55 protein-coding genes (1 of these 55 running past the window's edge) are annotated in these 57,671 nt (G+C 61.2%); 21 read left to right on the forward strand and 34 right to left on the reverse strand.

Features of this window, described 5'->3' with window-relative positions:
* On the forward strand, positions 1-95 hold a 95-nt coding region (locus tag WD767_15845), incomplete at its 5' end, for a transcription initiation protein (protein MEX2617561.1).
* 319 nt (positions 96-414) lie between these two features.
* Here the strand turns inward: WD767_15845 and WD767_15850 are convergent.
* From WD767_15850 to WD767_15860, 3 genes are all read right to left on the reverse strand, one after another.
* Positions 415-768, reverse strand: a complete 354-nt coding sequence (locus tag WD767_15850) for a GcrA family cell cycle regulator (protein MEX2617562.1) — start codon at positions 766-768, stop codon at positions 415-417.
* 412 nt (positions 769-1,180) lie between these two features.
* Complete coding sequence (locus WD767_15855; GenBank protein MEX2617563.1) at positions 1,181-1,525, reverse strand: DUF2794 domain-containing protein; 345 nt, start codon at positions 1,523-1,525, stop codon at positions 1,181-1,183.
* A gap of 87 nt (positions 1,526-1,612) precedes the next feature.
* Complete coding sequence (locus tag WD767_15860) at positions 1,613-1,981, reverse strand: hypothetical protein (GenBank protein MEX2617564.1); 369 nt, start codon at positions 1,979-1,981, stop codon at positions 1,613-1,615.
* Between the two features lie 194 nt (positions 1,982-2,175).
* On the opposite strand from WD767_15860, the gene WD767_15865 reads away from it, so the two are divergent.
* Genes WD767_15865 through WD767_15880 form a run of 4 tightly spaced genes read left to right on the forward strand, consistent with a single transcriptional unit; the run spans position 2,176 to position 5,883 of the window.
* Positions 2,176-2,817: a tetratricopeptide repeat protein gene (locus tag WD767_15865; protein MEX2617565.1), complete on the forward strand. Its 642-nt coding sequence runs from the start codon at positions 2,176-2,178 to the stop codon at positions 2,815-2,817.
* A gap of 10 nt (positions 2,818-2,827) precedes the next feature.
* Positions 2,828-4,147, forward strand: a complete 1,320-nt coding sequence (locus WD767_15870) for a PQQ-binding-like beta-propeller repeat protein (protein ID MEX2617566.1) — start codon at positions 2,828-2,830, stop codon at positions 4,145-4,147.
* 18 nt (positions 4,148-4,165) lie between these two features.
* A complete protein-coding gene (gene der, locus WD767_15875; GenBank protein ID MEX2617567.1) occupies positions 4,166-5,503 on the forward strand; it encodes a ribosome biogenesis GTPase Der in 1,338 nt (445 codons plus the stop codon).
* The gene (locus WD767_15880) at positions 5,500-5,883 is read left to right on the forward strand and encodes a hypothetical protein (GenBank protein MEX2617568.1); all 384 of its coding nucleotides are present in this window, start codon (positions 5,500-5,502) and stop codon (positions 5,881-5,883) included. The genes der and WD767_15880 overlap by 4 nt, the downstream gene beginning before the upstream one ends.
* Positions 5,884-5,892: 9 nt before the next feature.
* Here WD767_15880 and WD767_15885 read toward each other — a convergent pair whose 3' ends face one another.
* The 11 genes from WD767_15885 to rpsF all read right to left on the reverse strand — a co-directional run bounded on the left by WD767_15885 (position 5,893) and on the right by rpsF (position 16,086).
* A complete protein-coding gene (locus WD767_15885; protein MEX2617569.1) occupies positions 5,893-6,603 on the reverse strand; it encodes an SDR family NAD(P)-dependent oxidoreductase in 711 nt (236 codons plus the stop codon).
* A 19-nt stretch (positions 6,604-6,622) separates the two neighbouring features.
* Positions 6,623-8,074: an amidophosphoribosyltransferase gene (gene purF, locus WD767_15890; GenBank protein ID MEX2617570.1), complete on the reverse strand. Its 1,452-nt coding sequence runs from the start codon at positions 8,072-8,074 to the stop codon at positions 6,623-6,625.
* 15 nt (positions 8,075-8,089) lie between these two features.
* The gene (locus WD767_15895) at positions 8,090-8,758 is read right to left on the reverse strand and encodes a CvpA family protein (protein ID MEX2617571.1); all 669 of its coding nucleotides are present in this window, start codon (positions 8,756-8,758) and stop codon (positions 8,090-8,092) included.
* Positions 8,759-8,767: 9 nt separating this feature from the next.
* The gene (gene radA / locus WD767_15900) at positions 8,768-10,183 is read right to left on the reverse strand and encodes a DNA repair protein RadA (protein ID MEX2617572.1); all 1,416 of its coding nucleotides are present in this window, start codon (positions 10,181-10,183) and stop codon (positions 8,768-8,770) included.
* A 32-nt stretch (positions 10,184-10,215) separates the two neighbouring features.
* The gene (locus WD767_15905; GenBank protein MEX2617573.1) at positions 10,216-10,989 is read right to left on the reverse strand and encodes an ATP-binding cassette domain-containing protein; all 774 of its coding nucleotides are present in this window, start codon (positions 10,987-10,989) and stop codon (positions 10,216-10,218) included.
* A complete protein-coding gene (locus tag WD767_15910) occupies positions 10,986-11,759 on the reverse strand; it encodes an ABC transporter permease (protein ID MEX2617574.1) in 774 nt (257 codons plus the stop codon). Before WD767_15910 ends, WD767_15905 begins: the two co-directional genes overlap by 4 nt.
* Positions 11,756-12,871 (reverse strand): alanine racemase, encoded by a 1,116-nt coding sequence (gene alr, locus WD767_15915; protein ID MEX2617575.1) that lies wholly within the window; start codon positions 12,869-12,871, stop codon positions 11,756-11,758. The genes WD767_15910 and alr overlap by 4 nt, the downstream gene beginning before the upstream one ends.
* A complete protein-coding gene (locus WD767_15920; GenBank protein MEX2617576.1) occupies positions 12,855-14,390 on the reverse strand; it encodes a replicative DNA helicase in 1,536 nt (511 codons plus the stop codon). The genes alr and WD767_15920 overlap by 17 nt, the downstream gene beginning before the upstream one ends.
* A gap of 223 nt (positions 14,391-14,613) precedes the next feature.
* Positions 14,614-15,249, reverse strand: a complete 636-nt coding sequence (rplI, locus tag WD767_15925; protein MEX2617577.1) for a 50S ribosomal protein L9 — start codon at positions 15,247-15,249, stop codon at positions 14,614-14,616.
* 121 nt (positions 15,250-15,370) lie between these two features.
* Positions 15,371-15,640, reverse strand: coding sequence for a 30S ribosomal protein S18 (gene rpsR / locus WD767_15930; protein ID MEX2617578.1), 270 nt, complete (start codon positions 15,638-15,640; stop codon positions 15,371-15,373).
* Complete coding sequence (gene rpsF, locus WD767_15935; GenBank protein ID MEX2617579.1) at positions 15,637-16,086, reverse strand: 30S ribosomal protein S6; 450 nt, start codon at positions 16,084-16,086, stop codon at positions 15,637-15,639. Before rpsF ends, rpsR begins: the two co-directional genes overlap by 4 nt.
* 371 nt (positions 16,087-16,457) lie before the next feature.
* Between rpsF and WD767_15940 the strand changes: the two genes are divergently transcribed.
* The gene (locus WD767_15940; GenBank protein ID MEX2617580.1) at positions 16,458-17,330 is read left to right on the forward strand and encodes a YicC/YloC family endoribonuclease; all 873 of its coding nucleotides are present in this window, start codon (positions 16,458-16,460) and stop codon (positions 17,328-17,330) included.
* A 45-nt stretch (positions 17,331-17,375) separates the two neighbouring features.
* The gene (gene gmk / locus WD767_15945; GenBank protein MEX2617581.1) at positions 17,376-17,981 is read left to right on the forward strand and encodes a guanylate kinase; all 606 of its coding nucleotides are present in this window, start codon (positions 17,376-17,378) and stop codon (positions 17,979-17,981) included.
* Here gmk and rsmA read toward each other — a convergent pair.
* The 7 genes from rsmA to WD767_15980 form a co-directional block, all read right to left on the reverse strand.
* Positions 17,978-18,847, reverse strand: a complete 870-nt coding sequence (gene rsmA / locus WD767_15950) for a 16S rRNA (adenine(1518)-N(6)/adenine(1519)-N(6))-dimethyltransferase RsmA (protein ID MEX2617582.1) — start codon at positions 18,845-18,847, stop codon at positions 17,978-17,980. The two genes, gmk and rsmA, sit on opposite strands and share 4 nt — an antisense overlap.
* Positions 18,840-19,868, reverse strand: a complete 1,029-nt coding sequence (pdxA, locus tag WD767_15955; GenBank protein MEX2617583.1) for a 4-hydroxythreonine-4-phosphate dehydrogenase PdxA — start codon at positions 19,866-19,868, stop codon at positions 18,840-18,842. Before pdxA ends, rsmA begins: the two co-directional genes overlap by 8 nt.
* Before the next feature lie 6 nt (positions 19,869-19,874).
* Positions 19,875-21,203: a peptidylprolyl isomerase gene (locus WD767_15960; GenBank protein ID MEX2617584.1), complete on the reverse strand. Its 1,329-nt coding sequence runs from the start codon at positions 21,201-21,203 to the stop codon at positions 19,875-19,877.
* A gap of 1 nt (position 21,204) precedes the next feature.
* A complete protein-coding gene (gene lptD / locus WD767_15965) occupies positions 21,205-23,367 on the reverse strand; it encodes an LPS assembly protein LptD (protein MEX2617585.1) in 2,163 nt (720 codons plus the stop codon).
* Positions 23,364-24,458 (reverse strand): LPS export ABC transporter permease LptG, encoded by a 1,095-nt coding sequence (gene lptG, locus WD767_15970; protein MEX2617586.1) that lies wholly within the window; start codon positions 24,456-24,458, stop codon positions 23,364-23,366. The genes lptD and lptG overlap by 4 nt, the downstream gene beginning before the upstream one ends.
* 9 nt (positions 24,459-24,467) lie before the next feature.
* On the reverse strand, positions 24,468-25,586 hold the full coding sequence (gene lptF / locus WD767_15975; protein ID MEX2617587.1) for an LPS export ABC transporter permease LptF: 1,119 nt from the start codon (positions 25,584-25,586) through the stop codon (positions 24,468-24,470).
* Positions 25,587-25,776: 190 nt separating this feature from the next.
* The gene (locus WD767_15980) at positions 25,777-26,532 is read right to left on the reverse strand and encodes a glycosyltransferase family 2 protein (GenBank protein ID MEX2617588.1); all 756 of its coding nucleotides are present in this window, start codon (positions 26,530-26,532) and stop codon (positions 25,777-25,779) included.
* A 196-nt stretch (positions 26,533-26,728) separates the two neighbouring features.
* Here WD767_15980 and WD767_15985 point away from each other — a divergent pair, with 196 nt between their 5' ends.
* From WD767_15985 to ndk, 3 genes are all read left to right on the forward strand, one after another.
* Positions 26,729-28,204, forward strand: a complete 1,476-nt coding sequence (locus tag WD767_15985) for a leucyl aminopeptidase (protein MEX2617589.1) — start codon at positions 26,729-26,731, stop codon at positions 28,202-28,204.
* A 36-nt stretch (positions 28,205-28,240) separates the two neighbouring features.
* Positions 28,241-28,723: a DNA polymerase III subunit chi gene (locus WD767_15990; protein ID MEX2617590.1), complete on the forward strand. Its 483-nt coding sequence runs from the start codon at positions 28,241-28,243 to the stop codon at positions 28,721-28,723.
* A gap of 116 nt (positions 28,724-28,839) precedes the next feature.
* Positions 28,840-29,262 (forward strand): nucleoside-diphosphate kinase, encoded by a 423-nt coding sequence (gene ndk / locus WD767_15995; protein ID MEX2617591.1) that lies wholly within the window; start codon positions 28,840-28,842, stop codon positions 29,260-29,262.
* A gap of 82 nt (positions 29,263-29,344) precedes the next feature.
* Here ndk and WD767_16000 read toward each other — a convergent pair whose 3' ends face one another.
* From WD767_16000 to purM, 3 genes are all read right to left on the reverse strand, one after another.
* The gene (locus tag WD767_16000) at positions 29,345-29,476 is read right to left on the reverse strand and encodes a hypothetical protein (GenBank protein ID MEX2617592.1); all 132 of its coding nucleotides are present in this window, start codon (positions 29,474-29,476) and stop codon (positions 29,345-29,347) included.
* A 70-nt stretch (positions 29,477-29,546) separates the two neighbouring features.
* A complete protein-coding gene (purN, locus tag WD767_16005) occupies positions 29,547-30,197 on the reverse strand; it encodes a phosphoribosylglycinamide formyltransferase (GenBank protein ID MEX2617593.1) in 651 nt (216 codons plus the stop codon).
* Positions 30,197-31,267, reverse strand: coding sequence for a phosphoribosylformylglycinamidine cyclo-ligase (gene purM, locus WD767_16010; protein ID MEX2617594.1), 1,071 nt, complete (start codon positions 31,265-31,267; stop codon positions 30,197-30,199). Before purM ends, purN begins: the two co-directional genes overlap by 1 nt.
* A gap of 63 nt (positions 31,268-31,330) precedes the next feature.
* Here purM and WD767_16015 point away from each other — a divergent pair, with 63 nt between their 5' ends.
* From WD767_16015 to WD767_16045, 7 genes are all read left to right on the forward strand, one after another.
* Positions 31,331-32,449, forward strand: coding sequence for a DUF2066 domain-containing protein (locus WD767_16015; protein MEX2617595.1), 1,119 nt, complete (start codon positions 31,331-31,333; stop codon positions 32,447-32,449).
* Positions 32,450-32,452: 3 nt separating this feature from the next.
* Positions 32,453-33,076 (forward strand): CDP-alcohol phosphatidyltransferase family protein, encoded by a 624-nt coding sequence (locus WD767_16020; GenBank protein ID MEX2617596.1) that lies wholly within the window; start codon positions 32,453-32,455, stop codon positions 33,074-33,076.
* The gene (locus tag WD767_16025) at positions 33,073-34,161 is read left to right on the forward strand and encodes an AI-2E family transporter (GenBank protein MEX2617597.1); all 1,089 of its coding nucleotides are present in this window, start codon (positions 33,073-33,075) and stop codon (positions 34,159-34,161) included. The genes WD767_16020 and WD767_16025 overlap by 4 nt, the downstream gene beginning before the upstream one ends.
* Entirely contained in the window at positions 34,158-34,841 is a 684-nt protein-coding gene (locus WD767_16030; GenBank protein ID MEX2617598.1) for a DnaA/Hda family protein, read from the forward strand. The genes WD767_16025 and WD767_16030 overlap by 4 nt, the downstream gene beginning before the upstream one ends.
* 1 nt (position 34,842) lies before the next feature.
* Positions 34,843-35,622, forward strand: a complete 780-nt coding sequence (locus tag WD767_16035) for an SDR family oxidoreductase (GenBank protein ID MEX2617599.1) — start codon at positions 34,843-34,845, stop codon at positions 35,620-35,622.
* Positions 35,623-35,882: 260 nt separating this feature from the next.
* The gene (locus WD767_16040; GenBank protein MEX2617600.1) at positions 35,883-38,024 is read left to right on the forward strand and encodes an RNA degradosome polyphosphate kinase; all 2,142 of its coding nucleotides are present in this window, start codon (positions 35,883-35,885) and stop codon (positions 38,022-38,024) included.
* 4 nt (positions 38,025-38,028) lie between these two features.
* Complete coding sequence (locus WD767_16045; GenBank protein ID MEX2617601.1) at positions 38,029-39,564, forward strand: Ppx/GppA family phosphatase; 1,536 nt, start codon at positions 38,029-38,031, stop codon at positions 39,562-39,564.
* Positions 39,565-40,031: 467 nt separating this feature from the next.
* Here the strand turns inward: WD767_16045 and rnd are convergent, their stop codons facing one another.
* On the reverse strand, positions 40,032-41,204 hold the full coding sequence (gene rnd / locus WD767_16050; protein ID MEX2617602.1) for a ribonuclease D: 1,173 nt from the start codon (positions 41,202-41,204) through the stop codon (positions 40,032-40,034).
* 129 nt (positions 41,205-41,333) lie between these two features.
* Between rnd and aspS the strand changes: the two genes are divergently transcribed.
* Positions 41,334-43,112: an aspartate--tRNA ligase gene (gene aspS, locus WD767_16055; protein MEX2617603.1), complete on the forward strand. Its 1,779-nt coding sequence runs from the start codon at positions 41,334-41,336 to the stop codon at positions 43,110-43,112.
* 52 nt (positions 43,113-43,164) lie between these two features.
* Here aspS and WD767_16060 read toward each other — a convergent pair whose 3' ends face one another.
* Together WD767_16060 and WD767_16065 are read right to left on the reverse strand one after the other, a co-directional pair.
* Entirely contained in the window at positions 43,165-43,872 is a 708-nt protein-coding gene (locus WD767_16060; protein ID MEX2617604.1) for a GGDEF domain-containing protein, read from the reverse strand.
* Positions 43,873-44,070: 198 nt separating this feature from the next.
* On the reverse strand, positions 44,071-45,036 hold the full coding sequence (locus WD767_16065; GenBank protein MEX2617605.1) for a D-glycerate dehydrogenase: 966 nt from the start codon (positions 45,034-45,036) through the stop codon (positions 44,071-44,073).
* On the opposite strand from WD767_16065, the gene WD767_16070 reads away from it, so the two are divergent.
* Entirely contained in the window at positions 45,035-45,940 is a 906-nt protein-coding gene (locus WD767_16070; GenBank protein MEX2617606.1) for a DUF1849 family protein, read from the forward strand. The genes WD767_16065 and WD767_16070 overlap by 2 nt on opposite strands.
* A 33-nt stretch (positions 45,941-45,973) precedes the next feature.
* Here WD767_16070 and WD767_16075 read toward each other — a convergent pair whose 3' ends face one another.
* Complete coding sequence (locus WD767_16075) at positions 45,974-47,260, reverse strand: DNA polymerase IV (protein ID MEX2617607.1); 1,287 nt, start codon at positions 47,258-47,260, stop codon at positions 45,974-45,976.
* Positions 47,236-48,144, reverse strand: a complete 909-nt coding sequence (locus WD767_16080) for an ROK family protein (GenBank protein ID MEX2617608.1) — start codon at positions 48,142-48,144, stop codon at positions 47,236-47,238. The genes WD767_16075 and WD767_16080 overlap by 25 nt, the downstream gene beginning before the upstream one ends.
* A 210-nt stretch (positions 48,145-48,354) precedes the next feature.
* Between WD767_16080 and WD767_16085 the strand changes: the two genes are divergently transcribed.
* Together WD767_16085 and WD767_16090 are read left to right on the forward strand one after the other, a co-directional pair.
* A complete protein-coding gene (locus WD767_16085; protein MEX2617609.1) occupies positions 48,355-48,720 on the forward strand; it encodes a response regulator in 366 nt (121 codons plus the stop codon).
* A 7-nt stretch (positions 48,721-48,727) separates the two neighbouring features.
* The gene (locus tag WD767_16090) at positions 48,728-50,161 is read left to right on the forward strand and encodes a PleD family two-component system response regulator (GenBank protein MEX2617610.1); all 1,434 of its coding nucleotides are present in this window, start codon (positions 48,728-48,730) and stop codon (positions 50,159-50,161) included.
* Positions 50,162-50,282: 121 nt separating this feature from the next.
* Here the strand turns inward: WD767_16090 and rpmG are convergent, their stop codons facing one another.
* The 5 genes from rpmG to topA all read right to left on the reverse strand — a co-directional run.
* Positions 50,283-50,450 carry a 50S ribosomal protein L33 gene (rpmG, locus tag WD767_16095; protein MEX2617611.1) on the reverse strand — a complete coding sequence of 56 codons (168 nt, stop codon included), beginning with the start codon at positions 50,448-50,450 and terminating at the stop codon, positions 50,283-50,285.
* Between the two features lie 66 nt (positions 50,451-50,516).
* Positions 50,517-51,221 (reverse strand): hypothetical protein, encoded by a 705-nt coding sequence (locus WD767_16100; protein MEX2617612.1) that lies wholly within the window; start codon positions 51,219-51,221, stop codon positions 50,517-50,519.
* A 4-nt stretch (positions 51,222-51,225) separates the two neighbouring features.
* Complete coding sequence (locus tag WD767_16105; GenBank protein ID MEX2617613.1) at positions 51,226-52,653, reverse strand: S41 family peptidase; 1,428 nt, start codon at positions 52,651-52,653, stop codon at positions 51,226-51,228.
* A 242-nt stretch (positions 52,654-52,895) separates the two neighbouring features.
* The gene (gene rnr, locus WD767_16110) at positions 52,896-55,121 is read right to left on the reverse strand and encodes a ribonuclease R (protein MEX2617614.1); all 2,226 of its coding nucleotides are present in this window, start codon (positions 55,119-55,121) and stop codon (positions 52,896-52,898) included.
* Positions 55,121-57,671, reverse strand: partial view of a type I DNA topoisomerase gene (topA, locus tag WD767_16115; GenBank protein ID MEX2617615.1) — the 3' portion only. 125 nt of this gene lie beyond the right edge of the window; only the last 2,551 of its 2,676 coding nucleotides appear in the window; its start codon lies beyond the right edge, outside the window; its stop codon occupies positions 55,121-55,123. The genes rnr and topA overlap by 1 nt, the downstream gene beginning before the upstream one ends.

Consider the following 57,671-nt stretch of genomic DNA (forward strand, 5'->3'; position numbering starts at 1 on the left):
TCGAAGCCGCCGATCTTGCCGAAGCCATCGAAAAAGTCTCGTGCGTTCCGTGCGCCGTCGCTCACGGCGTCGTCGAAGTGTGGCCGCTCGAATAAAGCGAGTGACGGTGGTTTTTTTGGTCGCACCGTAAACCACCCTGCGAGGTTGAATTCATAATTGTGGACCGATTGTTGCCGATAGTCGCTGAAACTAGGCAGATTCCGAATCGCTGAAATTCCTAATTGAAATCAAGAGCGTAAATGTTTGACGGATCGGGGAGTCGGTTTTTCATCGCACAGCCAAGAATTTTACGCTTTCAGATCAACGCGTTACCATGGCTCGAAATGATCGAGAGAGCATAGCTTTTGCCCGGGGCATCGTCCTTGACAGTGCGTCGTGGAAGATTCCCCGGGCATAATAACGGGAAACTGGCGGTTAGCGTTTCGCGCCGGCCACTGCCCTGACATTGCTGTCACTGGTCTGCCGATAGGCCTGCATACAGTGCTCTTCGCAATACGGCCGGTTCACGCTGGACTGCTTTCCGCAAAAATGGAAATCCGCCGCCCCCGGATCGCCGATTGGCCACTGGCAAACCCGGTCCGTAACCGGATTCAGGGTGCCGATAAGCGGCTTGGAGGGAACCGTGCGCGTCGACAGCCCAAGCCTGTGGGCCTTGCCGATGACGGCGTTCCGGGTAATGTGCCCGAGGGACTCCGCGATCTGCCGCGCGGACAATCCATCGCTCCACAATTCTTTCAGTAACTCAACTCGCTCCGCAGTCCATTCCATGATGACCCCACAAGACGTTGCCCAAATTGCTCTGCCAGGGGATGCCGCATTAAACGGCACACATATTGTGTAACAGAGATACACCACACACTATATTCGGTGCAGGCAGCGCTCTCAAGACAAAATGACAAATGATTCGATATTCGTCATTCTCGCCAGTTCATCACCAATACAAGTCCGGAACTGCAGGCATGGAGGTCTCGGAAACACACCCGTGCCAGCCCCGACCGATTTGTCAGGATTGCATCGTTGATCGACAAAGACCTTATAGACGCTGTTTTGACGGACCGCCAGAATTCAATGCAGCGGCAGACCGATTTTTATGCGATGGGAAAGCGCTGGCGCAGCGGACAATCGTACAGCGCATACCACACACGTTACGCGATAATTGTCGCTTTCGGCCGAAGGCGCGTCAGCGTGTGGAAATCAGCCGCAGCGGATTATCAAACATTTTCAGCACGGTATCCAGGGAATGATGCTGTTTGAGCTTCTGCTTGCCCTGGAAGACTGTGAAACTGCAATCCTTGCCGCCGCTCGATTTCGATACGGAAAAAAGGGGGGCGTCATAGCTGTGCCGAAACACGGAAAAGATGGCTGTATTGCCCTGATGGTCGATCGCGTAGTCACGCCATTCGCCCGTGGCGACGCGGCGACTGTACACCTCAAGCAATTGCCGGAGTTCCTGTCGGTTGAAGAATGTACGGTTTCTGCCAGATTTCCTGTTTTGCCCAATAGAGAGATCCAACAGTGTCGCCATCGGAGTTCCGCCTTTCTGTCAACGGGCCTAGCTGTCTTAAAATGCCATGATTCCGACCCGGGTGTCTTTCCTATCGCCATATTCCCTTTACTGGATTTGCCTCGCCCCCACGCCATAGGGGTCGGGTGTCGCGTAGCAGGTTGGCTCTCCGATTGTGCGGTAGCAGTAGATCGGCTTCTCAATGATATTCCGCTCAAAGGAATCCCGGCACAATGGCCCGCCATCCTCCAGTGACTTCAGAAGGTTGCATTGTTTTCCCGAGGCATATTCAGCCACGTAATCGGTTGGCAGCTTGTCCGTATGCACAAAACTGGCCAGACCGGCGCCCAGCGCAAATACGGATTCGGTGCCCCCGCAGGACGCGGCCAGAATCGCCAGAGCGGCAATAGGCGCAAGGATCCCTATGCCGCGCCCGTTCCCAGCGGCAGCCTCCCCATCCGGACAGGTATTCTCCAACCGTTTCTCCTGCCAGCATGACAAATAATTTCACCAGTATTCAAAGTGTAATTTAGCGGTATCGGCATCGGGCATGCAAGCCTGCCCGTCTCCGGCGCCGTCAGCGTATACCCCCGATATCCGCTTGCATCGTTGCCTCGGGTATCGGGTATAGCTATGTTGGCCAACTTCATTCAGGATGGCAGGAGACGCCCGTGGCGGATATCTTCGAAGAGGTCGACGAAGATCTCAAGCATGAAAATTACAAGAGGCTGTGGGATCGCTATGGCCGGTACATCGTCGCCATCATCGTGATCGTCATCGGCGGGGCTGCCGCGAATGTCGGCTGGAAGTCGTATACCGAGAGCCGCCAGCTCGAGTTGAGCGAACAGTTTGTGGCGGCGCTCATGGAGGCGGATTCCGGTAACCTGGAGGAGGCCGCCGGCGCGATGAGCCAACTGGCGTCGGAAACGGATTCGGGATATGCGATGCTGGCCCGGTTCCGGGAGGCCGCGCTCCGCCGGGAGGCCGGCGCCGCCGCCGCGTCGATTGACATATACGACGCTATTGCCGCCGACACTTCGATCGAACCGCTGTATCGCGACCTTGGGACCCTGTTGTCGGTCATGTCGCAGGTCGACAGCGGCGATCCGGCGGCGCTGTCCAACCGGTTGCAGCCCCTTGCGGCAGCGGGCGCCTGGCGGCATACGGCGAACGAATATCTGGGCATTCTGGCCATCCGGCAGGGCAATAGCGACGCTGCTCGAAGCCATTTCCAGGCCGTCGCCGACGATGCGACGGCGCCGTCCGGGGCGCGGTCACGGTCGGCCGAACTGCTGCGCACGCTGGCGCCGTAAGCCGGTAGCCATGAATTTATCAGTTTTGCGGAACGCTTTAGCTATTCTGGTTGTACTTGGGACAGCCGGTTGCGGATTGTTCGAGGAGGAAACCATACGCATTCCCGGGGAACGCATTTCGGTTCTCAGCCTCGATCGCGATCTGGAGCCGGACCAGCGTATCGCGGACCTGCAGGTCAGATTGCCGCGCCCGGTCGCAACGGAGTCCTGGCCCATGTCCGGCGGCAATGCGAACCATGCCCTGCACCATGTGGCCGTTCCCGTGTCGATCAGCCAGGCGTGGCGGACCAATATCGGCGAGGGTTCGGACTCGACGATGCGATTGCTCGCGACGCCCGTCGTGGCCGACGGCAGGGTTTTCACAATGGATGTGGAGTCGCAGATTACCGCACTCAATGCGGCGAATGGCGAGATTTTCTGGCAGCAGGATCTGAAAGTGCCGGAAGATGACGAAGAGGCCTTTGGCGGCGGCATTGCCTATGGCAACGGCCGGTTATTCATTTCCACCGGATTCGCGGATGTCGTTTCCCTGAATGCGGACACGGGCAAGGAAATCTGGCGCGCACGGCTGTCCGGACCCATGCGCGCGGCGCCGACAGTGAGCGGCAACCGGGTATTTGTCATCACCATCGACAATCAGGCTTTTGCACTGAATGCCGATACGGGCGAGCGAAGCTGGACCCATTCCGGCTTCGCCGAAGTTGCCGGTCTGCTGGGCGGCGCCAGCCCGGCTGTCGGCGACGGCGCGGTGCTCATACCCTATTCCTCGGGCGAGATTTTCGCTCTCAGGGAGGAAAACGGCCGTCTCCTGTGGTCCGACAATCTTTCGTCATCGCGTCGGCTCGACGCCATTTCGACGCTTGCCGATATCCGTGGCCTGCCGGTGATCGACCAGGGACTGGCGTTCGCCATCAGCCATTCCGGCCGCATGGTGTCCATCGACATCCGGTCGGGTACGCGTGCATGGGAGCAGAGCATCGGTGGCGTCAACATGCCCTGGGTCGCGGGTCAGTTCGTTTATGTTCTCACCAATGAAAACCAGGTGGTCTGCCTGACCCGGCGCGGCGGGCGGGTCCGCTGGGTCCGGAACCTGCCGCAATTCGAAAAAAGCGACAGTCGTGACGATCCGATCAAGTGGTCCGGCCCCGTTCTGGCCGGGGACAGGCTGATAATTACCGGCAGTCATGGCGAGGCGTGGTCGGTCTCCCCATATACGGGAGAAGTCCTGGGCCGACAGGAACTTCCGGGTCCAGTGTTCCTGCCGCCGGTGGCGGCGGGCGGAACGGTGTATTTTTTGACCGAGGACGGCGACCTGGTCGCCATGCGATAACGGACGGCACAAAAGCGAATGACCTTTACAGTTGCGATCGTCGGCCGGCCCAATGTCGGCAAATCCACGCTGTTCAACCGTCTGGTGGGCAAACGGCTGGCGCTGGTCGATGATACGCCGGGGGTGACCCGGGACCGGCGCGAGGGCAGCGCGCAGCTGGCGGACCTGAAGTTCAACGTCATCGATACCGCGGGGCTGGAGGAGGCGTTCGATGACAGTCTTGAGGCGCGGATGCGCCGCCAGACGGATCGGGCCGTCGCGGATGCCGATCTTGCGCTGCTGCTGATCGATTCCCGCGCGGGCGTCACGCCGATGGACGCCCATTTCGCGGCCTGGCTGCGGCGCGGGGACACGCCGGTTCTGCTCGTCGCCAACAAATGCGAGGGACGGCTTGGCGAAGAGGGGCTTTATGACGCCTTTTCGCTGGGCATCGGCGAACCGATTGCCCTGTCGGCCGAACACGGCGAAGGGATGGCGGATCTCTATGCCGCACTCGTGCGGCATATGGAGGGCGCGGAAGGCAGCGAGGCAAAGCCCTATGAACAGGCCCTGCAACTCGCGATTATCGGCCGGCCGAATGTCGGAAAATCGACGCTTATCAACCGGTTGATCAATGAGGACCGGCTGCTGACCGGACCGGAAGCGGGCATTACGCGGGATTCCATCACCGTCGACTGGAACTACAAGGGGCGTCCGCTGAAGCTCGTGGATACGGCGGGGCTGCGTCGGCGGGCGCGGATCACTGAAAAGCTTGAACGCCTGTCCCGCGCGGATACCGAACGGTCGATCCGCTTTGCGCAGGTTGTCGTGTTGCTGCTGGATGCGACCGATATGCTTGAAAAACAGGACCTGACCATTGCGCGCAACACGATTGACGAAGGGCGTGCCCTGATTATCGCGGCCAATAAGTGGGACCTGATCGACGATCGCGATGCCGCGCTGGCAAAGCTGCGCGACAGGATGGAACGGTCGCTGCCGCAGGTGCGTGGTATACCGATCCTGACCCTCTCGGCGCTGAACGGACGTAATCTGGACCGGCTGCTGGACAGCGTCTTTTCGATCTATGACACCTGGGATACACGGATCAGTACATCGAAGCTGAATGAATGGCTTGGCTTCATGCTGGCGGATCATCCGCCACCGCTCGTTTCAGGGCGGCGCGTAAAGTTGCGGTATATGACCCAGATCAAGTCACGGCCACCGACATTCGCCTTCTGGACATCACGGCCCGAAGCGCTGCCGGAATCCTATATGCGTTATCTCATGAACGGGTTGCGCGAGGATTTCGGCCTGCAGGGAGTCCCGCTTCGACTGCTGCTCCGGAAGGGCCATAATCCGTACGCACCGAAGGAATGACCGTTCGCGCCATCGTGCTCCTGATCGGAATCGCGTTGTCCGCCTGCGCCGGCGGCGCGCCCGTGGATGCAGTGGCCCGGTGGGATGGTCGCTGGGTCGGTCACTTTGAGTCCTCGCTCGGCCTTCTCGGCTGCCCGGCGCGCACCGTGCTCGACATAACGGTCAATGAAGGCCGCATGGCCGGCGGCGGCAGCACGCGGGCGATGACGATCAGTCTGAGCGGCACTATCTCGCCAACCGGGGAAATCCGGGAGGGCGTGTTTAACCGGGACGGCAAGGCAGCCGCGGTGATGGCCGGCACATTCACGCCGAGGGAAGCGGCCGGCCGCTGGCAGGGCAGTACCTGTGAGGGAACATGGCGCTTGCAGCGGTTCCCCTGACTCCTTGACCTACTGTGCGGTGATCCGCTCGCCGTTGCGAATGCAGTCGGCGGACGCCAGTTCGACGAAGGCATCGGTAATCGAGTCGGGCGAGGCCAGGGTCTGCGGGTCTTCCCCCGGGAAGGCCTGGGCGCGCATCGATGTGCGGACCGCGCCGGGGCTGAGGATATTGGCGCACACGGATGTCGAGGCGACTTCGCCGGCATAGGTGCGGACCAGTGATTCCAGGGCGGCCTTGCTGGCGGAATAGGGCCCCCAATAGGGTTTGGCGGTGCGCGCGGCGCCGGAGGACACGAAAATCGCCCGTCCGGCATCGGAAAGCCGAAGCAGCGGGTCGAAACTGCGGATAAGCCGGTAATTCACGGTGACGTTCAGCGCGAGGGCCTCTTCCCACACATCCGGTTTGACATGGGCGACGGGCGAAAGGATGCCCAGTGTTGCGGCATTGCCGACCAGGATATCCAGCCTGCCGAAACGCTGATGCACCGCCGCGCCCATCTGGTCGATCTGGTCCATCGACAGCAGGTCCGCGGGGACGAGGGTTGCCTTGCCGCCAGCGGCCCGGACGGCGTCATCGACTTCCTCCAGCCCGCCAACCGTTCGGGCCGTCAGAATCAGATGCGCTCCTTCGGCGGCGAAGCGTTTCGCCACCGCGGCGCCGATGCCCCGGCTCGCGCCGGTGATCAGGGCGATACGCCCTTCAAGACGTTTGCCGCTCATCGTGCAAAATTGCCTGACATCAGTTGAATTCCGCGAGCAGGGACAGTTGCCGCTTGTCCGACTCGCCCATCTGGTCGGTCAGTTGGATGGGGTAGTCGCCGGTGAAGCAGGCGTCGCAAAAATGCGGCGCTTCGGCGTCGCGCTGTGGCTGGCCCATCGCCCGATACAGGCCCTCGATGGAAATGAAGGCCAGCGAATCCGCGCCGATCAGGTCGCGCATGCCGTCTACGTCGTTGTTTGCCGCAAGCAAAACGTTGCGTTCCGGCGTGTCGACGCCGTAGTAGCAGGAATGCGTCGTCGGCGGACTTGCGATCCGGATATGAACCTCCTTCGCGCCGGCCTGGCGGACCATGTCCACGATCTTGCGGATGGTCGTTCCCCGGACGATCGAATCGTCGACCAGCACGACCCGTTTGCCGGTGATATAGGCGCGGTTCGCACTGTGTTTCAACTTGACGCCGAGATGCCGTATTTCATCGCTGGGTTCGATGAAGGTGCGGCCCACATAGTGATTTCGGATGATGCCGTATTCGAACGGCGTATTGGAGCCCTGGGCAAAACCGATTGCCGCGGGCACGCCGGAATCCGGGATCGGCACGATGACATCGGCGTCGACCGGGGCTTCATGGGACAGTTCGATGCCGATACGCTTGCGCGCCTCGTAGACCGAAATCCCTTCCACGATGCTGTCCGGGCGAGAAAAATAGATATACTCGAAGACACAGAACCGCTGCTGTTGCGGCACGAAGGGAAAATGGCTGCTGATGCCTTCCTTGTTGATGACGACCAGTTCCCCGGGTTCAACGTCGCGCACATAGGCGGCGCCGATGATGTCGAAGGCGCAGCTCTCCGACGCCAGCATGTAGTTGTCGCCGATCTTGCCGAGGACCAGAGGCCGTACGCCGTGCGGGTCGCGCACCCCGATCAGGCTTTCCTGCGACAGGACGACGAGCGAATAAGCGCCTTCGATCTGCTGTAACGTACTGGTCAGCCGTTCCACCACGCTGCCGCGGCGGGTGGCCATGAGGTGGACGATGATTTCCGTATCGGTGGTTGACTGGAAGATACAACCCTGCTGCACCAGCTGTTTGCGCACGGTGTGGGCGTTGGTGAGGTTGCCGTTGTGTGCGATCGCCAGTCCGCCGATTTCGAGATCGGCGAAGAGGGGTTGGACGTTGCGCAACATGGGCGCGCCGCTGGTGGAATAGCGCGTATGGCCGATGGCGGCGAAGCCGCTCAGCCGTTCAATGACGCTTTTGCGTCCGAATATATCGCCGACGAGCCCGATACCGCGATGGGCCGGAAACTGCGCCCCGTCGAAGGCAACGATACCGGCGGCCTCCTGTCCCCGATGCTGCAAGGCGTGCAGTCCGAGGGCTGTGTGTGCGGCGGCTTCGTCATTGCCGTAAATGCCGAAGATGGCACACTCCTCATGTAACTTGTCGTCCTGGAACGGGTTCGTGGTCAGCATTTCAGCTATCGCTTTCTACTGTTTTCCGTCGATCAGACGCTGCATGTCGCGGCGTTCGCTATCCTTGTAGGCGGGCGCTTTTTCGGCGTCGGGCAGGGGGGCGCCAAGCCTTTCCAGGTCTTCGAGCACCTTCCTGGACTCGATGGCCTGTTGCGTCGATTCCCGAACGCCGTCGACGGCGGATCGGGTTTCGTGACGCATTTCCTTTGGAATAAGTCGGTTCAGCATTTCGGCGCCCTGTTTAACCATCGGTATTGTGCGGGCGTCCTGAAAATATGGGTCCAATTCATGCTCCGCCCACACCCAGGACACGGCGATATAGGCGACACAGACCAGTAGCGCGCCACGGACAATACCGAACAGGAAGCCCAGACCGTGATCGATCGCCCCCAGGACGCTGTCCTTGACGCGTCCCGATACCGTATGATTGATCAGCGTCAGGATGACAAGCGTTATCAGGAACAGGCCGACGCCCGTGACGATATCGGCAACAACCGGCATGGAGATGACCTGCCGGACATAGGGCTGGACGTGAGCGAACCCGTATAGTGTAACAAGCACCGCGCCGATCCAGGTCGCGAGCGACAGTACTTCCCGGACCAGGCCGCGGAAATAGCCGATAAGTCCCGAAATGATCAGGATTGTCGCGACGATTACATCGACGAATTCAAAAGGCAGCGTCATTTTGTTTCGCTATATCATGGCAGCGCGGGGGCTGGCCGTTGTTTGATCGGGAAACAGCGCTAGTAGATCGCCGACGCCCGACAGTTCCCGTAATTTAATGTCATTCGGCGACACCTTGCCGCGCCAGTGCGGGCAAAGGACCTGCGTGAAGCCGAGCTTGCTCGCTTCCTTGAGGCGTGCAGCCATCTGGCTGACCGCCCGGATTTCGCCCGACAGCCCGACCTCTCCGAAGATGGCCATGGACCCGGGCAACGGCAAGCCGTAAAGCGCCGATGTCAGGGAAGCGGCCACGGCAAGGTCCGCCGCCGGTTCGCTGATCCGGAAGCCGCCGGCGACGTTCAGGTATACATCCTTGCCGGAAAACTGTAGCCCGGCGCGGGATTCCAGAACGGCAAGGATTGTCGCCAGCCGCCCGCTGTCCCAGCCGACGACATTACGCCGCGGCGTGCCGAGCGGAGAAGGGGCGACGAGCGCCTGGATTTCAACCAGAATCGGTCGGGTACCCTCGATCCCGGCAAAAACGGCGGCGCCGGAAACATCGCCATCTCGATCGGCCAGGAACAGCGCGGACGGGTTGGCCACTTCCGCCAGCCCCGCATCGGTCATTTCGAAAACGCCGATTTCATCGGTCGGGCCGAAGCGGTTCTTGACCGCGCGCAGGATGCGGAACTGATGGCCGCGTTCGCCCTCGAAATACATCACCGTATCCACCATGTGCTCCAGCACGCGGGGACCGGCAATTACACCTTCCTTTGTGACATGGCCTACCAGCAGCACCGTAATGCCGCGCCGCTTCGCCAGGCGGATCAGTTCCTGCGCCGAAGCACGGACCTGACTGACCGTTCCGGGTGCGGATTCGAGGGCTTCGAGATACATTGTCTGGATCGAATCGATGACAACGATATCGGGCGAATCGTCCCTGTCCAGCGTCGCCAGTATGTCGCGGATATTGGTCGCCGCCGCCAGCGTGACCGGCGCCTTCGTGACCGCCAGCCGTTCGGCGCGCATGCGGACCTGGTCGATGGATTCCTCGCCGGAAATATAGGCGCAGCGTACGGCCCCGTTTCCGGTCGCAAGACCGGCCACCGCCTGAAGCAGCAGGGTAGATTTGCCGATGCCCGGATCGCCGCCGATCAGCAGCGCCGATCCGGGGACAAGGCCACCACCGGCCACCCGGTCGAATTCGCTGATGCCGGACCGTTTGCGCGGCGCCGGTTCGTTCTTGCCGTCCAGGCTGACGAATTCGATGCTGCGGGCATTGGTGTTCCGGGCGTTGCGGTTTCCCTTGCCGCCGGTGGGAACGGACTCGGGTGCCATTTCCTCGGCTATCGTGTTCCATCCACCGCAGGCGTCGCAGCGCCCGGCCCAGCGCGGATGCACAGCGCCGCAGGACTGGCAGACATGTCGTGTGGCCGCGCGCGCCATTCAGTCAGGTCCCGGCTGGCGGATCGCTTGCTTCATAGGCGCCGCAATTCCATCTGAATGGGTCCTTCGGCCCGTCCGTGGATGAACTGCTCCACATGTGCCTCACCTGAATTATCGATATCAGCGGTGCGCCCGTCCCAGATGATCCTGCCCTTATACAGCATTGCGATGCGGTCCGAAATCTTGCGGGCGCTGGCCATGTCATGGGTGATGGTCATGGCGGTCGCGCCAAGTTCGCGAACGCATTTGACGATCAGGTCGTTGATGACGTCGCCCATGATGGGATCGAGCCCGGTGGTGGGTTCGTCAAAGAAGATAATATCCGGCTCGGTGGCGATGGCGCGCGCCAGGCCGACCCGCTTCTGCATGCCGCCGGAAAGTTCCGAGGGAGACAGTTCGCCAACTTCGGGGCCGAGTCCGACCGCGGCCAGCTTGTCCAGTGCGATCTCCTTGGCTTCGCGTCGGTTCTTGCCGCGGCCCTGTATCAGTCCGAACGCGACATTCTCCCACACTGGCAGGCTGTCGAACAGGGCGCCGCCCTGGAACAGCATGCCGAATTTCCGGTTGACCCGTTCCCGATCCGCGCGGCGCATGCCGACAACGGCTTCACCGTCGATTTCGATAGTGCCCGCGTCGGGCGTCAGCAGCCCCAGAATGCATTTCAGCATGACGGATTTCCCGCTGCCCGATCCGCCGATGATGACCAGCGATTCTCCGGCGCCGACTTCCAGGTCGATCCCGTCGAGCACGACCTTTTCGCCGAAGCGCTTGTGGATATTGGAAAGTTTGATCTTTGGCGTGCTCATATCACCAGGAACAGTTCGGTAATCACATAATTGAAAAACAGGATCAGGATGGAGGCGGAAACGACGGCATTGGTGGTTGCCGCGCCGACTCCCTGGGCGCCGCCGCGGCTCTTGTAGCCGTGGAAACAGCCCATCAGCGTCACGATGAAGCCGAAAGCGGCGGCCTTGACCAGCCCCGAAAAAACGTCCTTGAACTCCAGCACTTTCCAGGTTTCGCTCAGATAGATACCGGGATTGAATCCCAGCTTGTAGACCGATACCACATAGCCACCGAAGATACCGATGATATCGCCGACGAAGACCAGCACGGGCAACATGGTCAGTCCGGCGACAATGCGCGGCGCGATCAGGTATTTGAACGGATTGGTCGACAGGGTATCCAGGGCGTCGATCTGCTCTGTTACCCGCATGGTGCCGATTTCGGCGGCCATGGCGGCACCGATCCTGCCGGCGACCATCAATCCGGACAGCACCGGGCCCAGTTCCCGCGTAATCCCGAGCGCCACGACCTTGGCAATGGCATCTTCCGCCGAGAAACGGGAAAATCCCGCATAGGTCTGCAGGCCAAGCGCCATGCCGGCAAACAGCGTCGTCATGCCGACAACAGGCAGGGAGTAATACCCGATATCGATCATCTGGCGGCCATGCAGGCGGAAATAGAAGGGCGGCCGGATACAGTGCGATAGTGCCGTCAGGGTAAAGAGCACGAGAATGCCGGTCGATTCGAAGAAGCCGAGGAATGCCTTGCCGATGGGACGAAACGGGTTCATGCGTCGCCCTCAATATAGGCGCGATGATAGCGATGGCCGAGCCGGGTCAGGATTTCATAACCGATCGTACCTGCTTCGGCGGCGAGCGCGTCGATATCGTGCCGGGGACAGATCAGGTCCACGAAGTCGCCGGGAGTGACATTGGGCACATTGCTGACATCCAGGGTGATCAGATCCATTGATACCCGCCCGATAACGGGTACTGTCGTGTCGCCTAGCAAAGCGCTGCCTTCATTGCCGAGGCTGCGCGGATATCCATCGGCATAACCGGCCGCCACGGTTGCGACCATCGTCGGTTTCGTGAACCGGCGGGTCGCACCATAGCCAACGGTCTGGGGGGTGTCAACGATCCGCACGGACAGAATTTTTCCTTTTAAACTAACGACTTGCCGCAACGGGTTAGGTTTTCCCGCATTCGGGGAAACGCCATACAGGCCGGCGCCCGGCCGCACCATATCGAAGTGCCAGGCCGGCCCCAGAAAGGTGCCGCTGCTTGCGGCGAGGGATCGCCTGCTGCCCGGCAGCGGCGCCGTCAGTTCGGTGAACAGCGCCAGTTGCTCCTGGTTCAGGGGGTGCCAGGGCGTATCGGGGCAGGCGAGGTGGCTCATGACCAGCGCGAGATCGATACCGTTCAGCCTGTCCGGTTCCGCAGCCAGCCGTCTTGCTTCCGCCGGCATCAGGCCGAGCCGCGCCATGCCGGTATCGAGATGCAGTGCCGCCGGTGGCGCGGTCGCATCGATGCAGAACCGCGCCCAGGCTGCCACCTGGCCCAGATCGTTCAGCACGGGGTTGATCCGGTACTCCGCGAAAACCGGCGCCTCGCCCGGCGTGAGACCGTTGAAGCAGTAAATTGTCTCGTCGCGCAGAACGCCGCGCAGGGTAATGGCTTCGTCCAGATGCGCGACGAAAAAGGTGCGGCAACCGACGGCGCACAGCGCGCGGGCAACCCGAAGGGCGCCCAGGCCATAGCCGTCCGCCTTGACGACGGCGGCGCATTCGGCGCCTGCCGCCAGGGCGGCAATATGGCGATAGTTCGACTGTACCGCGCCAAGATCGATGGTCAGTATCGAAGCGCTGCGGGAAATGCTCTGCAATTCAGGAGGGGTAGGCATCCGGATCGCTGTGCTGGCGGTCGAGATCCGCAAACCGGGTCAGGCTGCCGTCGAAATACAGGTCGATGGCGCCGACCGGGCCGTGCCGTTGTTTGGCGATGATGACGCTGGCCGTGTTCCGCACCTCGGCGATCCGTTCCTGCCAGGCCTGCGCCCGGTTTTCGAACCGGTCGCGCGCTTCGTCGGCGTTCTGCATCGGTTCGGCCTTTTCCAGGTAATATTCCTCCCGGAAAATGAACATGACGACATCCGCATCCTGTTCGATCGAGCCCGATTCACGCAGGTCGGACAGTTGTGGACGTTTGTCCTCCCGGGATTCCACCTGTCGGCTGAGCTGCGACAGAGCCAGCACGGGAACTTCCAGTTCCTTGGCGAGTGTCTTTAGCCCGCGGCTGATTTCACCGATTTCATTGACGCGGTTCTGTTCGCGGCCGCTGGACGAACCCTGCAGCAATTGCAGGTAGTCGACGACAACCAGCGCCAGCCCGCCATGCTGGCGCTTGATGCGTCGCGCACGGGTCCGGACGGCGGAAATCGACAATGCCGGCGAGTCGTCGATGATCAGCGGGACCCGGTGCAGTTCCTGCGTGGCGGCAACCAGCCGGGTGAATTCATCGGATTTGACGTCGCCACGGCGGATGCGGTCCGACGGCAGTTCGGCCTGCTCGGACAGGATACGGGTTGCAAGTTGTTCGGATGACATTTCCAGCGAAAAGAAAAGGACGCAACCGCTCTGGCCCTTTCGCTCGCTTTCCGGCCTGGACGAGGCGGCCAGCACCGCCTTCGCGGCGTTGAACGCGATATTTGTCGCCAGCGCCGTCTTGCCCATGGATGGGCGGCCGGCAAGGATGAGCAGGTCGGAGGAATGCAGCCCGCCCAGTTTGCGGTCGAGCAGGTCAAGCCCCGTCGTTATGCCGACGATATGGCTATCGCGACGGAACGCCTCTTCGGCCAGTTGCAGTGCGACCGTTGCCGCTTCCTTCAGCGTGACGGAGCCCCGCTCGGTTTCGCCGCTTGTCGCGAGGTCGTACAGGCTCTGTTCGGTTTTTTCGATCTGCTGGCTGGCGGAAATTTCGATGTCGTTGGCGTAGGCGTCGTTCACGACATCCTCGCCAAGCCCGATCAGGGCGCGCTTGATATACAGGTCCTGCACCGTACGGCCGTAATCCGACGCGTTGACGACCGAAACGACGGATGCCGCAAGTTCGAACAGGTAAGCGGTGCCGCCGATCTCCGCCAGGGCTTCGTCATTCTCGAAGAAGTGCTTGAGGGTAAGGGGGCTGGCGACCTGGCCCCGCTCAATCAGCTTTGCCGCCGCTTCGAATATCCGGCCGTGCACGGGCTCAAAGAAATGGTCCGCCTTGAGGAATTCGGATACCCGCTCGAAGGCGCGGTTGTTTGTCAGTATGGCGCCCAGCAGGGCGGCCTCGACTTCGACATTCTGTGGCGGGGAGCGGTAGACCGGGCCCGCGTGCGCATCACGATGCAGGCTGGCGATATTATTTTCGGCATGTTCCATGGAGAGCGTTGTACACGGCTCTGTGGCAAAACTGGGGCGCTAAATATGCCGCGTCCGAATTTAGCGGAATGAATAACTGGAATAGCGGGGATAGTTTCTTGATGCGGCGGCGACTGCGACGATTTCCAGGACGCGCCAGTACCATTTACCGCATTGATCCGGAAACGAAAAACGGGCGGCGCCTGGCGCCGCCCGCAAGGAAATATTTCCTCCGACCGCGGCGCTAGGGTGCGGTGTTTTCGTCCTCGGCGTCGGTTTTCGTTTCGTCCTGCGCGGTGGGCGCTTCGTCGCCGAACGCGGCGCCGACGTCCGATTCGCTGAAACCGAAGCCGCCGTCGTCGTCCTGGTCGTCATCGTCGCCGCTTTCCGACGGGATGATCGCATGACCGATTCGCTGCTGCGCTTCCGCTTCGTCCGGCGACTGGGCGACATTGACAATGACGTCGACGAAGACTTCGGGATGCAGGCGGATGCGGTGGGAATGCAGGCCGAGCATCTTGATCGGACGCTCGATAAGGACCTGATCGCGTGTGACCGTGAAACCGGCTTCCGAGATGGCGTCGGAAATATCGCGGCTGTTCACCGAACCGTAGAGCTGGCCGCTGTCGCCGGAGTTGCGGATGATTGCCACTGTCAGGCCCTGCATGGTTTCGGCGATTTTTTCCGCCTCGGCGCGGCGCTGCAGGTTGACCGCCTCGAGCTGCGCTTTTTCCTTCGAAAAATATTCCATATTGGTTTTGGTCGCGCGCAGCGCCTTCTTCTGCGGCAACAGGTAATTCCGTGCGAATCCAGGCTTGACGTTGACCACTTCGCCCATCTGGCCAAGCTTCTCGATCCGTTCCAACAAGATGACTTCCATTTTAACCTCCAGCACATACGGTTCAGACGACTCACATCGCCTGTACGTCGCTTAATGCTCTATCAGCCCCGATGCGGCGAAGCGGCGTCCTGTAACCGGGTACCGCGTTTCACCAATGACCCTACTGAATGACGTAGGGCAGCAGACCCAGAAATCGGGCGCGTTTGATCGCACGATCCAGTACGCGCTGCTTCTTGCCGGATACGGCGGTAATCCGACTGGGAACAATCTTGCCGCGCTCGGAAATGAAACGCTGCAGCAGCCGGACATCCTTGTAATCGATTGTCGGCGCGTTCGGCCCGCTGAACGGGCAGGACTTCCGCCGCCGGAAAAACGGCCGGCGCCCGCCGCCACCACCGCCACTGCCTTCTGAGGATCGTTCATCACTCATTCCGAATCTCCTTTACCTTCTCGTGCTGTCCCGGAACCATCGCTGGACGATGAATTGCTGTCCGATGAAGAATCGTCCCGGTCGCTCCTGGGGCGATCGCGTCCGTACCGGCCGCCGCGTTCGTTGCGGTTCGCCATGACAACGGATGGTTCTTCAGGCAGGTCATCGGTGCGCAGTGTCAGGAGACGCAGGACATCCTCGTTGAGGCCCATCAGGCGTTCCATTTCGCGCATGGTTGCGGACGGGGCTTCGTAGTTGAACAGGACGTAATGGCCCTTTTTGTTCTTTTTCATTCTGTAGGCCATGCTCTTGAGGCCCCAGTACTCCCGGCGGGAAATACGGCCGCCATCGCCGGTAATGATCTCGGCCATCGCATCGCTGATGGCATCGACCTGCGCGGAGGAAATATCCTGGCGGGAAATAAAGACGGTTTCGTAGTACGGCATTGCGTACTCCTTCTGGCTAATACGGCCCGGCGTCCCTTTTTGGGGGAACGGTCCGAACCTGAGCCGGCAGCCCAATACTGCCGGCAAGGAGTGGTTCCTTTCGGAAGGCGCGCACTATACACATTCCAGTGCGGCGGAAAAGGAAATTCGCAAAGTATTCAAATATTTCGCCTCGGAACGCCGATTCGTCCGACCGCCACGCGGATGGTATACCGTCAGTCGCCAGCCTACGGTCCCGGATTCGATCATCTATATCGGGCAACGGCGGATGGTGTTTGTATCGACCGGGATCGGGTCCACTCATGGAATGGTATCGCGGCGGTAAATATAGTATCCCATACCCAATCTTACCCCCGGGGAGAAACACTACCGTGCTCGCATCAATGACAGGGTTTGCCCGTGAACGCGGCGAACTGGCCGATACCGCCTGGGAATGGGAAATTAAAAGCGTGAATTCGCGTGGGCTGGATATCCGGATTCGGCTGCCGGCGGGCAATGACGATGTCGAACTGGCGGCACGGGAAGCGATCGGAAAAATGTTCAAGCGGGGCTCGATAAATGCCTCGTTGAACCTGCAGCGCAACAGCGGGGAATCATCGCTGCAGGTCAATCGCGTGTTCCTGCAGCAGTTGATCGACGTCGCGCGGGAAATGGGCCAGGAGAACATGCAGGTCGAGGCGCTGTTCAATGTTCGCGGCGTCGTCGAACCGCAGGAGGCCGAAAAGGATGAAGCGGCGGAAGAAGCCCGTCGCAAGGCCTATCTGGAGTCCCTTACCCGGGCGCTGGAGGCGCTGCGAACCGCGAGGCAAAGCGAGGGACGCAAACTTCTGGTGATGCTGGAGGCGCGGGTGTCGGAGATGGAGTCGCTGGTCGTCGCGGCCGAAGCTGCCGCCCGGGCGCGGCAGGAAAGCGCGCGGGACCGTCTGGCGGATCAGGTTGCCGCGCTGCTCGAGGCAACGAATGTCGTTACCGGGGAAAGGCTGGCGCAGGAACTGGCGCTGCTGGCGGTAAAAAACGATATCCTGGAGGAAATCGACCGCCTCAAGGCGCATATCGCCCAGGCCCGGGAATTGCTGGGGGAGGGAACCGCCATCGGTCGGCGGCTCGATTTCCTGTGCCAGGAATTCAATCGGGAAGCAAATACGCTGTGTTCAAAATCGAACGATATCGCAATGACAAGGATCGGCCTGGACCTCAAGGCCACCATCGATCAGTTGCGGGAACAGGTGCAGAATGTGGAGTGAATACCGTTGAACGATGATCCGTTTGCCGTGCGCCGCCGCGGGCTGATGTTTGTGCTGTCATCGCCATCCGGGGCGGGAAAGACGACGATATCCCGCGAGATTCTCGCACGGGACAGCGAGATTACGATGTCGGTTTCGGCGACGACGCGCCCCAAACGGCCCGGGGAACGGGTCGGGATCGATTATGAATTCATCGATGTGACGACCTTCAACCTGATGGTGAACCGCCGCGAATTTCTGGAATACGCCAAGGTCTTCGACAATTATTACGGCACGCCGCGAGCGCCGGTGGAGGAACTGCTGGCGCAGGGGCGGGACGTGCTGTTCGACATCGACTGGCAGGGAACCCAGCAACTGATGGAACAGGCGCGGGACGATCTGGTCAGCGTCTTCATCCTGCCGCCTTCCATGCGGGAACTGGAGCATCGACTGAATACCCGAGCCCAGGACAGCGCGCAGGTGGTTGCCTCGCGCATGGCGAAGGCGGCGGACGAAATGACCCATTACGCCGAATACGACTACATCATCATCAATCGCGATGTGGAAGAAAGCGTGGATTCTGCGCTCGCCCTGCTGAAGGCGGAACGTCTGAGACGCGACAGGCAGATCGGGCTGGGCGAATTCGTCAAGGGGCTGCGTCAGGGTCGCTAGATCAGATCATGGTTTGCGCGGCTTGCCTGGTAAGCCCTGGCCAGCGCGGCAAATCCGGCGATATCGATGGTTTCGGCGCGCGCGGTGGCGGTAATGCCGGCACTGTCGAGTAGCCCGGCCGGATCCCGAACCAGCCCCTTCAGCGCGGCCCGCAGCATTTTCCGGCGCTGCCCGAAAGCTGCCGCCGTCACTTTTTGCAGCGCTTCGCGGTCCACCGGATGCGGTAAGTTCGTATAGGGAGTCAGCGAGACAACCGCGGAATCGACCCTGGGCGGCGGGGTAAACGCGCGCGCTGGCACATTGAATATCCGCTCTGTCTGGCAACGCCAGTTCGCCAGGACCGAAAGACGCCCATAGGCCGGGTCGCCGGCCCGGGCGACAATCCTGTCCGCGACTTCCCGCTGGAACATCAGCGTCATGCCCGTGATTGAATCGGTCCCGATCAGCCAGCCGACCAGCAGATGCGTGCCCACATTATAAGGCAGGTTGGATACCAGCCGTCGCGGGGCATCGCCAAGACAGTCAAAATCCAGCGTCCGGGCATCCGCTTCGATGATTTCCAGCCGACCGCGTGCTGCGTCCCGCAGGGGCTGCAATGCCTCAATGCAGCGGGCGTCGCGCTCGATCGCGATAACCCGGCGCGCGCCGGCGATCAGCAGGGCGCGGGTAAGTCCGCCCGGTCCGGGGCCGACTTCGATGACTGTCCCTGAAGTGATGTCGCCCGCGGCGCGGGCGATCCGGCCCGTCAGGTTCAGGTCGAGCAGAAAATGTTGCCCCAGCGCCTTTTTAGCAGCGAGACCATATGTCGTGATTGTCTCGCGCAGGGGTGGCAGGGCGGCGATGGCGCCAGGGAAAGTTTCAGGCATGGCCTGCGTCGGCGGTGGTAATGCCGGCAAGTCGGCGGTCCGCCATCATGGCCGCCATCCTGAGTGCGGCAATGAGGCTGCGTTCGTCGGCGACGCCGGTGCCGGCGATCTCGAATGCGGTGCCATGGTCCGGCGATGTCCGGATGAACGGCAGGCCGATGGTCACGTTGACGGCGGAAAAGAAATCGATCGTCTTGATCGGGATCAGGGCCTGATCGTGATACATGCAGATCGCGGCGTCGTATTCGCTTCGCGCACGCTCATGAAACAGGGTATCCGAAGGGGCGGGCCCGCGAACCGACAGGCCAGCGCGCTTCAGTTTTTCGATTGCCGGCGCGATGATGTCCGTATCCTCCCGGCCCATGGTGCCGCCTTCGCCGGCGTGGGGATTCAGGCCGGCGATAACGATATGCGGCTGCGCGATGCCGAAATCACGCGTCAGGGCGGCGGCGGTGATGTTTGCGGTTTCAATGATGGCGTCCTCGGTCAGCGCCTGGATAGAGTCGCGGAGGGAAATATGGACACTCAGCGGTACGACCCGAAGCGATGCGCAGGCGAGCATCATGACCGCACGCGATCCGTCGCCGGCCAGTTCGGCCAGGTAATCAGTGTGACCGTTGTGATGGAAGCCCGCCTGGGTCAGGGTCAGTTTGTGAATCGGGTTTGTCACGACGGCGGCGGCGCGGCCCGTGACCACCAGGTCCACGGCCTCGTCGATCGCCGCGATCACGGCGCCCGCATGCGCCGGGTCAGCGGTGCCGGGTATCGGAAAATTACTGAGCGGACGCGACAGAACGGGCAGCGCGTCCGCGAATATTGCCGCGGCTTCCTCCGGCGCACCGATCGGCGTGATTGGAACAAGCCAGCCCAGCCGTTCGGCAAGGGTCGCGAGGCGGTCGGCATCGTCGATCATGAAGAACGGCGGTACAGCCTCGGATTCTCGTGCGAGCCAGGCCTTCAGCGCCACCTCGCCGCCAATGCCGGCGGGTTCGCCCATGGTGAGCACAAGCGGGCCGGCCACGGGTCTTTATTCCCGCAGGTCGACATAGGCATTGCGGCGCAGATCCCGCAGATATTGCCTGGAAAGCAGTTCAAAGCGTTTGTTGGTCAGTTGGTCCTGAACTTCCTTCCGGTCGGGCAGGTTCGTCATGGGGGCCTCACGCCCGCATACAACGAACAGGATCACGGGGCCGGCGTCCGATACGACCGGCTGGCTTGCCTCTCCGACGTTTAGCGTGCCGACCGCGGCCTGAATATTCTGCGGCAAATCGCCAAGCCTGATATTGCCGAGCGATCCGCTTTCGCTGGTACCGACGGATTCGATCAGGGCAGGCAGGTCGTCGCATCCGGTTATGGCGGTTCGGATCTGATCGGCTGCCGCCTGTTGCGCCTCCGTTTCCGCCGCCGTTGCGCCTTTGGCCAGGGGGAAGACGATCTGCCGCAGGTCGATAACGGTATCGCCGACATCACTCCCTGCCACCGTCTGTCGGTCGCGCAGGTACAGCAGATGATAGCCGGCGACCGTCCGAATCGGGTCGCTGACATCTCCCGGGTTCATCGATGCAATCGCGGCGTCCAGTTCGTCGCTCAGCAGTCCTGCCTGAATCCAGCCGAGATCGCCTCCGACCGAAGCTGTCGTGCTCTGCGAAAAGGACCGGGCAAGCGCGGCGAAATTGGAGCCGGCGTTCAACTGATCCTTCAGCCGGAGCGCTGTCCGGCGGACTTCGTCTTCCTGGTTCGGGTCGTCGATGCCCAGCAGGATTTCCGAGACCCGCAACCGGGGCTGACTGAGTTGGGACTCGATCCGGGCCAGTTCTTCATCAATAGCGTCGTCGCTGACCCTGGCCTCGCTGCGTAATTTACGGCTGACGGTACGGCCCCAGGCGATTTCCGCTTCCAGTTTCTTGCGCAGTGTGGCGATGGAAATCTGTCTGCTCTGCAACAGCTTTTCCAGGTCGCCGGGTTGCATCTGGTTTCGCTCTTCAAGGGTGCGGATCGCGTTGTCTATGTCGCGGTCGCTGACCGTAATATTTTGTTTTTTAGCTTCCTGTAGCTGCATTTCCTCGTCGACGAGGGTGCGCAGGATCTGCTGCGACAGGCGTCGCTGGTTATCGGCGGTATTGGGCATTCCGGTCGAAAACATGACGAATTTCATGCGTTCGATGACGTCCAGGACGGAAACGACCCTGTCGTTGACGACCGCCGCGATCCGCAACACGCCCTGCGCCTGAAGCGGCGCGGCGCCGCAGGCGAACAATACGATGATCACGGCGATAATCTGTTTAACGATGCGACGGCCCGCGGCGCTTGGGCGACCGGACAATCCCTTCCCGTTGATTTTCAATATTGTGTCCATGCTAGTACACCTGTGATGCAACCGCGCCCAGATGCTTGAAGGATACCCGGAAGATGATGGAATCTGCCGGATCGAAATCCGCGTCCCTTGTAAATCGGCGTTCCGCATCCGCGGTAAATATGACGCATTCATCTTCATAGGTTATACGCATTCCGCTGAAAAGTGTTCCCCCATTGCTGTCGAGGTCCCGATGGGTCTGGGCGGATACGGTCCAGAAATCGTTAATCTTCGATTGCGCTGAAATGCGGATTTCTTCCCGTTCCTCCAGCGCCGCCTCGTTCGGATCTGCGGCGATGAACAGATAGTTACTGCTGATCCGAAATGCATCCGTGCCGGCGGTAAACCCCAATTCATTACGTACGAAATCCAATGCGTCGTCGTCGGCGCGGAAGCGATAAAGAAGATCGAGGTAGCGGTTCGGGCGGACGTCGACGCGCCCAACGATATTGGAAACATGGCGTTCGATGCCGAACTGATTGGCGAGATCCTCATCGGCATGAATCCGGTAGCTCTGGCCGATGAACGCTGTCGTCTGGCCGTCCCCGGCGCCGAACACCCCCATATTCAGGCCGTATACAACCTTTTGACCGCTTTCGACCCGGTCGATACCGGGGAAACGGTCGGCGCTGAGAATGTTGGTGTCGTCGATTTCCACAACCGTGCTGTCCTCGCTGGGGATGGCGCCCGGATTGCTGCCATTGGGGGCGAGAACGACTGCTGCGATCGGCTCTATGAGTTGTCTGCTGGAACCGGAATTCCGAACGAACGGGTATCGCCAATGGGCCGAGACCTGCGGAAATATGCGTCCAGTAAACCCGTCATCTTCCGAAATTGCGGCGCTGTTGTGCTCAACATGGTAGAGGTCGTTGCGCAGGCTAGCGCTGAAGGTCGTGATATGGCCCGCATCGGCGATGAAAGGCAGTTCATAGCCCATTTCCAGCGACATCATCTGCACATCCGACCTGTCCCCGCGGTACAGCGATCTGAAGCTGGCGTCGATCACGTACTTCCCTCCCCAACGGGACGGCTGGCCGACATGATTGAAGTCGAGCAGGGGAGCGATCTTTGGCGTGTTCGGCCGCAATCCGCTGCGCAGATCCTGAAACAGGAATATATTGCCGGCCGCATAATTGCGTCCGCGGAATCCCTCGATGAACGCGTTTGTTTCCAGTGAATTGCCGGGGCTGCCGAAAAATTTGAATGTGCGCAGATAGCTGCGGTCGGTGGCACGTTCTACGTCAAAACCGGTGCGCCAGGTGTCGTCAATATCGAACCTGCCATGGCCAAAAACGTGACCGCGGATTTCGTCTTTCCGGATTTCCTCGACAACATTCGAGCCGATCCGCCGATCCGCCTCCGCGAGGCTGCCTGAAAATTCGATGATGCCCGAATCAAATCGCTGCCGGTATTCTCCGGCGAATACGACGCCTTCGCCTTTGGTAATTATCGGTGCGAAGGTGATATCCTTGCTGTTGTCGATGGCCCAGAAATACGGAACCTGCGTGAAGGCGCCCAACTGGCCGCTGGACCCGAATGACGGCGTCAAAAAGCCGCTCTTCCGGTCGACTGTCGGGTCCGGGTGCATAAAATATGGCGTGTAGGCAACCGGGTAGCCATATATTTCCATCCACGCATGCTTGTACCGAATTTCCTGCGCGGCCTTGTCATGTACAATCGTGTTGGCCTTGATCTGCCACAATGGTGCCTTTTCGGGATTTTCCCTGCAGACCTCGCAGGGCGAATATAAAGCCTTGCTCAAAACTGTCCGGTTTCCGTTCGTCCGTTGGCCGGAATTGGCGGCAAACCGGCTGTTATCCGCCAGCAGAATCTTGATTCTATGGATGACGCCATCCCGCATGGACTCGGTCAGTTCGACGTAGTCGGCGAATACGGTATCCCCTCCCGGCTCCAGCAGAATGACATTACCCGAAGCGGTGACTGTATTGCTTTTCTGGTTGTAGCTGACCGTATCGGCAAACAGCAGCCGCTCGCCCTGGGTGATTTCGACATTTCCCCTGGCGACGACGTTGCCCAGTTCCTGATCCTGCGTCAATTCATCCGCCTGAATCAGCACCGGTATGTTCAGGTCCTGACCCGTCGCCGAAAACGATATGGCAAGCAGAAGACCGATAACGGCGAATATGCGACAATGGAACACCATCATCCGTCCTCGAAATGAAACAGCATGGCGATGCCGAGAAGCCCGCTAACGCCGGCGGGCGCCCATGCCGCGAGTGTGCTGGGAATGCTCGCTGACTGACCGAGTGCGTATACAAGGTCGGACGCAAAATACAGCAAAAAACCGCTGAAGGCGGCGCCGGCAATCGAAGCCGAAGCGCCGACGCGTCCCGTGGTCCGCAGCGAAAATATCGCGGCTATCAGGATCATGGCCGCGAGGAGGACAGGGCTGGCCAGCAGCGACTGCCAGTACAACTTGTGCCGGAGGCCGGAAAACCCGGCGCTTTCCAGATTTGCGACGAACGAGGGCAGTTCCCAGAACGACAGTGTTTCGGGCGATGCGAAACTGTCCAGGATCTTGTTCAGTGTGAGATCCGTGTTCAGCCGGTAACGGTCGACGTGATAGGTGGTTGTGTTAGGCTGCGAAATCCAGGCATTCGAGATATCCCAGTAACCATCCTTGAGTTGCGCGCTTTCCGCGTCGATCCGTCCGGTGAACCGATCCTCGCCTTCATACAGGAAGATCGTGACCTGTTGGAGCGACATATCCGACTGGGCCACCCGGGTGGCGTGGATGACGGATTGCCCGCCGACGTCGGATTGCCGCAGCCACAATCCGCCGCTCGAGACCGACAACAGGCTGGTGGACTGATTGAGATATTGGGATTCGAGCTTTTCAAATTTGGAAAGCATCACTGCTGCGACGGGATTGAAGACGGTGACCTGAAAGACGCCGACCAGTAGTGCGATGCAGATCGTCGGTGCCAGAATCTGCCAGACGGAGATCCCCGCCGCACGCGAAACGACGAGTTCGTTGGCCCTGGACAGTCGCCAGAACGCGAGCGTCGCGCCGAACAGAATGCAGAAAGGCAACATCTGCTGTATTAGATGCGGCAGTTTGAACAGGCTCATCTGGATCACGATTGAAAGGGCGACATCTTCCTTGTCGGCTGACCTGCGCAGCATTTCGACGATGTCGAACATCAGGACGACCGCTGTAATACCCGCGAAGACGCTGGCCAGCCAGAAGCCGAAATGACGCGCCAGATAAGCCGACAGTGTTGCTGACAATACCATGGCCATTGCCTATTGCGCCGGAAGGGAGGCTGGAATGTCGCGCCTGCGCGACTGTCCGAACAGAAGGTAGATGGCTATCAGCAAGGGTACGATAGTCACCAGATACATGCCCGGAATGGCGGCCGCGTAGCGTGTAGCCAGATTATTCATGCTGACCTGTCCGATCGCGACAACGGTGACCAGTGCGATAGCAATCAGGATCGTTTTCGTCTGCCCGCGCCGGCTGAAGGGCATGATCAGCAGCATTGCGATGCCGATTGCACTGTAGGTAACAGGCAGCATGATCATCGTCAGTCTATTATGGCCTTCCGCGATCAGCTTGTCCCGGTTGTGCTGTTCATCCGGCGAATTTCCGGGAAACAGCAGGGTCGGCAGGAACCGTTCGCGCGGATCGCGGTAGCGGGTTTCCCTTGCTTCCGGGCTGTTGCCGATTTCGACGACATACCGGTCGAAATACAGCAGAGACATTTCGCCCTTCGACCGGTCGAATTGTTGCCGGTTGCCATTGATCAGAATGACGCGCGGGCCTTCCTCGGACTGCACGATGGCGCCGCGTTCGGCCATCATCGTGACCTGGTCGCGGCTGCTGTCGCGGCTGTCATGCACCAGGATACCGCGCAATTCGCCGTCCGACGTGCGGTCGCGAATAAAGACGGTGACTCCTTCTCCGAGCGAATTAAATACGCCTTCCTGTAGCAGGATGCTGCTGTAGTCGTTCCGGATCTCAAACTGCAATTCCTTGAACTCGCGATACGACACCGGAAGCAGATAGAGATTGATAACCGCCATGACGACAGCGGCCAGTGCGCCGGCGAACAATCCCGGCCGGGCAATCGTCAGCTGGCTGACGCCCGCCGAACGCATGACGACGATCTCGCTGTCGGTCGTCAGTCTGTTGTAGGTGAACAGGGTGGCGCAAAAAATGGCAATTGGCAGGACAATGGTGAGAAACCGCGGAAGCAGCAGCGAGGCCAAATACGCAAACATCGAAAGCGGCAGACCGCGATTGATGATCAGGTCGACAAGACGCAGCGACTGGGTAAGCCAGATCGCAAAACACAGAATTACCGAAACGAATACCGTCGCGATGAGGATCTGTTTGAGGATGTAACGCGTCAGAAAATTCATTGCCCATTCATTCTATGCCGGATGAGTATTAGCCCGGAACGATCTGATATTCTATCCTTTTTTAGAATCCGTAAAGACCGGAATCAAATCTTTGGTTTACGCTGCCGGGTCCCGTGTCGAGCCGTGGCGGGGTGGCGAATCGCCTTGATTATCGTGCTCGCAGACCGGTAGCCCGCCCCTGCGGCGGCTCCTATTCGTTTTCCAGCCGGGCCTTCAGATGCGCGATCAGGGGCATCAGGCCGGCGAAAAGGCCGATCAGGAATCCGTAATAACCCTCCCGGTAACCCTTGCGCTGCACGTAACACTTGAAAAAGCGCGTAAAAACGCGGCGAAAATTGCTGCGGAACGTGCCGATATCGCCTGCCGCACGAAGGTCGCGGGCCTTCATGGTCGTGTAGCGGTCGAAGCGCTGGATCATGTCGGAGATATCGCGGTCGTGATAATGAATGATCGGGGTTTTCAGCCGGCGTTTCTCGCCGGTCATGATGACTTCGGGATGGATTGCCTGTCCCCCGAACCGCTTCGCGCCAGCCGTATACAGGCGCGCAGCGGCGCTGACGCCGAACGATCCGCCCCAGCCATATCGCACCAGCCGGTCACCGATGTAATTGTCGAATGGTATCAGAAAATAGCCCGGTGCGGCGCCTTCGATGGCGGTTCTGATTTCGGTTGCCAGTTCCGGCGTCGCCCTTTCATCGGCATCGATATGCAGTATCCAGTCGCCGGTACAGGCGTCGATTCCCGCGTGCTGGCGTTCAGCCTCGATATCCCATCTGCCTTCGACGATCCGGTCGGCGATCTTCTCGGCGATGGCCTTCGAGCCATCGGTGCATTTGTCCAGCACGACGACCAGTTCATCCGCGAAGCGGAGTGCCTGGAGGCAGTCGGCCAGCTGTCCTTCCTCATTATGCGCGACGACCAGCGCGGAAAGTCGGGGAGAATTCATGCGACGCGTTTATGCCCGGTGAACCGCAAATGCAAGGCCATTTCGAATGCTTTACCCGGTCGGCGCCTTGCGTTTCATTTCCTTTCCGCCGGAACCCGGTTAGACTGCGGCGGAAGGGTGGCGGCGCCGGTGTCCGGCGGCAATCGAATATGCCGTGCCGAATATTTGGCCGCCTCGTGTCAGTCTGGAGCAAATCATGAAAATCTCTTTCGCCTCGCTTGGTTTCCCGTCATCCGGCGCCGTCGTAGTGGGCGTAAAGGAGGGCGCCGTCCTGACACCCTCCGCCGAAGACATCGACAAGAAGACTGCCGGCGCCGTGGCGCGCGCGATCTCGGCGAGCCGTTTCACCGGCGCCAAGGGGCAGTCACTTGAAATTCTGGCGCCCGCCGGCATCAAAAACAGCAGGGTGCTGCTGGTCGGATATGGGAGCGGCCTGGACGAGCTTGCGCAACAGGCGCTGGGTGGTCGTATCTGCGCGCATATGAACAATGTGGGTGAAAAAGACGCGCATATCCTGCTGGATAACGACCTTGAAGAAGCAGCGGGTGTTGCGGCCCAGATCGCGCTGGGGGTGCGGCTGAAAGGCTACCGCTATGACCGCTACCGGACAAAGGAACCCAAGGACAAGAAGCCGACGCTGAAATCGCTGACCCTGCGGCTCAAGGGTGCTGGCGCGGCGCGCGGTATGTTCCAGGCGCTGGACGCTGTTGCCGATGGTGTGTGGTTCACCCGCGATCTGGTTTCGGCGCCTCCGAACGAGCTCTACCCGGAAAGTTTCGCAAACCGCGCCAAGGAACTGACCAGGCTGGGGGTCAAGGTCGAGGTGCTGAATGAAAAGCAGATGGCGAAGCTTGGCATGGGCTCGCTACTGGGCGTCGGCCAGGGCTCCGAGCGCGAAAGCAAGCTGGTGATCATGCAGTGGAACGGGGCGGCGGCGTCAAAGCGGCCGATTGCCTTTGTCGGCAAGGGGGTCACGTTCGATACCGGCGGCATATCGCTGAAGCCGGGCGCCGGCATGGAAGACATGAAATGGGACATGGGCGGCGCCGGCACGGTTGCGGGCCTGATGAAGGCGCTTGCTGGCCGCAAGGCAAAGGCCAATGTCATTGGCATCCTAGGACTTGTCGAAAACATGCCGGACGGTAATGCGCAACGGCCCGGCGATGTGGTGACGTCGATGTCCGGCCAGACAATAGAAGTGATCAATACCGACGCCGAAGGGCGACTGGTTCTCGCCGATGCGCTCTGGTACACGCAGGATCGTTTCAAGCCGCAGTTCATTGTGGACCTCGCGACCCTGACGGGCGCGATCATCATGGGTCTCGGCCATGAATATGCGGGTCTGTTCTCCAATGACGATACGTTGAGCGAAAACCTCACAGCGGCTGGCAACGCGACCAACGAGAAAGTCTGGCGGTTGCCGATGCACGAAGCCTATGACAAGCAGATCAACAGCGATATCGCCGACATGAAGAATGTCGGCGGCCGGCCAGCCGGGTCGATTACCGCAGCGCAGTTCCTGTTGCGCTTCGTCAACAAGACGCCCTGGGCGCATCTCGATATCGCCGGGATGGCCTGGTCGACGAAGGACACCGATACGGTTCCGAAAGGGGGAACCGGCTATGGCGTGTTGCTACTCGACCGGCTTGTCCGGGATTATTACGAAGACTGATGAGCGCCGGACGTTCCGGCCGGTACGGCGAACGACGTGACGGAAATTCGGTTTTATCACCTGCTGCAAACCGCGCTGGACCGGGCGCTGCCGCAGTTGCTGGAACGGACGCGGTCGCGGGGCTGGCGGGCCGTCGTGATGGCGCGTTCTTCCGAACGGGTCGAGGCTCTGAACGGGCAACTGTGGACATACAGCAACGACAGTTTCCTGCCGCATGGCAGCGCGGTGGACGGCAATGCGGCGGAGCAGCCTGTCTGGCTGACCGAAACGGACGAAAATCCGAATGGCGCCACAGTCCTGTTCCTGACAGATGGCGCGGTGTCGTCCCGAATAGCCGAATTCGACCTGGCCTGCGAGTTGTTTGACGGTCATGACGACGAAGCAGTCGCCGCGGCGCGCGACAGGTGGCGCGAATACCTTGCCGCCGGGCATCACCTGACCTATTGGCAGCAATCCGAGCACGGCGCCTGGGAGAAAAAGGCCGAAGCCAATACCGGCGGAACCATGGACGACGCCTGAACCACATCCGTCTCCGGCAGTTGGAGGCGCCCTTGCTCCCCCGAGATTAGCCGTCTATAACGCCGCCCAAATTCGCCCGAATACCCATATCAGAACCAATCGAAGGAACCAGATCCATGGCCGTTGAACGTACTTTGTCGATCATCAAGCCGGACGCTACGCGCCGTAACCTGACCGGCGCCATCAACGCCCGGTTTGAAGAAGGCGGGCTTCGCATCGTGGCGCAGAAGCGCGCGCAGTTGACCCGTGCGCAGGCGGAGTCGTTTTACGGCGTGCATCGCGAGCGCCCGTTCTTCGGTGACCTGTGCGCCTTCATGATTTCCGGTCCCGTCGTGCTGCAGGTCCTCGAGGGCGAAAACGCCATTGCCCGAAACCGCGAGATCATGGGCGCGACCAATCCCGCAAACGCCGATGCGGGCACGATCCGCAAGGATTTCGCAGAATCCGTGGAAGCAAATTCCGTACACGGTTCCGATGCGCCCGAAACGGCCGCGCAGGAAATAGCGTTCTTCTTCAGCCAGACCGAAATCGTCGGCTGAAATCGGGGAAACGCGGCGGCGAATGAATTCGCCGCCGTAACCTGTTTTCCACTGGACCGATCAGTTACAAGTGTCGTCAGATCTATGTCATCGCCGCTGCCAGGATCAGCAGGAATACGGCCGTGGCTGCGGCGCCCCAACCCAGCAGTTTCACCAGCATGCTCCAGGTCTGGAGATTTTCCCTCGGCGCATCCTTGAACTCCAACTTATGCATGATCGGTTCTCTCCCAATTAACTGATGCGGCAACTGAATCCGGTCTTTTCGTATCCCGTGAAGGGCGAATTTACACGACGGCTGACGGGCATATCAACGCCTTTTCGGGGCCCGGAGGCAGGTCCACCATCGCCCGGTTTCCGGCGACGCGCACCCGTTTCTCGGCAATCAGCTTCACGGCCAGCGGGTAGATGACATGCTCCTGCGCCAGGATCCGGGCGGTCAGCCTGTCCGCGTCGTCTTCGTCGAAAACCGGCACCGCCGCCTGGACGATGACGGGCCCCGTATCCATGTCCGGCCGGACGAAATGGACCGTACAGCCGGAAATCCGGACGCCGTCGTCCAGGGCGCGCTGCTGCGTATCGAGTCCCTTGTAGGCAGGCAGCAGCGACGGGTGGATATTGATCAACCGGTCGCGCCAGCTGTCCACGAATGCGGCGGTGAGGAGCCGCATGAATCCCGCCAGGCAGACCAGTTCGGCCTCGAATTTGCGAATCCGCGTATCCAGCGCTGCATCGAAAGCGCTGCGGTCGGCGTAGTCGCTGTGGCTGATCACCGCGGTTTCGATTCCGGCTGCGGCGGCACGTTGCAGGCCGAGGGCATCGGCGCGGTTCGAAATGACGCCGACGATCCGCGCCGGAAAACCGTCCTGCCGGCAGGCGTCGATGAGGGACTGCAGGTTGCTGCCCCGGCCTGAAATGAGAACCGCGACGCGGAGCATTAAGGGGTGATGTCCGGGGCGAAAGTCACGGCGGTGCCACCGTTGCGCGGTACGATTCGGCCGATCTCGAAGACGTCTTCACCGGCGTGTTCCATTACGGAACGGATGGCCACGGTCGACCGGGCGTCGACGATAACGACCATGCCGATACCGCAATTGAATGTCCGGCGCATTTCCCCGTCAGAAATGTCGCCCTGCCGGGCGAGCCAGTCGAAAATCGGCGGCGTCGGCCATGACGCGGGGTTCAAAGCCGCGGCCAGGCCATCCGGCAGCACGCGGGGCAGGTTTTCGGTCAGGCCGCCGCCGGTAATATGGGCGAAGGCCCGGATACCGCCGATTTTCAGCGCGGCGAGGCAGCTTTTCACATATATCCTTGTCGGCGTCAGTAGGGCGTCGCCGAGGCCGGTTCCCGGCGCGAAGGGAGCTTCGTCGGCAAAATCCAGCCCAGACTGCGCGACAATGCGCCGGACGAGCGAATAGCCGTTCGAATGTACGCCGCTCGACGCCAGCCCGAGAATGACGTCGCCCGCGGTGACCGATTTGCCGGTCAGAATCGACTCGCGCTCCGCCGCGCCGACGGAAAACCCGGCGAGATCGTAATCGCCATCGGCGTACATGCCCGGCATTTCCGCAGTTTCGCCGCCGATCAGGGCGCAGCCGGCCTGTCGGCAGCCAACCGCAATTCCGCTGACCACGGTTGCGGCAATGCCCGTGTCCAGCTTGCCGCTGGCGAAATAATCGAGGAAGAACAGTGGCTCGGCGCCCTGGACGACAAGGTCGTTTACGCACATTGCGACAAGGTCGATACCGACGGTATCGTGCCGGTTCGCGGCGATGGCGATGGCGAGCTTTGTCCCCACGCCGTCGGTTGCCGCGACGAGGACGGGATCCCGGAAACCGGCCGCTTTCAGGTCGAACAGCCCGCCGAAACCGCCCAGGGCGGCATCGGCGCCGGCGCGCGCCGTACTGCGGGCGAGGGGCTTGATGGCCTCGACCAGGGCGTCCCCGGCATCGATATCGACACCGGCGTCGCGGTAGGTCAGGCCTTTGGTCGGAAAATCGCTGACTATGGCATCCTCACAGGCAAACGGCTATACATTGGGCTGAAAATACTTGATCCGGGATGCTTTGCAATGCTCCACCGGCTCTTCCGGCCAATCTCTTTCGCAATTGTACTGTTCGGCTGTGCTATTGCGCTAACCGTTTCCGTCGGCGCACGCGCCGCCGATGCCTTCACCGTGACCGGCGTACCGGTCGATGCGCAGGCCGAAGACGAATTGAAGGCGAAGGCGATCGGTATTGCGCGCGGACAGCAGGCAGCGCTTCGCCAGTTGCTGATGCGCATGACGCTTCGCGCCGATCATGACCGGTTGCCGGCGGTGGACGCCCAGGCGGTCACGCAGATGGTGCGGGACTATTCCATCGAAAGCGAAAAATTTGGCGGCGGCCGCTATATCGCTACCTTGACCACCCGCTTCAAGCCCGATGCGGTGCGCGCCCTGTTGCGCCAGGCGAATATTCCTTACGCGGAAACGGCGAGCCAGCCCGTACTCGTCCTGCCGGTATTCCAATCCGCCGGGGTCTCCAGCCTGTGGGACGATCCCAATCCGTGGTTCGCCGCCTGGACGCGCCAGCGCCTAGGCAACGTATTGCTGCCGCTGGTCGTGCCGGTTGGCGACCTGCAGGATATTGCGGTCATCGGCGCAGAACAGGCCCTTCAGGGACAGGCGGACAGGCTGGTGGAAATCGGGGCCAGGTACGATACCCGTAATGTGATGGTTGTCGCCGCGAATCTTCAGATCAGCCCGGGTGACGGCGCAATGCGCCTTGAGACCGTGTCGACCCTGTTTTATGAAGGCGTGCAGCAGCAGACGGGGGTTCGGCGGTTTGACGCCGTCGCGGAGGAACCGCGCGATACGTTTCTGGATCGCGCCGCGCGGGCCCTGGCGGATGAGGCGAATGAATCGTGGAAGCGCGACAACCTGCTGGAGCACGGCGTTGAAAACAGCATGGCGCTATATATCCCGCTGGACAGCCTCGAGACCTGGCTCGATATTCGGGGTCGGCTGCGCGGCATAGCCGGGATGAAACAGGTCCGGGTCGTGCGTCTGTCAGTCGCTTTTGCTGAGGTGACATTATCCTATGTGGGGAACCCGGCACAGCTTCGCCTGGCGTTGGCGCAGCAGGATCTCGACCTTCGCTACAATGCCCAGGATGCCCGCTGGACCCTGCACGCAGACAGGGGCAACTAGGCAGTGGGTTCCGGCGGTTTCGTCGGCAGTATTCCGAATCTAATCACCCTGCTGCGCTTGTTCGCGGTGCCGATTCTGGTCTGGCTGATCCTGTACGGATTTCTGGAGGCGGCCTTCTGGGTCTTCGTCGCAGCCGGCGTTTCGGACGGGCTGGACGGGTTCATCGCCAAACGGTATGGGTTGGTAACCCGGTTGGGCACCTACCTGGACCCGATTGCCGACAAGGCGCTGCTGGTCAGCGCGTATATCACGCTTGGCCAGGCCGGATATATCGATACTCTGCTGGTTATACTGGTCGTATTTCGCGATGTGCTGATCGTCGGCGGCACGGTAATGTTTCACGCGCTCGGTAACCCGATTGAAATGAGACCTTTTTTTATAAGCAAACTCAATACATTAATGCAGATCATGCTGGTCTGCGCCGTGCTGGCGAATCAAGGTATAGGTCTCCCGGATTTCGGCATGCTGCCAACGTTGAGCGTGCTTGTCGGCGTGACAACGGTGCTTTCCGGGCTGGCCTACCTGGGGCGCTGGGTCTTCGGCGTTCGCGTCGTGCCGCCGGAATGGTCGGCGACCGAAAAAGCGGATAGGTTGCTGCGTCGCAAATCTTCCGGGAAAGAACGATGACGACCGCACAACGCGCCATGGCCTGGACCGCCGGCCTGCTCGTGTTTATCGCGTTGATATTTCTGCTGCGCGATATTCTGCTGCCGTTCGTCGTCGGTATGGCGATCGCCTATATTCTCGATCCCGTCTGCGACAGGCTTGAGGCAAGGGGCTTTTCGCGAATGCTCGCCACGACCCTGGTCACGGCGCTCTTCTTTGTAATCATGCTGTTGATCATCCTGCTGCTGACGCCGCTAATTACGGCCCAGATCATCGAATTCGTCGAGAAGGTGCCCGGCTATGTCGCGACCCTGCGGGACAAGGCCGGCCAGTTGACGGGATTCGTTGAAAGCCGCATGTCGGAAGAAGACATTGGCAAATTACAGGAAATGCTGGGATCCGCGACTGACCCGATGCTGAAATACATGGCCGGGTTTGCCAGGGGGATCGTCAGCGGAATCGGTATGTTCCTTACGCTGCTGTCGCTTGTTGTCATCACGCCCGTCGTGACCTTCTACCTGTTGCGGGACTGGGATGTGATGATTGCGCGGGTGGACAGCTGGCTGCCGCGCGAAAAGGCCGAGATTATTCGCGAACAGGTCCGCCTTATTGACGATACCCTGGCCGGTTTCGCGCGCGGGCAGGCGCTTGTGTGCCTGCTGCTGGGCATTTTTTACGCCGTGGGGCTGACGGTCGTCGGGCTCGATTTCGGAATTGTCGTCGGCTTCACGACGGGCCTGATTTCATTCGTTCCGTATTTTGGCATGCTGTTCGGATTCGTGGTGGGCATGGGCATTGCGATTGCGCAATTCGGTGAAGTCGTTCCGGTCCTGCTCGTGGCGGCGGTCTTTGTGGTCGGACAGGTCCTGGAGGGTAATTTCGTCACGCCGAAGCTGGTTGGCGACCGGGTCGGGCTGCATGCGGTCTGGATCATCTTCGCGTTGATGGCGGGCGGGGTGTTGTTCGGATTTCTCGGCGTTCTGATCGCCGTCCCGGTCATGGTAGTCATCGGGGTTCTCACCCGCTTCCTGCTTGGCCAGTATCTGGACAGCCCGCTATACGATTCTGAAGGGAAGCCACGGGAAGAGGAAGAAGGCGGCACGTGATCGAACAACTGGTTTTCGACCTTCCGCACAGGCAGGCGCTCGGCGCGGGCGATTTCTTTCTGGCGCCGTGCAACCGCGACGCGGTCGGCTGGCTGGATCGCTGGCCGGACTGGCCGGCGCCGGCCCTGATCATTCACGGACCGGCCGGCAGCGGTAAGACCCATATGGCGGAAGTCTGGCGGGCGCGGTCCGGCGCGCGGGTTGTCCGGAATACCGATATCGCGGCGCAGCCCCTGGCGGCTTTCGACGATGGCGGAAAATGCTGGATCGTTGACGGTGTTGCCCCAGGATTCGAGGAAACGCCATTCCTTCATTTTTACAATGCGGTTGCGGAGCGCGGCGGCCACCTGCTGATTACGTCGCGAAGCGCGCCGTCGCGATGGTCGCTGGCGTTGCCCGACCTGAGGTCCCGGCTGACCGCGGCGCCGGCCGTCGCCGTGGGGCGCCCGGATGACACGTTGCTGGCGGCCGTACTGGTCAAGCTGTTTGACGACCGCCAGCTTCCGGTCGGGCCGGATGTGCTAACTTATCTGCTTGCAAGGATGGAGCGCAGTTTCTCGGCGATGCATGCGCTGGTGGCGGCACTGGACCGGCAGGCGCTCGCGGAACAGAAGAAGGTCACGGTTCCGATGGCGCGCAATATATTAACGAAGTTCAGCAAACAGAAAGACGGAGATTAACATGGACCTGGGGATTGCGGGCCGTAGGGCGATCATCTGCGCGGCGTCCAGGGGGCTGGGCAAGGCCTGCGCCATGTCGCTCGGGCGCGAAGGCGTGGATCTGGTGATCAACTCGCGGACGGCCGAGACGCTGGAAGCAACGGCAGAGGAAATTCGCAAGGATTCCGGCGCCAAGGTGACGGTAGTGGCCAGCGACATCACCACGAAGGAGGGCCAGGCCGCGGTGCTGAAGGCGCTGCCGAACCCGGATATTCTGGTCAACAATGCAGGTGGTCCGCCGCCGGGCAATTTCCGCGATTGGGAACGCGAGGACTGGATCAAGGCGCTGGATGCCAACATGCTGACGCCGATCTTCCTGATCAAGGCGACCATAGACGGCATGATCGAGCGCAAGTTCGGCCGCATCGTCAATATCACCTCGCAGGCGGTGCTGTCGCCGATCGAAGTGCTGGGCCTTTCCAACGGCGCGCGAGCCGGGTTGACCGGCTTTCTGGGCGGACTGTCGCGCAATGTCGCGAAACACAATGTCGTCATCAACAACTTGCTGCCGGGGCCGTTCGATACCGACCGCTTCCGCACCAATGTGGGGCTGGCGGCGAAGAGGGCGGGCATTACCTACGAGGCCGCACTGAAGATTCGCGAAGACGCGACACCGGCCGGCCGGGTCGGTTACCCCTATGAATTCGGCGAGGCCTGCGCTTTCCTGTGCGGGGTCCATGCCGGCTTTATCGTCGGGCAGAACGTGCTGATGGACGGCGGCGGTTTCAACGCGTCGTTCTGATCCGGCAGGCGATATGTGTCGCGCGACACCTTGCGCCTGCCGCCGGGCGCTGCCTTTCCGGGGAGTGTTGCCTGATCGTCTCGTATCGGAAGGTTCGCCGTGTGTGGGGCTCGAAATATTACGGAAACACTGCTAATTTGGAATTCGCCCCTGCGCCGTTCGATGTTTTCATTGTTTCAAAGTGTTACTGATTAAATTGCGTTTGGCGCCATTATGTCGGCGACGTTGCCGGCGGGAGATTCGTGTTGAACGATAAAGTTATGCCGTTGGCGAACGCGGCCAAACCGGTTCCCGGCCTGGACTCGGTGGACCGTTTCCTGAATCGCGAACTGTCATGGCTGCAGTTTAACTGGCGCGTGATTGACGAGGCCCGTAACAGCCGTCATCCTCTGCTGGAGCGACTTCGGTTTCTCTCCATTTCCGCCGCTAACCTGAACGAATTTTTCATGGTCCGCGTTGCCGGCCTGAAGGGGCAGGTGGCGGCGTCGGTGATGATGCCCAGCCAGGACGGGCTGACGCCGGCACAGCAGTTGACGGCGATTACCGAGGAAGTGAGCCGGCTGATTGCCGCGCAGCAGGATTGCTGGCGGGGAATCCGCCAGAAAATGCGCGCCGCGGGAATCGATGTGATTACACGCGGTGAACTGAAACCGTCCGAGTACAAATGGCTTGAGGAATGGTTCATGGAGCGCGTCTATCCGGCGCTGACGCCGTTTGCCGTGGATTCGACCCATCCGTTTCCCTTTATCCCCAATGGCGGGCTTTGCCTGGCGCTGGAACTGCGGCGGTTGCGCGACGGAAAGGTGCGGCGCGGACTGGTGCCGTTGCCGCCGAAGATTGTCCGTTTCGTTCGCCTGCCGGGGGAAGAGGTCCGCTTCATTCCCATGGAAAAGGTGCTGCCGCTTTTCTTCGATCACCTGTTTCCCGGATTTGCCAGTACCGGGCAGGGAGTGTTCCGCGTGTTGCGGGACAGCGAAGTGGAGATCGACGAAGAAGCGGAAGACCTTGTCCTGACCTTCGAAACGGCGCTCAAACAACGGCGGCGCGGCAATGTGATCCGGTTGACCGTCGACGCGACAATGCCGGCGAAACTGCGCCGTTTCATCGTCGAACAGTTCGAGACAAGCGAAACGGACGTCTATCCGGTCGACGAACTGCTGGCGCTGGCGGATCTGGGGCAACTCATCACCGCCGACCGGCCGGACCTGCAGTTCGAGCGCTATGAACCGCGGTTCCCGGAACGAATACGGGAATTCGATGGCGATTGCCTCGCCGCGATCCGCGCGAAGGATATTCTCGTCCACCACCCCTATGAAAGTTTCGATGTGGTCGTCCAGTTCCTACGGACGGCGGCGCGCGATCCGGACGTGGTGGCGATCAAACAGACCCTATATCGGACATCGGACGATTCCCCCATTGTGCAGGCGTTGATCGAGGCGGCGGAATCCGGCAAATCGGTCACCGCGCTGGTCGAACTCAAGGCGCGATTCGACGAAGAAGCCAATATCCGCTGGGCGCGGGATCTGGAACGCGCCGGCGCCCAGGTCGTATACGGCTTCGTCGATCTGAAAACTCACGCGAAGGTGTCGATGGTGGTACGCCGACAGGCCGGAAAGCTCGTCACCTATGTCCATCTGGGAACCGGGAACTATCACCCGGTCACAGCGCGGATATATACCGATCTCAGTTTCTTTACCTGCGATGCGGCGTTGGGGCGGGATGCGTCCCGTCTGTTCAACTACGTCACCGGCTATGCCGAGCCCGGCATCCTGGAAAAGGTCGCGATCGCGCCGTTAACGCTGCGTTCGACCCTTGAGAACCTGATCGCGCGGGAGATCGGCCATGCGAAGGCGGGCCGGCCGGCCATTATCTGGGGGAAACTGAATTCTCTGGTCGATCCGGGGATCATCGACGCGCTTTACAGGGCCAGCATGGCGGGTGTCCGGATCGATCTGATCGTACGCGGCATCTGCTGCCTGCGGCCCGGGATTGAGGGGCTGTCGGAAAATATACGGGTAAAGAGCGTTGTTGGCCGATTTCTGGAGCACAGCCGGATTGTCTGTTTCGGCAATGGCGAGAGCCTGCCATCGGCCAATGCTGCGGTCTTCCTGTCGTCGGCGGACTGGATGCCCCGCAACCTCGACCGGCGAGTCGAATCCTTTTGGCCGGTGGAAAATCCGACGGTGAAGGAACAGGTCCTCGAACAGATCATGGTAGCGACGCTGAAGGATGAGCGGCAAAGCTGGATCATGGCGCCGGACGGTTCATATCGGCGCGTCAAGGCGGCGCCGGACTCGTTTTCGGCGCATGAATATTTCATGACCAATCCCAGCCTTTCGGGACGGGGAAATACATTGACCGATGCCCCGCCTGCGATTCCAAACATGTCCGGCGAAGGTTGAACAGGTGTCTGGTATCCTTTCCCGCGGCAGGATGGCCGGTCGTTCGGCGCGGAGCAAACCTGTTGCGGTCATAGATGTCGGGTCCAATTCCGTCCGGCTGGTCGTATTCGACGAAACCAAGCGGGTGCCGGTCCCCGTCTTCAATGAAAAAGTATCTTGCGGTCTTGGCCGCGGGCTGGATTCGACGGGGCGACTGCATCCTGACGGGATAGCGATGGCGCTGCAGAGCCTGCGGCGTTTCGTGGCGCTGACCGCAGCGATGGGCGTTGTGAATGTGGTCGCAGTCGCGACGGCGGCTGTCCGCGAGGCGTCGGACGGTCCCGCGTTTATCGACAGGGTGGCGGCGGAATGCGGCCTGCAGGTGAAGACGATCCCGGGTGAGGAGGAAGCCCGGCTTTCCGCGCTTGGCGTCCATTCGGCATTTCCGGATGCCGACGGATTCATGGCCGATCTCGGCGGCGCCAGTGTCGAACTCGTCCGGATGGATAAGGGCGAATTGCGGGAGCAGGTGACGCTCCCGATAGGGCCGATACGGCTGGCCGAAGGCAATATCGATCCCGGGGAACTGATCAATCGCAATTTCGACACGCTGGACTGGATCGGAAAGGCGAAGGGCGGCACCTTCTATGCGGTCGGCGGGGCGTGGCGCGCCCTGGCGCGGGTGCATATGAATTACACGAAATATCCGCTCCTGGTGGCGCATCACTACCGGATCAGCCGCCGCGGCGCCCTGGATTTTGCGGAGCTGATCTCGCATCTCAGTCAGGATTCGCTGCGTCAGGTTCCGGGCCTGTCCAGGCGCCGGGCCGAAAGCCTGCCTTTTGCCGCCCAGATGCTTGAAAACCTGGTGCAGCGATCCGGTGTTTCGCAGGTCGTGTTTTCCGCGTTCGGCCTGCGCGAGGGCTGTATCTACGACCGCCTGTCGAAGCGCCTCAGAAAGGAAGACCCACTGATCGCCATGGCGCGAGACCTTGCGTGGCGGACCGGCCGGGTGACGGCCGATGGCGAAGCGCTGTACCGCTGGATGTCGCCCGTGTTCCCGGGTGAAAGCGAACGCGAGGCCAGATTGCGCCGCACGGCATGCCTGCTGGCGGACCTGGAATGGTCGGAACATCCGGATTACCGGGTGGAGCACGCGCTGCTGCGAATCCTGCGTTATCCCCTGGTCGGTGTGGATCATGCCGGTCGCGCTTATCTGGGTTTTTCAGTGGCGTCGCGACATGCGCGGGTACGCGACGTTTTGTTCGACCGTTTCCTGCGCTCCCTGATGGACGATGTCGAAGCCAACCGCGCCCGTTCGACGGGGCTGGCCATGCGGCTCGGCTATACCGTCTCGGGCGGGGTCATTTCGCTGCTGGAACAGACATCGGTCCGGCGCGAGCGCGGTGACCTGACCCTGGAACTGCCGGATCACGCGGCTGTCCTGGTCGGCGATGTGGTGCAGCGGCGCTTTGAGTCGCTGGCGTCGTCCCTGAACTGCACGCCGAAAATCGTATACAGCCAAACTGCCAAACCGTCGCCGGCACAGAACGGGAAGTAATGGCAGCCGGCCTGCTCTATTGCGGCAGGACTGAGCGGACTGTTTCGATAATGTTGTACGACTGTCCATCCTGCATGCGGGTCAGCGCGAACCGGGCGCCGTACCGACCGACGGGAAGCGAATTTTTCGTTTCGTGTGGCAGGATGAAAAATTCGACGCCGCACGGGCGTGACACCTGGCCGGAACGATTCGCCAGTTGCCGTACGCTGCTGTCGTGCAGGGAAAAGGTATAGCTGCCGCCCGCATATCCGTTCCGTCGTGGCGGTTGCTGGCCAGCGGGCCGCACCGGTAGTCGCGGTATCCATGGCCCGAGTCATGATCGACATATTTCTGAAGCGAACAGCTCCGGCCGATATCGCAGTCCACCGGAAAAGACAGGACCGGCGGGGCGGGTTCGGCGATAGCGTTTGCCGCGACAGTCAGTAACGCGAGGATGCCCAGTATCCGGACGGGCGCCATGGTTGCTTCTAGGCGCTCTTCAGATTGATGACGCGGGTCTTGTGCCCCTTGACCGCCAGGGCGACTTCGCCCCGTTTCAGCGCCAGCGCGTCCTCGCCGAAGATTTCCCGCCGCCAGCCCTGCAGGGCCGGTACGCTGGCATTGTCGTCCCCGGCGATCAGTTCGAGGTCGTCGGAACTGGCGATCAGGCGCGGCGCGACGTCATGGGTTTCCGTCACATGCTTCAGCAGGACCTTCAGCAGGTCGGTGACGGCGCCGAGGCCCGACTGGCGGGATTGCTGTTTCGGCAATTGCGGCAGTTCCGAATCCGGCAGATTTCGCGCCCGGTTGACCGCCTCGATGATTTCCGCGCCGGCGGCGCTGTTCGCATAGCCCTTCGGCAGGGCCCGCAACCGCTCCAGCGCCTCCGTGCGCGCCGGCGCCTGCGCCGCGATCTCGAGAAGCGCGTCGTCCCGCAGAATCCGGTTGCGCGGTACATCCCTGGTCTGTGCGGCGGTTTCGCGCCAGGCCGCGAGTTCCCGCAGGATCGCATGGAAGCGCGGGCTGTTGTTGCGGGACTTCAGGCGGCGCCATGCCAGTTCGGGCTCCAGCCGATAGGTATCCCGGTCCATCAGAATATTCATTTCCTGATCGAGCCAGTGCGTGCGGCCGCTTTCCTCCAGTTGCGTCGCCAGCTTTTCGTAGGCCGGTCGCAGATGGATGACATCTGCCAGCGCATAGGACAGTTGCTTCTGGGTCAGGGGGCGGTGCGCCCAGTCCGTAAACCGGGACGATTTGTCGGTCGCCGCGCCGACCAGCCTGGCGACAAGATTTTCGTAACTTACCTGGTCGCCGAAACCGCAGACCATGGCCGCGACCTGGGTATCGAAAAGCGGTTCGGGAATGGAGCCGGTGGCGTGGAAGAATATCTCCACATCCTGGCGGCCCGCATGGAACACCTTCAGCACGTCCCGGTTCGCCATCAGGTCATAGAGCGGTTGCAGGTCTATATCCGGCGCGAGAGTATCGATGGCCACCGCCTCGTCCGGGCCCGCGATCTGGACGAGGCACAGGCGTGGCCAATAGGTGCGGTCCCGCAAAAATTCGGTATCGACGGCGATATAATCGGCGCCGCTCACGCTCTTGCAGAAAGCCGAAAGGCGTCTGCTGTCTGTAATCGGTGTAATTTCCATGACTGACATGAATACACCGAGTCGCCCGGGGGAAAAAGGTCCGGCGCGATTTTGCACGTAATTACGTCGGATGCCTTGACAATACGGCGTAATCAGTGCCCTTTGCGCGCCGAAATTCCCAACCGGCGGCGTAAAAAAATGCATCTCTATCGTACGCATCTTTGCGGCGCGTTGCGCCTCGAACATGAAGGCCTGACTGTCCGGCTGTCCGGCTGGATCGATCGCAAGCGCGACCACGGCAATCTGCTGTTTATTGACCTGCGTGACAATTACGGCACGGCACAGCTTGTCGTCGATACGGGCAATCCGATCTTCGTCGAACTCGAGCGCCTGCCGCTGGAATCGGTGATCACGGTAACCGGCACGATATTGCGGCGCAGCCCGGAAACGGTGAATGCGAACCTGCCGACCGGCGAGGTCGAACTCGGCGTGGCGAAATTTTCCGTGCAGTCGCTGGCGGATCCCCTGCCGATGCCGGTCAACCAGGACGCGGGTTATCCGGAGGAAATCCGCCTCAAATACCGCTTCCTCGACCTGCGCCGCGAACAGATGCACCGCAATATCCTGTTGCGGTCGCGGATCATATCATCCATTCGCCGGCGCATGGTGGAAGGCGGCTTCACGGAATTCCAGACTCCGATCCTGACTGCGGCGTCGCCGGAAGGCGCGCGCGACTTTCTGGTGCCAAGCCGCCTGCATCCGGGCAAGTTCTACGCGCTGCCGCAGGCGCCGCAGCAGTTCAAGCAACTGCTTATGATCGCCGGATTCGACCGCTATTTTCAGATCGCGCCGTGTTTCCGCGACGAGGACGCCCGGGCGGACCGGTCGCCGGGCGAGTTCTATCAGCTTGATGTCGAGATGTCCTTCGTGACCCAGGACGACGTGTTCAATGCGCTCGAACCCGTGTTGGGCGGAGTGTTTGAGGAATTTGCCGATGGCCGCGCGGTGACCCCGGCGCCGTTCCCGCGGATTCCGTTTGACCAGGCGATGCTGGAATATGGCTGCGATAAGCCGGACCTGCGGAACCCGCTAAAAATCGTCGATGTCAGCGAGGCGTTCCGGGGGTCGAGTTTCCGGGTTTTCGCGCAGGCTGTTGAAAAGGGATCGGCGGTGCGCGCCATACCGGCGCCGGGGGCTGCAACGAAGCCGCGTAGCTGGTTCGACAACATGAACAACTGGGCGCGCAAGGAAGGAGCGCCTGGGCTTGGCTATATCATCTTCGAGGAAGGCGGGGGCCGCGGTCCGATCGCCAATAATCTTGACGCCGAACGCATCGCCCTGATCCGCGATGCGACCGGGCTTGCCGACGGGGACGCGGTATTCTTCGCCGCCGGCGCGCCGGGCGAGGCGGCGGAACTGGCCGGCAAGGCGCGCACCCGGATCGGCGAAGACCTTGAACTGGTGGAGCAGAACGCCTTCCGGTTCTGCTGGGTGGTTGACTATCCGATGTACGAGAAGAACAAGGAAACCGGCAAGATCGAATTCAGCCACAATCCCTTCTCGATGCCGCAGGGCGAGATGGCAGCGCTGGAAAACGCCGACCCCCTGTCGATCAAGGCCTATCAGTACGATATCGTCTGCAACGGCATCGAACTGTCGTCCGGCGCGATCCGGAACCACAGGCCGGATATCATGTACAAGGCCTTCGCCATCGCCGGGTACGACCAGAACGCAGTCGAAACCGAATTTGGCGGCATGCTGAACGCGCTGAAATACGGCGCGCCGCCGCATGGCGGTTCTGCGCCGGGGATCGACCGGATTGTCATGCTGCTGGCCAATGAACCCAATATCCGCGAAGTCGTTGCTTTTCCCATGAACCAGCAGGCGGAAGACCTGATGATGGGGGCACCGGCGGTGGCCGATCCCGCACAGTTGCGGGAGCTTCACCTGCGAATTGTGGAGCCGCCAAAGAAGTAGCCCGCGACAACGGATAATCTCCGGACTTGCAATAGTCCGGTTCCGTATCCGGTCAGGCGGGCAGAATGTTCGGTGTTTTCCCGGATTTTTGCATGTACATGTTTACGTCCGCCCGGGTGAAAACATCTTCGGGATTTGTCTCTGCGCCGAAGCACTGGCTGCCGACGCTCGCCCGGACATGAATATTCTTGCCGCGCCATGGTGCGACCAGACCGTTCAGATACAGTTCAATCAGGTTTGCGCGTTCCGCGGCATGCTCCGGCGTCGTCTGGTTCAGCAGGACGGCGAATTCGTCGCCGCCGATCCGGGCGACGTCGTCCAGCTTGCGGACGCACTGCTTCAGGACGCGCGCGACAGAGGCGAGCACATAATCGCCGGCCGCATGGCCATAGGTATCGTTGACGGTCTTGAACCCGTCCAGGTCAATGACCAGCAGTGCGCCGGTTTCACCATAGCGCTGTCCCCGTTCCACCGCGCGGTTCATCGCCTCTGAAAAACCGCGGCGGTTCAGCAGCCCGGTGGCCTCGTCCGTGACGGACAGGGTGCGGAGCTGCTCAATCTCGCGCCGCTGTTCGCTGATCCGGGCCTGTGCCTCCGCTGCCGCAGTCAGGGCGCGTTCGAGCAGATGGCGCAAGGCCTGGTCGGCCCGCTGTTCCGGGTCCACGGTATCCAGCAGCCGCGCCGCAACCCGTGCGACGTGATTACCGACAGGATCGGCCGAGTGGCCGTTCCGGCGCCTGTAATCCTGCGGCATATCCATTTTTTGCTCTCCCGTGACGTTCTTATGGGCTTTCTGTCCGGGGAGTCGCAAACGCCATGCCAAGGAGCAAGGGTATGAATTTCTGCGATGATTATAGTTAACGGGAAGTCAGGGGGCGGCGCGGGGGAATCTTCTGCCACGATGGCCTGGAATATTCTGCCCCGATCCGGCCAGCCTCTGTCCGTCCCGGCTTCGGGATCAGTTCAGGGCGTCCGGCGCCGTTTTCCCGGCGAATACCGCGTCAAGGTTGTCGAGCGCCCGGAAGCCCATGGCGTCGCGGGTGTCTTCGGTGGCGCTGCCGATATGCGGCAGCAGGAAGGCGTTCGGCAGGTTCAGGTACCCGGGGTCGAATCGCGGCTCTCGATGGTAGACATCAAGCCCGATACCGGCGACCTTGCCGTTTTTCGCGGCGGCAATGAGCGCTGCGTCATCCACGATATTGCCGCGCGCCGTGTTGACGACAATGGCGCCGTCCGGCAGCAGCGCAATGCGCTCCGCGTTCAGGAAACGGATGGTTTCGGGAGAGGACGGACAATTGATCGACAGGAATTGCGCCTGGGCAAGCATGTTCTCGGGCCGGGCGTGGTACACGGCGCCTTCCTCCAGTTCCGGGGACAGGCGCGACCGGTTACTGTAGTGGATTTCCATGTCGAAGGCGCGTGCGCGTTTCGCCACCGCGCGGCCGATCCGTCCCATGCCCAGGATGCCGAGCCGTTTCCCCGTCATATGGACGCCCAGCATGGTGGTCGCTTCCCAGCGCCCCCATTTTCCGTCGCGCAGCATGGCGGTCGATTCGTGCTGACGGCGGGCGGCGCCCAGCAGGCAGAGCAGCGCAATATCCGCAGTGGCATCGGTCAGAACGTCCGGCGTATTGGTGATCGTGATGCCGCGCGCAGTGGCGGCGTCGACATCGATGTGCTCATAACCCACGGAATAGGTGGCGATGGCCTTTACGCTGTCCGGCAGGCGTTCGATGACCGCGGCGGAAAACCGTTCCGTGGAGCAGGTCAGTATGGCGTGGACGCCGTCACTGCTGGCAATCAGGGCGTCGGTATCATATTGTCTGTCGTCGCTGTTGAGTTTCGCGTCGTAGTCGCGTGCGGCACGGGCCTCTACCGCAGTCGGCAATTTACGGGTAACGAATAGAACGGGACGGTCTGCCATGTATATTTTCCTGAGTTCGTCGTGGCGGCAGAATGCGCGAGCCGTGCCCCAAAAGCAACATACGTACCCGCGTCGCGCGTCCGACCGTGCCGGCATTGTCCGCGCTGTACAATTTTTACGTTGCATTTTCCTTGGCGGTGGTCTGATCGCCGTCGCATGCCCTGCTGCGGCGTTCGAGATCATGCCGCACCGTGTCGCTTACTCTTTCGAGGTGATCGGACGCGATTCGCAGTCAGGCATGATTGATATTGCCGGCGGCATGTCGTTCGAGTGGGCGGATGCCTGCGATGGCTGGGCGCTTGATCAGCGATACCTGCTGCGCATCACCAATGACGACGGCGAGGATCTGGTAAACCAGGTCAGTAGCGTGAACTGGGAATCAAAGGACGGCAGGCGGCTTCGATTCAATACCAGGAGCGAGATAAATGGGGAAGTTGTCGAGGAATACAGCGGTGACGCAACACTCGACGAGGCCGGCGGGAAGGGCGTCGCGCACTTCACCATTCCGCGTGACGAGACTGTTTCCCTGCAGGCGGGAACACGGTTCCCGACGAACCTGACCCAGGTACTGATGGCGGCTGCGGCGCGGGGTGAGCGCAATTTCAGCGGTCTGGTATTCGAAGGCGGGGACCTGGAGGGTTCCGTGTCGGTAACCGCAACGATTCTGCCCCAGCGTCCGGCGCGGCATAAGGGCGTGCTGAAACCGCCGCTAGGCCCCCATCCCGTCTGGCCTGTCTATACAGCCTATTTCAAACCGGGAAAGCACGACGGAACACCGGAGACAGAATTTTTCATGGATATTCAGGATAACGGCGTCGTGCCGGATTTTACGCTGAATTACGGGGGGCTGAAGCTGCGAGCGCATATGGAACGAATCCAGATGTTACCGCCCATAAAATGTTGACGGACCGTTAATTTTCCTCGATGTGTCGCCGATTCAGGGTAATTGCCGCCCCTTGCCGATAGCGCTTTCGCCCAGCCTGGCGCGCACATCGTCCATGGCGCGCTCGACGCGCGCGAGTTTGCCCGTCGCGCCGCTCAGCAGGTCGGGCAGGTCGCCTTCTTCCGCATCCAGAATATCCGCGATCCCGACCCCGATCAGGCGATAGGCCGGACCGTTCGTTTCCTTTTCCAGCATCGCAGTGGCGGTGCGGTAGATGATTTCGGCCAGTTGCGTCGGGGTCGTCAGCGTGCGGCTTCGGGTCACCTGCCGAAAATCGGCCCGTTTCAATTTCAGCGTGATGCTGCGGCCGGCGAGATTGCGGGTCTTCAGGCGGCGGGAAACCGTTTCGCACAGCGGCCAGAGGCGCTTGCACAGCGTATCCAGGTTATAGATGTCCTCCGCGAACGTCGTTTCGGCGGAGATGCTTTTGGGTGTGGAGGAGGGCGACACCTTTCGGTCGTCATGGCCCCGCGAGAAATGAAACAGGCGATGGCCGATCGATCCGTAGCGCGCGACGAGATCCGTTTCGGTCATGCGCTGCAGATGCCCTACCGTCGTAACGCCGTCGCGGCGAAGCTTGTCCCGCAGCGCCTTGCCGACACCCCAGATCGTCCCGACCGGCCGCGGCGCCAGAAAGGCCGGCGCCTCCTCCGCGCCGACCGCGGCAAATCCGCGTGGCTTGTCCAGGTCGGAGGCGACCTTGGCGAGAAACTTGTTGTAGCTGAGTCCGATGCTCGCGCTGACGCCGATTTCCGTTTCGATGCGCTTCACGATCAGCGCCAGCGTCCGGGCGGGCGACCCCTTGTGCAGCGCCCGGGTGCCGTTGAGGTCGAGATAGGCCTCGTCGATGGAAAGCGGCTCCACCAGCGGTGTAAAATCCTGCATGATCGCGCGGATCTGCTGGCCGACAGCGCCGTATTTACCCATGTCCGGCCGGATGACGACTGCGTCCGGACAGGCTTTCATCGCCTGGAACATGGGCATGGCGGAGCGAACGCCATAGAGGCGGGCGACATAGCAGGCGGCGGATACGACGCCCCGGTGTCCACCGCCGACGATGACCGGCCTGTCGCGTATGGCGGGATTGTCGCGCTTCTCGACCGAGGCATAGAACGCATCGCAATCGATATGGGCGATCGCCAGAGTACCGAGTTCCCTGTGCTGGCGCAGGCGCGGCGATCCGCAGGCGGGGCAGCGCCCGGATTCTACCATCGAGTCGAACTCCGTCAGGCAGTCGCGGCACAGCGCCTGGATCGTCATGGCGCCGCGTCTTCCGGCCATAGCCAGGCCGCCCCCCGGACGCCGCTGGAATCGCCATAGGCGGGCGGAACCAGAACCGTATCGACCCGGTCCGAAAAGACCCATTCGCGCCACATGCCGGGTACATTGGCGTACAGGCGCGCCACGTTGGACATGCCGCCGCCCAGGACGATGACGTCGGGGTCGAGCAGGTTGATGACATGGGCAAGAGCGCGAGCAAGCCGGCTTTCATATCGCGCCATGCTTGCATTGCAGGCCGGGTCGCCGTTTTCGGCGGCGGCAACGATCGCCGCCGCGTCCAGCCGTGTGCCCGTATCCGCGGCGTGGCGCGCGGCGAAACCGGTACCGGACAGATAGGTTTCGATGCAGCCCCGCATTCCGCATTTGCAGTGCGGGCCCGGGTATTCCGAGGTCAGCATCCAGGGTAGCGGATTGTGGCCCCATTCGCCGGCAACGGCATTCCGGCCACGCAGCACCGCGCCGTCGATCACCACGCCGCCGCCGCATCCCGTGCCGAGAATAACGCCGAACACGATGGCGGCGCCCCGGGCCGCACCATCGGAGGCTTCCGACAGCGCAAAGCAGTTGGCGTCGTTCATCATCCGAATCGGCCGGTCCAGAAGCGTCTCCAGGTCGCGGTCGAAGGGGTGACCGTCGATCGGGGCGTTCGGCGCGTTCTTGATCACGCCCGTGGCCGGAGACAGGGCTCCCGGAACGCCGAATCCGAGCGAGCAGCGCTGTCCGAGCGCCGCTTCCATGCCGTCAATCAGTGTGACGATGGCGTTTAACATGGCGTCGTAACCATCTGAAGGCGTGGCGATTCGCCGCCTCATGGCGAAACTTCCATCGGCATGGAGCGCCGCTGCCTCGATCTTGGTGCCCCCGACATCCACACCGATGCGCATTGCCGCCGCTCCTGAGGTGACGCAAATAATATTGGCGAAGTTCCTGCCGGTCCTGGCCGGCAAGCCGAAAATTTCGGTAAGTTCGTGGCTTTTCCCAAGAGAGTCACGTAATTTGACCGTCAGTGACAATGCATTTTCGGTCGTTCAGGTATTGTTAATCGTAATTTTGTTAATATAACCCCGCTGGCTCTAGGGAAGCATACGTTTATCATGCCCAAGACGATCCTGATTGTTGAAGATAATGAACTGAACATGAAGCTGTTTCATGATCTCCTGGAATCGCAGGGATACGATATTCTGCAGACGCGGAACGGCGTCGAGGCGCTCAAGATTGCCCGCGACCGAAAGCCCGACCTGATCCTCATGGACATCCAGCTTCCCGAGGTTTCCGGCCTCGAAGTCACAAAATGGATCAAGGAAGACGACGATATCAGACATATTCCCGTCATCGCGGTCACGGCCTTTGCGATGAAGGGAGACGAGGAGAAGTTCCGCAACGGAGGATGCGAAGCCTATATTGCCAAGCCGATTTCGGTGAACGGGTTTCTTGAGACCGTTGCCCGGTTTTTGAGTTGACCGCCCGATGTCAGCGCGAATCCTTGTCGTCGACGACCTGCTTCCCAACGTAAAGCTTCTGGAAGCGAAGCTGACAAGCGAATATTTCGATGTCATTACGGCGTATGACGGCCCGACCGCGCTGGAACTGATTGAGCGACAGCCGCCGGATATCGTCCTGCTGGACGTGATGATGCCGGGCATGGACGGCTTCGAAGTCTGCAGGCGAATCAAGGAACGCCCGGAATGGATGCATATACCCGTCGTGATGATCACGGCGCTATCCGATGCGGCGGACCGGGTGCGCGGGATTGAGTCCGGCGCCGACGATTTCCTGACCAAACCGGTCGATGACACGGCATTGTTCGCTCGCGTCCGATCGCTGGTGCGCCTGAAAATGGTCATGGACGAGTGGCGGCTGCGCGAGCAGACGACCGGACAGCTTGGCGCGCTGGAAAATCATACGCCGGTGATTCAGATAAGCGCGACACTCGCGAATATCCTCCTGCTGGACGACAACGCGGTCGATGCGGCGAAGATGGCCAGGACGCTGGCGCTCGACAATGACGTCGTCGTTACGGAAAAAACCGTCGAAGCGACGCATCTTCGCTCGCTGGAACAGACATTCGACCTTGTTATCGTCAATCTCAACCTTCGGGGCCAGGATGCGCTGCGCCTGTGTTCGCAACTTCGGTCGACGGATCAGACCCGGCAGATACCCATCCTGCTGGTCATCGAGGAGGATCAGATCGATCGCCTGGCCAAGGGGTTCGACCTCGGCGTAAACGACTATCTGGTCAAACCGATCGACCAGAACGAATTGCTGGCCCGCGCCCGGACGCAGATTCGCCGCTGGCGCTATCATGTCCGCTTGCGCAAGACCTATGAGCGTAGCATCGAAATGGCGCTCACCGACAGCCTGACGGGTCTTTATAACCGTCGCTATCTGACCGCCCATCTGAGCGGGCAGATCGAGCGGGTCGAGCGCGGCGGCAAGTCCCTTTCGCTGATCATGTTCGATATCGATTTTTTCAAACGGGTGAACGATTTGCACGGCCATGCCGTCGGCGATGCGGTGCTGCAGGAACTGGCCCACCGGGTAAGCGGCAATCTGCGCAGCTTTGATACGGTGGCGCGCATGGGCGGCGAGGAATTCGTCATCGTCATGCCCGATACCAATGTCACGATTGCCTGCGCCGTTGCGGAACGCCTCCGCTTGGATATCGAGGCGAGGGGATTTGCTGCGCCCGGGTTGTCGGCGAAGCTGCCGATCACGATCAGTATCGGGGTGGCGACAGCGTTTGAATCGGGAAACACATCTGAAGCAATCCTGAAGCGCGCCGACGATGCATTGTATCGCGCCAAGGAATCCGGCCGTAATATGGCGGTACTTTGTACGGGCGAGGGCTATGAAATTATTACACCGAATATCGAAAAAACCATGACGGGCGGCGCCGGTTAGATCAGATTGAAAAGACATGAAGGGAATAATGCCGGTGCAAGACGCCAAAAGCCGCACTCGTTCGAGCGCGGCTTTTTTATGTCGTCGGGCCGGATAGTCTTCCGGCCGCTCGCATGGCCTGCTATTTGATGCGGCCTTCCTTGAAGGTCACATGCTTGCGCACGACCGGATCGTATTTCCGCATTTCAAGCTTCTCAGTCTGCGTGCGCGGGTTCTTCTTGGTCACGTAATAGAAACCTGTGTCCGCGGTGCTGATCATCTTGATCTGAATTGTATTTGCCTTGGCCATATCCACGATTCCGTCGCTGAAGTGTCAGTTGGCGGCACATTACTGCGCCGCAGGGTCAAGTCAAGCCTATTCCGTTGAGATCAGCCGTGTACTGCGGCGGTTGAACATGCGCTTCACGGGCCGGTCGGGGTCCGGCGAAGGCCTTTCCCGCCAGTGTTCAATGGCTTCCGACAGGGCCAGATGGGTGACCGTCATCAGATTGAAATCCGACAGGGCCGCCGTCGCGGAACGCCAGCCGATATCCTCCAGTTCCGTCGTATGCTGCAGTGTCCCGTGCGTCGCCGCGCCGTCGGCGAGGAAGAAACGGGTGTTGAACCGGATCGGGCTGCGCGCCGGCGTAATCGCGCGCAGGATGTAATGCAGCTGTCCGGCCGCGGGTTTGAGATTTGCGGCGGCATAGGCGGCATGCAGCGGCGAACGGCCACCGTCGCCGATGTCGCCCGGTTCGCCGATCAGCAATCCGGTTTCCTCCCAGGTTTCCCGTATGGCCGCCCATGCCAGGGCCTGTGCGCGCCGTGGCGGACAATGCCGCCGCATCTGGGCCAGGACGTCATGCCGCAACGGAAAGGGTTCCGCCTCGGCGGCGTCGGTGCGGTCGACCCGTCCGCCTGGAAAAACATATACCCCCGGCATGAAACGGGCGTTCAGCCGCCGCCGTCCGAGAAGGACTTCCGGATTGGTGCGCGTGCCGCGCAGAAGCACGACGCTCGCGGCATCATGGGGATGGGCGGGCCGCTTTTTTTGGGCGGCGAGGGTCGTCCGGTCTGTCATGCAGTCAACTCCTGGCGGGCAAGGCGGTTATCTGAAGGGCCCGCTGGTACAGGCCGGGGGTTTCAAGGATCTTCCTGGCGACTTCTATATCGATATCAATGCCGTCACGCGGCTGCCAGGGGCAAAGGGCTTCAATGGCTTTCAGGTTCTCCGGATCGCCGCCGTCCGCGTTGCGGCGCATCCGGATATGGCGCAGCGCCTCGCCATCGTCCAGCGCGCGTCGCAGGACACTGGCAGCACTGTCGGCATGGCTGGTGCACAATGTCGGCATCACGCCGAGCCTGTTCAGGACATATCCGGAAGGAGTCAGCAATCGGGCCCACGTCAGTATGAGGTCGCCGTCATTGGGAAGCCGGAGCACTGTCTGGACAGTGCCCTTGCCGTAGCTGCGGCTGCCGATCAGGACCGCGCGGCCCAAATCCTGCAAGGCGGCGGCGAATATTTCGGAAGCGGAGGCGGACGCGCCGTCTATCAGAATGACCAGGGGCGTACCTTGACCGACCATCGCGGGCGTCGCGTCGAAAATCTGGTGGCTGTCCGGATGTCGGCCCCTGGTGGTGCTGATCCGGCCCTGGACCAGGAAAAGATCCGCTGCGTCCACGGCCTGGTCCAGCAGCCCGCCCGGATTGCCGCGCAGGTCGATGACAATACCCGCTATCGCGGCGCCGATCTCCCTCTGCGCCTGAAGAACCGCTTCGCCCAACTCCCGCGTCGTGTCCTGGTTGAATCCGGTCATGCGCAGGAAGGCAATTCGCCCCTGGCGTTCGTAGAATACCGTCAGGGGGATGACACGCTGGCGCGACAGGGGTACGTCGAACGGGCTGGCAAGCCCGGCCCGGCGCAGGGTCAGGACAATCGCCGTATCGACCGGTCCGCGGAGCAGCCGTACGATATTCCCCAGCGGCATGCCACGCAAGGAAATGCCATCGGCTTGCAGGATAATGTCGCCTTCGACGATCCCGCTGCGGGCGGCAGGCATATCTTTGGTAACGTGCTGGATACGTGCGCCTTCGGCATCGGTGGCGATGGAGATTCCGATGCCGCCGAATCCCTCGCGTTCTTCCCGCTGTCGCCGGGCGATCTCCGTTCCGGCATAGCGCGAATACCGGTCGAGGCCGGAAAGCTGGCCATCAATCAGTATCTTGTACAGGTCTTCCCGGCTTGCCGCCTGCAACCGTTGCGACGCGCCCTTGCCGTCCTCGATCAGCCGTTCGATTGTCGCGCCCCAGGCGGTGTAATCATTGACCGCGCCTTCCGGCGCCGTGGCAACGGTCGTGCCATTGATCAGCAACCGGACGCCGCCATCCTGCCGCTCGATACTGGCGGCCGGCTCCAGCAGCCGGATCTTATGCAGCCCGGCGATCGCCAGTTCGCTGATCGCCTGTTCCTCGATATAGGTCTCCCAGACATCCTCCAGAACGGCGGATAACATATTTGCAATTTCACCGGGTGGTTTCAGGTCCGCCTGTCTGCTTCCTTCGGGCGTCATGCCACATGCTGTCACCAGAAGCAGTAACACCGTGCCGCCGGTCCGGACAGAAAGTGCCGCGCGTTTTCCGTATGCGGCGAAACGCATCGGAACGGTATGCCGGATAAGTCGGTTCATGGTGCTTTAAACGGTGGCGGATGGCTAAATTTAGTCACAGGAACGCAATATTGCCATAGGATTAGGGATTAACGGCGTTTGCGACCGGGCTTTTTTTTGGGTCCGGGCTTGCCGCTGCGGAAGCCGGGCCGTTTTTTGCCGGACCGGTTGCCGGTCGCTCCTTTGCCGTCCGTTTCCAGTTCGAAGACCAGCCCGCCGGTATCCGTGTTCGCCTCGCGCAGGGCGACGGTGACGGCATCGCCCAGCGAGAAGGTGCGGCCGGAATCCCGCCCGACCAGTCGGTTCAACTTGTCGTCATGGTCATAATAGTCCCAGGGCAGGGTACTGATCGGCACCAGCCCGTCGGCGCCTATATCGTCTAGCGTGACGAACAAGCCGAAGCGGGTGACGCCGCTGATGCGGCCGGGAAAGGTTGCGCCGACGCGGTCCGCCAGAAAGGCGGTGACATAGCGTTCGCGGGCTTCGCGTTCGGCGGCTTCGGCTCGCCGTTCGGCGATGGACAGTCTTTCGCCCATCTCCTCGAAGCGCTCGCCGTCGCCTTCCGGCAGCCCATCCTCGCCCAGCCGGTGCGCGGCAATCAGCGCGCGATGCACCAGCAGATCGGGATAGCGGCGGATGGGCGAGGTGAAATGACAGTAGCGTTGCAGCGCCAGCCCGAAATGTCCCGGATTATCGGGGCTGTATACGGCCTTGGACTGGCTGCGCAGGATCAGGTCATTGACCAGCCTCGAATTACCGTCGCTGGCGGCGCGCTGCAGGATACCGGAAAAGTGACTTGGCCGGACCGCGCCCTTGACGAGTTTATAATCCAGCGCCGCCAGCGCCTGGCGCAGCGCCTCGAGTTTTTCCAGCGACGGGGTTTCATGCGCCCGGTACATCACCGGCGCGCCCCTCGATTCCAGACTTTCCGCCGCGGCGACATTGGCGGCGATCATGAATTCCTCGATCAGCCTGTGGCTGTCGTATCGGGCGCTGGGTGAAATATGCGCGACATGCCCGTCATCGCCTATGGTAATGGCCAGTTCGGGCAGGTCCAGGTCCAGCGTGCCGCGCTTCTCGCGGGCCTGGGTAAGCGCCTTATAGGCCCCGTAGAGTGGCTCGATGACCGTTTCCATCAGGGGGGCCGTCATTTCGTCCGGATAGCCGTCCCTTGCCTTCTGGACCTGATCATAGGTCAGGCGCGCCGCCGAGCGCATCATCCCGCGCATGAAGACATGCTTGCGAAGGTTGCCCTCCTTGTCCACTGTCATGCGAACGGCAAGGCAGGGACGGTCTTCATCCGGCAGCAGGGAGCACCAGCCGTTGGAGATTTCCTCCGGCAGCATTGGCACGACCCGGTCCGGGAAATAGACCGAGGTCCCGCGCTCATAGGCATCCCGGTCCAGCGCCTCGCCCGGTTTCACATAGGCGGCGACATCGGCGATGGCGACGATGATCTGCCAGCCGCCCTTGCCGTCCTCATCGGGCGCCGCCCAGACCGCATCGTCGTAGTCGCGCGCATCCGCGCCGTCGATAGTCACCAGCGGGATATCACGCAAATCAGTGCGGCCCTTAAGCCCGATGGGGCCGGCGGCGGCGGCCTGCGCCAGCGACTCGGGGCTGAACTCAGTCGGTATTTCACGGCTGCTGATGGCGATCAGGCTGTAGGTGCGCGGATCGCCGATCGGGCCGATACGCTCCACGACCCGGGCACGGGTGGCGCCGCGACCTCTGGTCAGCAGTTCTATGACGACGACCTCGCCGTTTTCCGCGCCGTTGCGGTCTTCCGGGGCGACCGTGTATGCGCTGGCGCGGCCGCGCGTCGTCGGCCGGATCACGCCGTCATGGTCACGCTGCTCGTAAATGCCCAGTATGATTTTTGGCCCGGCGCCCAGAACACGGATCGCCTCGGCGGTATAGGTATTTTTGCCCGTACGCTCGACGTTGGCCAGGACGCGGTCGCCCTTGCCGGGCGCGGGCGTGCGGCGGCGGCCCGGGCGAAGATAGATTGTCGGCGGCGGCGTATCCTCGTCCCAGCGCGCCGGGCGGCACAGCACCTCGCCATCGGAATCGATCCCGACGACGTCGATGATCAGGACGGGGGGAAGGGCGCCGGCCGGCCGGACCCGGCGCTTGCGCCCGCGGTCCAGCAGGCCTTCATCCTGCAATTCCTTGAGGACCGATTTCAGCGCAATGCGGTCGCTGCCGCGCATGCCGAAGGCGCGCGCAATTTCGCGCTTGCCGACGGGCGTAGGGCTTTCGCTGATAAAATCGAGTATCTGCCGCTTTGTCGGTACCGGCGTTTTTGCAGTCACTATTCGGCCGTCGCTTCCTCAGCCGTCTTGGTCTTTTTCGTTGCGGGTTTCTTTGCGGCCGTCCTGGTTGATTTGGCCTTTGGCTTCGCCTTCTTGGCCGCAGGGTTTTTCGCCCCCTTGGCTTTGGCCGGTTTCTTTGCGGGCGTCTTCTTGGCCTTGGCCGGGGCTTTCGCCGCGCGCGCCTCGATCAGCGCAATAGCCTGCTCCAGCGTCACCGAATCCATTTCCGCATCGCCGGGGATGGTCGCGTTGATCTTGCCGCACTTCACATAGGGCCCGAAGCGTCCTTTGCGCACTGTCACGGGTTTGCCGTCATATTCGCCCAGTTCGCGTCCGCCGCTGCGCGATTTTGCTTCCGCCATGACGACGACCGCCCGGTTGAGGCCGATCGTCAGAACGTCGTCATCGCCCTTTAGGGAAGCGTATTTCGAGCCCTGTTTCAGGTACGGGCCGAACCGTCCCAAGCCTGCGGTAATCATTTCGCCGGTTTCCGGATCCGGCCCCACGTCGCGGGGTAGCGAAAGCAGCTTGAGCGCGACGTCGAGGGTGACGGAATCGGGCGGCATATCCTTGGTCAGCGATGCGCGCTTCGGTTTCGGAGGTGCTTTCTTTCCCTTCTCCTTTTCGGCCTGCTCGCCGATCTGGACATAGATGCCGTAGGGACCTTTCCGCATCGATACATCGAGGCCGGTTTCCGGATCCTGGCCCAGGACAACGGGGCCCTTGGCCAGTTCGTCGTCGCCTTCGCCGTTTTCGCCGAACCGGCGTGTATACTTGCATTCGGGATAATTCGAGCAGCCGATGAAGGCGCCGAACTTGCCCAGTTTCAGGTTGAGACGCCCGGCATTGCAGGCCGGGCACATCCTTGCCTTTGTGTCGTCGCCTCTCTCATCCGCCGGAAAGAAATGCGCGCCCAGATCCTCGTCCAGCGCGTCGAGCACCTGGGTTATCGAGAGGTCCCTGGTATCTTCCGTCGCCTTGGAAAACGATTCCCAGAAATCCCGCAGCACTTTTTTCCAGTCGATCCGGCCGCCGGACACATCATCGAGTTGTTCTTCCAAGTCGGCGGTAAAGTCGTATTCGACATAGCGCTGGAAGAAATTGGACAGGAATGCTGTCACCAGGCGGCCCCGGTCTTCCGGTTCGAAGCGGCGCTTGTCGAGCCGGACATAGTTGCGGTCCTGCAGCACCTTCAGAATGGATGCGTAGGTAGACGGCCGGCCGATGCCAAGCTCCTCCATCTTTTTCACCAGGCTGGCCTCGGTGAAGCGGGGCGGCGGCTGGGTGAAATGCTGTTCCGGCGTGACCGTACCGAGCGCCGTTGCCTCGCCTTCCTTCAGCGGCGGCAGGCGGCGATCGTTCTCGTCGCCGGTATCCGCGTCGTCCTGGCTTTCGCGGTACAGGGTGTAAAACCCATCGAATTTCACCACGCTGCCATTGGCCCGCAGGGTGACGGCCTTGTCCGCCGAGGTGATATCGACCGTCATCTGGTCGAGAACCGCGCTTTCCATGCTGCTGGCCACGGTGCGCTTCCAGATCAACTCGTAGAGCTTCAACTGCTGTTCGTCGAGTAGCCGGGCCATCTGAGCCGGGCGGCGGAACATGTCGGTCGGTCGGATTGCCTCATGCGCTTCCTGGGCGTTCTTCGCCTTGGTCGTGTAGACCCGCGGTTTCGCCGGGACATAGGCGTCGCCATAATCCTGCGCGATCAGCTTGCGTGACGCGCCGATGGCCTCGCCGCTCAGCGTTACGCTGTCGGTCCGCATATAGGTGATCAGGCCGGTCGTTTCGCCGTTGATTTCGATACCTTCATACAGGCGCTGCGCAAGTTGCATCGTCCGGCTGGTGCCGAACCCCAGCTTGCGGCTGGCTTCCTGCTGCAGTGTCGAGGTGGTGAACGGCGGCGAAGGATTGCGCCGGACGGTCTTGTTCTCGATGCTGGCGATACTGTATTGCCGGGCCTCAACGGCTGCCACGGCACGTTTCGCCGCCTCTTCATTGCCGATATCGAGCTTGCCGAGACGCTGGCCGTCAAGGTGGGTAAGACGGGCCGTGAAGTCGCTGCCCGCTGCCGATTTCAGCACTGCACCGACGGTCCAGAATTCGTCTGCGCGGAACGCCTCGATCTCGCTTTCACGTTCGCAGATCAACCGCAGCGCGACAGACTGGACCCGCCCCGCGGAACGGGAGCCCGGCAGCTTACGCCACAGCACCGGTGACAGGGTGAAGCCGACCAGATAGTCCAGCGCGCGCCGCGCCAGATAGGCGTCGATCAGTTCATGGTTCAGCTCCCGCGGATTGGCCATCGCGGCAAGCACGGCCTCCTTGGTGATCTCGTGGAAAACGACGCGTTTTACATCGACTCCATCCAGTGCCTTGCGATCCGCCAGCAGTTCCTTGACATGCCAGGAGATGGCCTCGCCCTCGCGGTCCGGATCGGTCGCGAGATACAGACGGTCGGCGCCCTTCAGCGCCCTGGCGATATCGTCGAGATGTTTTGCCGATTTGGAGTCGATCTGCCATGCCATGGCGAAATCCTCATCCGGCAAA

Source organism: Alphaproteobacteria bacterium, from assembly GCA_040905865.1.
Lineage (GTDB): Bacteria > Pseudomonadota > Alphaproteobacteria > UBA8366.

Bases quoted from the DNA above. Each gene is read 5' to 3' on its own strand.
- WD767_15850 (MEX2617562.1), bottom strand. From the start codon at position 768: ATGGAATGGACTGCGGAGCGAGTTGAGTTACTGAAAGAATTGTGGAGC.
- WD767_15855 (MEX2617563.1), bottom strand. From the start codon at position 1,525: ATGGCGACACTGTTGGATCTCTCTATTGGGCAAAACAGGAAATCTGGC.
- WD767_15870 (MEX2617566.1), top strand. From the start codon at position 2,828: ATGAATTTATCAGTTTTGCGGAACGCTTTAGCTATTCTGGTTGTACTT.
- der (MEX2617567.1), top strand. From the start codon at position 4,166: ATGACCTTTACAGTTGCGATCGTCGGCCGGCCCAATGTCGGCAAATCC.
- WD767_15880 (MEX2617568.1), top strand. From the start codon at position 5,500: ATGACCGTTCGCGCCATCGTGCTCCTGATCGGAATCGCGTTGTCCGCC.
- WD767_15885 (MEX2617569.1), bottom strand. From the start codon at position 6,603: ATGAGCGGCAAACGTCTTGAAGGGCGTATCGCCCTGATCACCGGCGCG.
- purF (MEX2617570.1), bottom strand. From the start codon at position 8,074: ATGCTGACCACGAACCCGTTCCAGGACGACAAGTTACATGAGGAGTGT.
- WD767_15895 (MEX2617571.1), bottom strand. From the start codon at position 8,758: ATGACGCTGCCTTTTGAATTCGTCGATGTAATCGTCGCGACAATCCTG.
- radA (MEX2617572.1), bottom strand. From the start codon at position 10,183: ATGGCGCGCGCGGCCACACGACATGTCTGCCAGTCCTGCGGCGCTGTG.
- WD767_15905 (MEX2617573.1), bottom strand. From the start codon at position 10,989: ATGAGCACGCCAAAGATCAAACTTTCCAATATCCACAAGCGCTTCGGC.
- WD767_15910 (MEX2617574.1), bottom strand. From the start codon at position 11,759: ATGAACCCGTTTCGTCCCATCGGCAAGGCATTCCTCGGCTTCTTCGAA.
- alr (MEX2617575.1), bottom strand. From the start codon at position 12,871: ATGCCTACCCCTCCTGAATTGCAGAGCATTTCCCGCAGCGCTTCGATA.
- WD767_15920 (MEX2617576.1), bottom strand. From the start codon at position 14,390: ATGGAACATGCCGAAAATAATATCGCCAGCCTGCATCGTGATGCGCAC.
- rplI (MEX2617577.1), bottom strand. From the start codon at position 15,249: ATGGAAGTCATCTTGTTGGAACGGATCGAGAAGCTTGGCCAGATGGGC.
- rpsR (MEX2617578.1), bottom strand. From the start codon at position 15,640: ATGAGTGATGAACGATCCTCAGAAGGCAGTGGCGGTGGTGGCGGCGGG.
- rpsF (MEX2617579.1), bottom strand. From the start codon at position 16,086: ATGCCGTACTACGAAACCGTCTTTATTTCCCGCCAGGATATTTCCTCC.
- gmk (MEX2617581.1), top strand. From the start codon at position 17,376: ATGTTTGTGCTGTCATCGCCATCCGGGGCGGGAAAGACGACGATATCC.
- rsmA (MEX2617582.1), bottom strand. From the start codon at position 18,847: ATGCCTGAAACTTTCCCTGGCGCCATCGCCGCCCTGCCACCCCTGCGC.
- WD767_15960 (MEX2617584.1), bottom strand. From the start codon at position 21,203: ATGGACACAATATTGAAAATCAACGGGAAGGGATTGTCCGGTCGCCCA.
- lptD (MEX2617585.1), bottom strand. From the start codon at position 23,367: ATGATGGTGTTCCATTGTCGCATATTCGCCGTTATCGGTCTTCTGCTT.
- lptG (MEX2617586.1), bottom strand. From the start codon at position 24,458: ATGGTATTGTCAGCAACACTGTCGGCTTATCTGGCGCGTCATTTCGGC.
- lptF (MEX2617587.1), bottom strand. From the start codon at position 25,586: ATGAATTTTCTGACGCGTTACATCCTCAAACAGATCCTCATCGCGACG.
- WD767_15980 (MEX2617588.1), bottom strand. From the start codon at position 26,532: ATGAATTCTCCCCGACTTTCCGCGCTGGTCGTCGCGCATAATGAGGAA.
- WD767_15985 (MEX2617589.1), top strand. From the start codon at position 26,729: ATGAAAATCTCTTTCGCCTCGCTTGGTTTCCCGTCATCCGGCGCCGTC.
- ndk (MEX2617591.1), top strand. From the start codon at position 28,840: ATGGCCGTTGAACGTACTTTGTCGATCATCAAGCCGGACGCTACGCGC.
- WD767_16000 (MEX2617592.1), bottom strand. From the start codon at position 29,476: ATGCATAAGTTGGAGTTCAAGGATGCGCCGAGGGAAAATCTCCAGACC.
- purN (MEX2617593.1), bottom strand. From the start codon at position 30,197: ATGCTCCGCGTCGCGGTTCTCATTTCAGGCCGGGGCAGCAACCTGCAG.
- WD767_16015 (MEX2617595.1), top strand. From the start codon at position 31,331: ATGCTCCACCGGCTCTTCCGGCCAATCTCTTTCGCAATTGTACTGTTC.
- WD767_16025 (MEX2617597.1), top strand. From the start codon at position 33,073: ATGACGACCGCACAACGCGCCATGGCCTGGACCGCCGGCCTGCTCGTG.
- WD767_16035 (MEX2617599.1), top strand. From the start codon at position 34,843: ATGGACCTGGGGATTGCGGGCCGTAGGGCGATCATCTGCGCGGCGTCC.
- WD767_16040 (MEX2617600.1), top strand. From the start codon at position 35,883: ATGCCGTTGGCGAACGCGGCCAAACCGGTTCCCGGCCTGGACTCGGTG.
- rnd (MEX2617602.1), bottom strand. From the start codon at position 41,204: ATGTCAGTCATGGAAATTACACCGATTACAGACAGCAGACGCCTTTCG.
- aspS (MEX2617603.1), top strand. From the start codon at position 41,334: ATGCATCTCTATCGTACGCATCTTTGCGGCGCGTTGCGCCTCGAACAT.
- WD767_16060 (MEX2617604.1), bottom strand. From the start codon at position 43,872: ATGGATATGCCGCAGGATTACAGGCGCCGGAACGGCCACTCGGCCGAT.
- WD767_16070 (MEX2617606.1), top strand. From the start codon at position 45,035: ATGTATATTTTCCTGAGTTCGTCGTGGCGGCAGAATGCGCGAGCCGTG.
- WD767_16065 (MEX2617605.1), bottom strand. From the start codon at position 45,036: ATGGCAGACCGTCCCGTTCTATTCGTTACCCGTAAATTGCCGACTGCG.
- WD767_16075 (MEX2617607.1), bottom strand. From the start codon at position 47,260: ATGGCCGGAAGACGCGGCGCCATGACGATCCAGGCGCTGTGCCGCGAC.
- WD767_16080 (MEX2617608.1), bottom strand. From the start codon at position 48,144: ATGCGCATCGGTGTGGATGTCGGGGGCACCAAGATCGAGGCAGCGGCG.
- WD767_16085 (MEX2617609.1), top strand. From the start codon at position 48,355: ATGCCCAAGACGATCCTGATTGTTGAAGATAATGAACTGAACATGAAG.
- WD767_16090 (MEX2617610.1), top strand. From the start codon at position 48,728: ATGTCAGCGCGAATCCTTGTCGTCGACGACCTGCTTCCCAACGTAAAG.
- rpmG (MEX2617611.1), bottom strand. From the start codon at position 50,450: ATGGCCAAGGCAAATACAATTCAGATCAAGATGATCAGCACCGCGGAC.
- WD767_16100 (MEX2617612.1), bottom strand. From the start codon at position 51,221: ATGACAGACCGGACGACCCTCGCCGCCCAAAAAAAGCGGCCCGCCCAT.
- WD767_16105 (MEX2617613.1), bottom strand. From the start codon at position 52,653: ATGTTATCCGCCGTTCTGGAGGATGTCTGGGAGACCTATATCGAGGAA.